Origin of the sequence: Kitasatospora sp. NPDC005856, assembly GCF_040629945.1 — a bacterium.
Taxonomy (GTDB): Bacteria; Actinomycetota; Actinomycetes; order Streptomycetales; family Streptomycetaceae; genus Kitasatospora.
The window spans coordinates 1-57671 of the sequence record NZ_JBEXWT010000010.1; the positions used below are offsets into that span (position 1 = coordinate 1).

45 protein-coding genes and 4 tRNA genes (1 of these 49 running past the window's edge) are annotated in these 57671 nt (G+C 71.3%); 8 read left to right on the forward strand and 41 right to left on the reverse strand.

The features are described from left to right. Positions 1–128: 128 nt before the first annotated feature. The 9 genes from ABZ449_RS08555 to ABZ449_RS08595 all read right to left on the reverse strand — a co-directional run bounded on the left by ABZ449_RS08555 (position 129) and on the right by ABZ449_RS08595 (position 10550). Complete coding sequence (locus ABZ449_RS08555; protein WP_360342341.1) at positions 129–578, reverse strand: GtrA family protein; 450 nt, start codon at positions 576–578, stop codon at positions 129–131. Further along, complete coding sequence (locus ABZ449_RS08560; protein WP_360342344.1) at positions 575–1537, reverse strand: glycosyltransferase family 2 protein; 963 nt, start codon at positions 1535–1537, stop codon at positions 575–577. Before ABZ449_RS08560 ends, ABZ449_RS08555 begins: the two co-directional genes overlap by 4 nt. A gap of 192 nt (positions 1538–1729) precedes the next feature. Then, positions 1730–2923, reverse strand: a complete 1194-nt coding sequence (tuf, locus tag ABZ449_RS08565; RefSeq protein WP_326846505.1) for an elongation factor Tu — start codon at positions 2921–2923, stop codon at positions 1730–1732. Positions 2924–3124: 201 nt separating this feature from the next. Then, on the reverse strand, positions 3125–5230 hold the full coding sequence (fusA, locus tag ABZ449_RS08570) for an elongation factor G (RefSeq protein ID WP_360342347.1): 2106 nt from the start codon (positions 5228–5230) through the stop codon (positions 3125–3127). Positions 5231–5269: 39 nt separating this feature from the next. After that, a complete protein-coding gene (rpsG, locus tag ABZ449_RS08575; protein ID WP_030055803.1) occupies positions 5270–5740 on the reverse strand; it encodes a 30S ribosomal protein S7 in 471 nt (156 codons plus the stop codon). Between the two features lie 2 nt (positions 5741–5742). Beyond that, a complete protein-coding gene (gene rpsL / locus ABZ449_RS08580) occupies positions 5743–6114 on the reverse strand; it encodes a 30S ribosomal protein S12 (protein ID WP_014144289.1) in 372 nt (123 codons plus the stop codon). Between the two features lie 376 nt (positions 6115–6490). Then, positions 6491–8092, reverse strand: coding sequence for a DUF2142 domain-containing protein (locus ABZ449_RS08585; RefSeq protein ID WP_360342350.1), 1602 nt, complete (start codon positions 8090–8092; stop codon positions 6491–6493). Positions 8093–8139: 47 nt separating this feature from the next. Beyond that, entirely contained in the window at positions 8140–9738 is a 1599-nt protein-coding gene (locus tag ABZ449_RS08590) for a hypothetical protein (RefSeq protein ID WP_360342353.1), read from the reverse strand. 266 nt (positions 9739–10004) lie between these two features. Next, on the reverse strand, positions 10005–10550 hold the full coding sequence (locus ABZ449_RS08595; RefSeq protein WP_360342356.1) for a DUF1707 and DUF4190 domain-containing protein: 546 nt from the start codon (positions 10548–10550) through the stop codon (positions 10005–10007). 266 nt (positions 10551–10816) lie between these two features. On the opposite strand from ABZ449_RS08595, the gene ABZ449_RS08600 reads away from it, so the two are divergent. The 4 genes from ABZ449_RS08600 to ABZ449_RS08615 all read left to right on the forward strand — a co-directional run bounded on the left by ABZ449_RS08600 (position 10817) and on the right by ABZ449_RS08615 (position 15847). Further along, on the forward strand, positions 10817–11638 hold the full coding sequence (locus ABZ449_RS08600) for an ABC transporter ATP-binding protein (RefSeq protein WP_360342359.1): 822 nt from the start codon (positions 10817–10819) through the stop codon (positions 11636–11638). After that, positions 11635–13248, forward strand: a complete 1614-nt coding sequence (locus ABZ449_RS08605) for a transporter (protein ID WP_360342362.1) — start codon at positions 11635–11637, stop codon at positions 13246–13248. Before ABZ449_RS08600 ends, ABZ449_RS08605 begins: the two co-directional genes overlap by 4 nt. Positions 13249–13392: 144 nt before the next feature. Then, positions 13393–14664: a DUF2786 domain-containing protein gene (locus ABZ449_RS08610; RefSeq protein WP_360342365.1), complete on the forward strand. Its 1272-nt coding sequence runs from the start codon at positions 13393–13395 to the stop codon at positions 14662–14664. Positions 14665–14734: 70 nt separating this feature from the next. Continuing rightward, a complete protein-coding gene (locus tag ABZ449_RS08615; RefSeq protein WP_360342368.1) occupies positions 14735–15847 on the forward strand; it encodes an ADP-ribosylglycohydrolase family protein in 1113 nt (370 codons plus the stop codon). On the opposite strand, the gene ABZ449_RS08620 is transcribed toward ABZ449_RS08615, so the two are convergent. The 17 genes from ABZ449_RS08620 to ABZ449_RS08700 form a co-directional block, all read right to left on the reverse strand. Beyond that, positions 15848–17167 carry a serpin family protein gene (locus ABZ449_RS08620; protein ID WP_360342371.1) on the reverse strand — a complete coding sequence of 440 codons (1320 nt, stop codon included), beginning with the start codon at positions 17165–17167 and terminating at the stop codon, positions 15848–15850. It abuts the gene before it with no gap. Positions 17168–17221: 54 nt separating this feature from the next. Beyond that, entirely contained in the window at positions 17222–18220 is a 999-nt protein-coding gene (locus ABZ449_RS08625; RefSeq protein WP_360342374.1) for an ADP-ribosylglycohydrolase family protein, read from the reverse strand. A 20-nt stretch (positions 18221–18240) separates the two neighbouring features. Next, positions 18241–19455 carry a cytochrome P450 gene (locus tag ABZ449_RS08630; RefSeq protein ID WP_360342377.1) on the reverse strand — a complete coding sequence of 405 codons (1215 nt, stop codon included), beginning with the start codon at positions 19453–19455 and terminating at the stop codon, positions 18241–18243. Between the two features lie 89 nt (positions 19456–19544). Continuing rightward, on the reverse strand, positions 19545–20285 hold the full coding sequence (locus ABZ449_RS08635; RefSeq protein ID WP_360342380.1) for a Sir2 family NAD-dependent protein deacetylase: 741 nt from the start codon (positions 20283–20285) through the stop codon (positions 19545–19547). A 167-nt stretch (positions 20286–20452) separates the two neighbouring features. Then, positions 20453–20526 (reverse strand) — tRNA-Met (locus ABZ449_RS08640). Between the two features lie 146 nt (positions 20527–20672). Further along, a complete protein-coding gene (locus ABZ449_RS08645; protein ID WP_360342383.1) occupies positions 20673–24566 on the reverse strand; it encodes a DNA-directed RNA polymerase subunit beta' in 3894 nt (1297 codons plus the stop codon). A gap of 98 nt (positions 24567–24664) precedes the next feature. Then, entirely contained in the window at positions 24665–28141 is a 3477-nt protein-coding gene (gene rpoB, locus ABZ449_RS08650) for a DNA-directed RNA polymerase subunit beta (RefSeq protein WP_360342386.1), read from the reverse strand. A 720-nt stretch (positions 28142–28861) separates the two neighbouring features. Then, the gene (rplL, locus tag ABZ449_RS08655; protein WP_360342389.1) at positions 28862–29245 is read right to left on the reverse strand and encodes a 50S ribosomal protein L7/L12; all 384 of its coding nucleotides are present in this window, start codon (positions 29243–29245) and stop codon (positions 28862–28864) included. Positions 29246–29332: 87 nt separating this feature from the next. After that, the gene (gene rplJ, locus ABZ449_RS08660; protein WP_207809823.1) at positions 29333–29896 is read right to left on the reverse strand and encodes a 50S ribosomal protein L10; all 564 of its coding nucleotides are present in this window, start codon (positions 29894–29896) and stop codon (positions 29333–29335) included. A 392-nt stretch (positions 29897–30288) separates the two neighbouring features. Beyond that, positions 30289–31167, reverse strand: coding sequence for a hypothetical protein (locus ABZ449_RS08665; RefSeq protein WP_360342392.1), 879 nt, complete (start codon positions 31165–31167; stop codon positions 30289–30291). Between the two features lie 184 nt (positions 31168–31351). Then, entirely contained in the window at positions 31352–32269 is a 918-nt protein-coding gene (locus ABZ449_RS08670; protein WP_360342395.1) for a hypothetical protein, read from the reverse strand. 307 nt (positions 32270–32576) lie between these two features. Continuing rightward, positions 32577–33356, reverse strand: coding sequence for a hypothetical protein (locus ABZ449_RS08675; protein ID WP_360342398.1), 780 nt, complete (start codon positions 33354–33356; stop codon positions 32577–32579). Positions 33357–33589: 233 nt separating this feature from the next. Further along, the gene (gene rplA, locus ABZ449_RS08680) at positions 33590–34312 is read right to left on the reverse strand and encodes a 50S ribosomal protein L1 (protein ID WP_360342401.1); all 723 of its coding nucleotides are present in this window, start codon (positions 34310–34312) and stop codon (positions 33590–33592) included. Between the two features lie 76 nt (positions 34313–34388). Further along, positions 34389–34823 carry a 50S ribosomal protein L11 gene (gene rplK / locus ABZ449_RS08685; protein ID WP_030290442.1) on the reverse strand — a complete coding sequence of 145 codons (435 nt, stop codon included), beginning with the start codon at positions 34821–34823 and terminating at the stop codon, positions 34389–34391. Positions 34824–34987: 164 nt separating this feature from the next. Next, on the reverse strand, positions 34988–35788 hold the full coding sequence (gene nusG / locus ABZ449_RS08690) for a transcription termination/antitermination protein NusG (protein WP_360342683.1): 801 nt from the start codon (positions 35786–35788) through the stop codon (positions 34988–34990). Between the two features lie 272 nt (positions 35789–36060). After that, positions 36061–36387: a preprotein translocase subunit SecE gene (gene secE, locus ABZ449_RS08695; protein ID WP_360342404.1), complete on the reverse strand. Its 327-nt coding sequence runs from the start codon at positions 36385–36387 to the stop codon at positions 36061–36063. A gap of 148 nt (positions 36388–36535) precedes the next feature. Further along, positions 36536–36608, reverse strand: a tRNA-Trp gene (locus ABZ449_RS08700). Positions 36609–36892: 284 nt separating this feature from the next. Here ABZ449_RS08700 and ABZ449_RS08705 point away from each other — a divergent pair. Both ABZ449_RS08705 and ABZ449_RS08710 read left to right on the forward strand, forming a co-directional pair. After that, positions 36893–38140: a pyridoxal phosphate-dependent aminotransferase gene (locus ABZ449_RS08705; protein ID WP_360342407.1), complete on the forward strand. Its 1248-nt coding sequence runs from the start codon at positions 36893–36895 to the stop codon at positions 38138–38140. 126 nt (positions 38141–38266) lie between these two features. Next, positions 38267–39331, forward strand: coding sequence for an adenosine deaminase (locus ABZ449_RS08710; RefSeq protein ID WP_360342410.1), 1065 nt, complete (start codon positions 38267–38269; stop codon positions 39329–39331). 19 nt (positions 39332–39350) lie between these two features. Here the strand turns inward: ABZ449_RS08710 and ABZ449_RS08715 are convergent, their stop codons facing one another. From ABZ449_RS08715 to ABZ449_RS08750, 8 genes are all read right to left on the reverse strand, one after another. Next, positions 39351–40433, reverse strand: a complete 1083-nt coding sequence (locus ABZ449_RS08715) for a UDP-N-acetylmuramate dehydrogenase (RefSeq protein WP_360342413.1) — start codon at positions 40431–40433, stop codon at positions 39351–39353. A 74-nt stretch (positions 40434–40507) separates the two neighbouring features. Further along, positions 40508–41959: a DHA2 family efflux MFS transporter permease subunit gene (locus tag ABZ449_RS08720; RefSeq protein WP_360342416.1), complete on the reverse strand. Its 1452-nt coding sequence runs from the start codon at positions 41957–41959 to the stop codon at positions 40508–40510. Between the two features lie 107 nt (positions 41960–42066). Then, positions 42067–42630, reverse strand: coding sequence for a TetR/AcrR family transcriptional regulator (locus ABZ449_RS08725; protein ID WP_360342419.1), 564 nt, complete (start codon positions 42628–42630; stop codon positions 42067–42069). 108 nt (positions 42631–42738) lie between these two features. Beyond that, complete coding sequence (locus tag ABZ449_RS08730; RefSeq protein WP_360342422.1) at positions 42739–43161, reverse strand: MaoC family dehydratase; 423 nt, start codon at positions 43159–43161, stop codon at positions 42739–42741. Between the two features lie 5 nt (positions 43162–43166). Then, on the reverse strand, positions 43167–43625 hold the full coding sequence (locus ABZ449_RS08735; protein WP_360342425.1) for a MaoC family dehydratase N-terminal domain-containing protein: 459 nt from the start codon (positions 43623–43625) through the stop codon (positions 43167–43169). Between the two features lie 128 nt (positions 43626–43753). Then, positions 43754–43918: a 50S ribosomal protein L33 gene (rpmG, locus tag ABZ449_RS08740; RefSeq protein WP_006604855.1), complete on the reverse strand. Its 165-nt coding sequence runs from the start codon at positions 43916–43918 to the stop codon at positions 43754–43756. Positions 43919–44001: 83 nt separating this feature from the next. After that, positions 44002–44074: transfer RNA gene (locus ABZ449_RS08745), tRNA-Met, on the reverse strand. 43 nt (positions 44075–44117) lie between these two features. Beyond that, a tRNA-Thr gene (locus ABZ449_RS08750) sits at positions 44118–44190 on the reverse strand. Between the two features lie 278 nt (positions 44191–44468). On the opposite strand from ABZ449_RS08750, the gene ABZ449_RS08755 reads away from it, so the two are divergent. After that, the gene (locus tag ABZ449_RS08755) at positions 44469–45737 is read left to right on the forward strand and encodes a hydrolase (protein WP_360342428.1); all 1269 of its coding nucleotides are present in this window, start codon (positions 44469–44471) and stop codon (positions 45735–45737) included. Between the two features lie 321 nt (positions 45738–46058). Here ABZ449_RS08755 and ABZ449_RS08760 read toward each other — a convergent pair whose 3' ends face one another. From ABZ449_RS08760 to ABZ449_RS08790, 7 genes are all read right to left on the reverse strand, one after another. Then, positions 46059–46733: a response regulator gene (locus ABZ449_RS08760; RefSeq protein ID WP_360342431.1), complete on the reverse strand. Its 675-nt coding sequence runs from the start codon at positions 46731–46733 to the stop codon at positions 46059–46061. 68 nt (positions 46734–46801) lie between these two features. After that, positions 46802–49453 carry a sensor histidine kinase KdpD gene (locus ABZ449_RS08765; protein ID WP_360342434.1) on the reverse strand — a complete coding sequence of 884 codons (2652 nt, stop codon included), beginning with the start codon at positions 49451–49453 and terminating at the stop codon, positions 46802–46804. A gap of 121 nt (positions 49454–49574) precedes the next feature. After that, positions 49575–50210: a potassium-transporting ATPase subunit KdpC gene (gene kdpC / locus ABZ449_RS08770; RefSeq protein ID WP_360342437.1), complete on the reverse strand. Its 636-nt coding sequence runs from the start codon at positions 50208–50210 to the stop codon at positions 49575–49577. Between the two features lie 22 nt (positions 50211–50232). Continuing rightward, positions 50233–52347: a potassium-transporting ATPase subunit KdpB gene (gene kdpB, locus ABZ449_RS08775; RefSeq protein ID WP_360342440.1), complete on the reverse strand. Its 2115-nt coding sequence runs from the start codon at positions 52345–52347 to the stop codon at positions 50233–50235. Next, positions 52347–54011: a potassium-transporting ATPase subunit KdpA gene (gene kdpA / locus ABZ449_RS08780; RefSeq protein WP_360342443.1), complete on the reverse strand. Its 1665-nt coding sequence runs from the start codon at positions 54009–54011 to the stop codon at positions 52347–52349. Before kdpA ends, kdpB begins: the two co-directional genes overlap by 1 nt. A 1-nt stretch (position 54012) precedes the next feature. Beyond that, on the reverse strand, positions 54013–54102 hold the full coding sequence (kdpF, locus tag ABZ449_RS08785; protein ID WP_045693083.1) for a K(+)-transporting ATPase subunit F: 90 nt from the start codon (positions 54100–54102) through the stop codon (positions 54013–54015). A gap of 561 nt (positions 54103–54663) precedes the next feature. Further along, on the reverse strand, positions 54664–56499 hold the full coding sequence (locus tag ABZ449_RS08790; RefSeq protein ID WP_360342446.1) for an APC family permease: 1836 nt from the start codon (positions 56497–56499) through the stop codon (positions 54664–54666). A gap of 1077 nt (positions 56500–57576) precedes the next feature. On the opposite strand from ABZ449_RS08790, the gene ABZ449_RS08795 reads away from it, so the two are divergent. Continuing rightward, on the forward strand, positions 57577–57671 hold the 5' portion of the coding sequence (locus tag ABZ449_RS08795) for a hypothetical protein (protein ID WP_360342449.1). It continues 70 nt past the right edge of the window; 95 of the gene's 165 nt are visible here — the first part of the coding sequence; it begins with the start codon at positions 57577–57579; its stop codon lies off the right edge, out of view.

Here is a 57671-nt window from a genome sequence, read left to right on the forward strand (position 1 = left end):
CGGCCCCCCGCACCACCCCTACCTATGCCCAAACCCCTCCCCCGCCGCCATGAATAACCCGCCGCGGCCCGGGGGGGGGGGGGGGGCCCCCCGGCCCGCCCCCCCTCCGTCGTCTCCGCCCCGCCGGCTCAGTGCGCCCGGAAGACCCACACCTTGGCCAGCACGAACCTGACCACCGTGGCCAGGCCGTTGGCCAGCACCAGCCCGGCCACCTCGACCGTCCGCGAGGCGTGCGGCACCGCCACGTCCAGCAGTGCCAGGGCGCCGCTGGACAGGCCGAGACCGATCAGGAACGCGACCGCGCCCTGGAGGTGGTGGCGCAGTGCGCCCCGGGAGCCGGTGATGCCGAAGGTGAAGCGGCGGTTGGCCGCGGTGTTGGCCACCGCGCTGGCCGCCAGGGCCACCAGGTTGGCCGCCTGCGACGAGGTGACCGGCCGCAGGAGGACGAACAGCACCAGGTAGAGCAGGGTGCTCAGCACCCCGATGACCAGGAAGGACGGCAGCTGCCGACGGACCGGCCGGGGTTCCTCGGCGGACTCGGCGGGCTCGTCCCGGTCCGTGGAGAGGCTCTCGCTCACCCGCCCGCACCGTACCTGTCCGGTTCCTCGGCCGAGTCGTAGCCGACGAAGTACGCGGGCCGCGCCTGGACCGCCGAGTAGATCCGGCCGACGTACTCGCCGAGCAGGCCGACGCAGACCAGCTGCACGGCGCCGATGAAGAGCATCCCTATGAAGAGCGAGGACCAGCCCGGCACGGTGGAGCCGACCGCGTACGCGACGGTGGTGTAGAGCGCCAGCAGGATGCACACCAGGAAGCTGAACAGCCCGAGCCAGGTGGCCAGCCGCAGCGGGGCCGCGGAGAAGTTGGTGACGCTGTCGAACGCGAGCCGGACCATCTTGGACAGCGGGTAGTGGCTGGTGCCCGCGACCCGCTCCTCGCGCACGTAGACCACCTCGCCGCTGGGGAAGCCCAGCCAGGGCACCAGCAGCCGGTAGACCGGCTGGTGCTCGGGCATCGCCTTGAGCGCGTCCACCGCCGCCCGGCTGAGCAGCCGGAAGTCGCCGGCCTGGTTGGGCATCCGCTTGCCGACCAGGCGGCGCATCAGCCGGTAGTACCCGCCGGCGGTGTGCCGCTTGAAGAAGGTGTCGGTACCGCGGTCGCCGCGCACCCCGTAGACGATGTCCAGGTTCTGCTCGCGGGCGAGCGCCAGCATCTCGGGGATCTTCTCCGGCGGGTCCTGGAGGTCGGCGTCGATGGAGACCACGTAGTCGCCGACGGCGCGGTGGAGGCCGGCGGTGAGGGCGGCCTGGTGCCCGGAGTTGCGGGCGAAGCGGACGATGCGGAACTCCGGCCAGTCCTGGCGGATCTTCTGCATCAGCACCGGGGTGACGTCGGTGCTGCCGTCGTCGACGCCGACCACCTCGTACGCCACGCCGAGCCCGTCGAGGATCGGTCGCAGCCGTTCGACGGTCAGCGGGAGCGCCTCCTGCTCGTTGTAGACAGGCATCACGACCGACAACAGCGGTGCCGTTGACATGCGTTGGTCCCACTTTCCACGACGGCCGGGGCTGGATGGTCGCCCGACCATAACAGTCTGCGATGAGCGGCCGGTGAAAGGAGGCACGCTCCGGTGAAGTGCCCATGAGACGCCGAAGGGCCCCGCGCACCGTGCGGTGCGCGAGGCCCTTCGGACTGAGCCTGTACGAGGCAGGCAGGTCAGATCATCAGATTACTTGATGATCTTGGTGACCTGGCCGGCGCCGACGGTGCGGCCACCCTCACGGATGGCGAACTTCAGGCCCTCCTCCATGGCGATCGGCTGGATCAGCGCGACCGTCATGCCGGTGTTGTCGCCCGGCATGACCATCTCGGTGCCCTCGGGGAGGGTCACGACGCCGGTCACGTCCGTGGTACGGAAGTAGAACTGCGGGCGGTAGTTGTTGAAGAACGGGGTGTGACGGCCACCCTCGTCCTTCGACAGGATGTAGGCCTGGGCCTCGAAGTCGGTGTGCGGGGTAACCGAACCCGGCTTGATGATGACCTGGCCGCGCTCGACGTCCTCGCGCTTGATGCCACGGAGCAGCAGACCGACGTTCTCACCGGCCTGGCCCTCGTCGAGCAGCTTGCGGAACATCTCGATGCCGGTGACCGTGGTGGTGGTCTTGGTCTCCTTGATGCCGATGATGTCGACAGTCTCGTTGACCTTGAGGATGCCACGCTCGATACGACCGGTGACGACGGTGCCACGACCGGTGATCGTGAAGACGTCCTCGATCGGCATCAGGAACGGCTGGTCCACGGCGCGGGCCGGGGTCGGGATGGCCTCGTCGACCGCGTGCATCAGGCCGAGGAGCTTCTCGCCCCACTCCTTGTCGCCCTCCAGCGCCTTCAGCGCGGAGACGCGGACGACCGGCAGGTCGTCGCCCGGGAACTCGTACTCGGAGAGCAGCTCGCGGACCTCGAGCTCGACGAGCTCCAGGATCTCCTCGTCGTCCACCATGTCGGCCTTGTTCAGGGCGACGACGATGTACGGAACGCCGACCTGGCGGGCCAGGAGGACGTGCTCCTTGGTCTGCGGCATCGGGCCGTCGGTGGCGGCGACCACCAGGATGGCGCCGTCCATCTGGGCGGCACCGGTGATCATGTTCTTGATGTAGTCGGCGTGACCCGGGCAGTCGACGTGGGCGTAGTGGCGCGCCTCGGTCTGGTACTCGACGTGCGCGATCGAGATGGTGATACCGCGCTGCCGCTCCTCCGGCGCCTTGTCGATCTGGTCGAACGGCGTGAAGGGGTTGATCTCCGGGTACGCGTCGTGCAGCACCTTGGTGATGGCCGCGGTCAGCGTGGTCTTGCCGTGGTCAATGTGACCGATGGTGCCGATGTTGACGTGGGGCTTCGTCCGCTCGAACTTCGCCTTCGCCACTGAGTCCTCCTGAGGACAGTTCCTGTACGCCGTGCTGACGTCAGTTGGTCTTTGATCGGTTTTGGTGCGGGTTGTCCGGAGGACATCCCGTGCCGTCCCGCTGGTGGGGGGGCCGGAGGTAACCCGGGAGGATCCGACCGGATCCTCCCGGGTTGCCTCCGAATAGCCTAAGGCTTCGCTATCGTCCCGATTATCGGGACGTCACTCGCCCTTGGCCTTGGCGATGATGTCGTCCGCCACGTTCTTCGGAACCTCGGCGTACGAGTCGAACTGCATCGAGTAGCTCGCGCGACCAGAGGTCTTGCTGCGCAGGTCACCGACGTAGCCGAACATCTCGGAGAGGGGCACCAGCGCCGTGACGACGCGGGCACCGTGACGCTCGTCCATGGACCGGATCTGGCCACGGCGAGAGTTGATGTCGCCGATCACGTCGCCCATGTAGTCCTCGGGCGTGGTGACCTCGACGGCCATCATCGGCTCGAGGAGGACCGGCTTGGCCTTCTTCGCGCCTTCCTTGAAGGCCATCGAACCGGCGATCTTGAACGCGAGCTCGGAGGAGTCGACGTCGTGCGCCTGACCGTCCAGCAGGCTCACGCGGACACCCTGCAGCGGGTAGCCGGCGAGGATGCCGAACTCCATGGCCTCCTGGCAACCGGCGTCGACCGACGGGATGTACTCCCGCGGAACGCGGCCACCGGTGACCTTGTTGACGAACTCGTAGCCCTCGGCCTGCTCGAGCGGCTCGATCGCGATCTGCACCTTGGCGAACTGACCGGAACCACCGGTCTGCTTCTTGTGGGTGTAGTCGATGCGCTCGACCGCCTGGCGGATGGTCTCGCGGTACGCGACCTGCGGCTTGCCGACGTTGGCCTCGACCTTGAACTCACGGCGCATACGGTCGACCAGCACCTCGAGGTGCAGCTCGCCCATACCCGCGATGATGGTCTGGCCGGTCTCCTCGTCCGTGTTGACCTGGAAGGACGGGTCCTCCTCGGCGAGACGCTGGATGGCGACACCCAGCTTCTCCTGGTCACCCTTGGACTTGGGCTCGATCGCGACGCGGATGACCGGGGCCGGGAAGTCCATGGACTCCAGGATGACCGGGTTCTTCTCGTCGGACAGCGTCTCACCGGTGGTGGTCTGCTTCAGGCCCATGACGGCGATGATGTCGCCGGCGCCCACCGAGTCGATCTCCTCACGCTTGTTCGCGTGCATGCGGTAGATCTTGCCGATGCGCTCCTTCTTGCCCTTGACGGCGTTCAGCACCGAGGTGCCGGACTCCAGGCGGCCCGAGTAGACCCGGACGAAGGTGAGCTTGCCGAGGTGCGGGTCCGACATGATCTTGAACGCGAGCGCGGCGAGCGGCTCGTCGTCCGAGGCCTTGCGGGAGATCTTGACGGTGTCGTCGCCCGGCTTGGTGCCCTCGATGGACTCGATGTCCAGCGGGGACGGCAGGTACTTGACGACCGCGTCGAGCAGGGGCTGAACGCCCTTGTTCTTGAAGGCGGTACCGCAGAAGATCGGGGTGAAGTCCGAGTTCAGGGTGCCCTTGCGGATCGCGGTCTGCAGCAGCTCGACCGGGATCTCCTCGCCCTCGAGGGCGAGCTCCATGATCTCGTCGCTGACGTTCGAGACAGTGTCGATGAGCGCCTCGCGGTACTCCTCGGCCTGCTCCTGCAGCTCGGCCGGGATGTCGACGATGTCGTACATCTCGCCCTTGGCGGCCTCGGCGGACCAGACCAGAGCCTTCATGCGGACCAGGTCGACAACGCCCTGGAAGTCCGACTCGGCACCGATCGGCAGCTGCATGACCAGCGGGGTGGCGCCGAGGCGGTCCACGATGGTCTGAACGCAGAAGAAGAAGTTCGCGCCCGTGCGGTCCAGCTTGTTGATGAAGCAGATGCGCGGGACGCCGTAGCGGTCAGCCTGCCGCCACACGGTCTCGGACTGGGGCTCGACACCGGCGACACCGTCGAACACCGTCACGGCACCGTCGAGCACGCGCAGCGAACGCTCCACCTCGACGGTGAAGTCGACGTGGCCCGGGGTGTCGATGATGTTGATGGTGTTGTCGACGTCGTCGACCGTCCAGTGACAGGTCGTCGCGGCCGACGTGATCGTGATGCCGCGCTCCTGCTCCTGCTCCATCCAGTCCATGGTGGCAGCGCCATCGTGGACCTCACCGATCTTGTACGAGACACCGGTGTAGAACAGGATCCGCTCGGTGGTGGTGGTCTTGCCCGCGTCGATGTGCGCCATGATCCCGATGTTGCGGACCCTGGCGAGGTCAAGGGAGGTTGCAGCCATGGTGGCTCGTTCTCTCTCTGTCTAGTGACGGGGTACGGACTACCAGCGGTAGTGCGCGAAGGCCTTGTTGGACTCGGCCATCTTGTGGGTGTCCTCGCGACGCTTCACGGAAGCGCCCAGGCCGTTGCTGGCGTCGAGGATCTCGTTCATCAGGCGCTCGGTCATGGTCTTCTCGCGACGGGCGCGGGAGTAACCGACCATCCAGCGCAGCGCCAGGGTGCTGGCGCGGCCCGGACGGACCTCGACCGGAACCTGGTAGGTCGCGCCACCGACACGGCGGGACTTGACCTCGAGGGCCGGCTTTACGTTCTCCAGCGCGCGCTTCAGCGTCACGACCGGGTCCGAGCCGGTCTTCTCACGGACGCCCTCGAGGGCGCCGTAGACGATCCGCTCGGCGGTGGAGCGCTTGCCGTGCAGCAGGATCTTGTTGACCAGCTGGGTGACGACCGGGGAGCCGTAAACCGGGTCGATGATGACCGGGCGCTTCGGGGCGGGGCCCTTACGAGGCATTCTTACTTCTCCTTCTTGGCGCCGTAGCGGCTGCGGGCCTGCTTGCGGTTCTTGACACCCTGGGTGTCGAGCGAACCGCGGATGATCTTGTAGCGGACACCAGGAAGGTCCTTCACACGACCACCGCGCACCAGCACGATGGAGTGCTCCTGCAGGTTGTGGCCCTCGCCCGGGATGTAAGCGGTGACCTCGATCCCGCTGGTGAGGCGCACACGGGCGACCTTGCGGAGAGCCGAGTTCGGCTTCTTCGGGGTGGTCGTGTACACACGCGTGCAGACCCCACGGCGCTGCGGGGAGCCCTTCAGCGCGGGAGTCTTGTTCTTCTCGACCTTGTCCTGCCGGCCCTTTCGGACCAGCTGCTGGATCGTAGGCACCGTTTCTCCGTTTTCTGTGTGCCAAGGCTTGGTGGAACTAACCTGCGGTGTCTCCCTCGCACACGGCCCCGTGGTCGACCCACGCGGTCGGGTGTGTTGGGCTTGTTACGACACGGAATCCCATGGCTGATGTACAGCGACGGCGCTCTACGCGCGGCGCGCTGGGAAGCGCTCCGGCTCGGCGCGGCGACCGGTGTGCATGCACGCACAAGGACCCGGGGACACCCCAGGCACAAGGTCAGAGCGTACCTAGCGCATGGGGCGCGGTCAAAACAAATGCAACGCCGCAGGTCGCGGGGCTTGCACCGAAAGCGGGCCGGGAACCGGGCCGGGGCGGGGCTCCTTACCACAACCGGGCAGCCCCCGCACCGCGACCCTACGCCTCCGCGTGGGCCCCGGCGAGCCGGGGCGGATCCTGCGCCGCGCCGCCGGCGGCCGCCCGGGCCGACTCCGGCAGCGGGCGGTCCCGGTTGTCCGACACCGCCGTGAGTAGTCCCAGCGCGAGCGCGGCCACCGTGTACACGGCCAGCCACAGCATCCAGGTGCCCGGCGGGGACCAGTGGGCCGGGTTGATCAGCAGCGGGCCGGTGGAGCCGACCGTGTTGCGGCGCAGCGCCCAGAGGAAGGCCGCGGCGTTGACCAGGGACAGCGAGAAGCCGGCGATCACCAGCAGCCGGCGCCAGGCGAAACCGCCCCAGGGCAGCCGCTCGTGGCAGACCGCGGCGCACAGGATCGGCAGTCCGACGGCGAACGGCAGCAGGTAGCGGCCCTGCCAGATCATGCCCAGCTGGCGCGCCTGCATGGCCTGTGCCGCTATCGGTATCACCACGATGCCGACCATCACGCCGACGACGGCCAGGACGTCCCGGACCCGGGCGTAGCAGAGCGCGAACATCGCCAGGGCGAGCGCGACGCCGCACCAGACCAGCAGTGTCGCGGCCGGCGCCTCGGCGTCCAGCCAGCCGAAGTAGCCGATCATCTGCTTCATGTACAGCAGGCCGAAGTCGAAGGTCTTCCGGGCCGCGGCCAGCGGGGTGAGGTCGCTCGGGGTGTTGATGACCGAGTTGTCCGGGTGGCTCGACGACCAGGCCAGGGCCGCGATGGCCCCCGCCGCCGCCAGGCCGCCCCAGAGCCAGGTCACCCTGCGGCGGAGCACCTCGCGCACCGCGCCCTTCTGGCTCAGCAGCAGCGCGAAGAACAGGGCCCCGGCGAACCAGATCAGGCCCAGCGGGCGGATGCTGATCAGCACCAGCGCGCCGATGCCCAGCCGGGCCAGCCGGCGGTTCAGCAGGTGCGGGTCCGGGCTCATCAGCATCGGCAGCCCGGCGCTCCAGACCAGGATGCCCGCCGCGATCTCCGGGCCGCTGGGGTTGACCATTCCGAACAGGAACAGCGCCATCGGAGTGGCCGCGGTGATCACGCCGAGCAGGGTGAAGGAGCGCCGCCGCCACTCCGCCGCCGAGACCACCGCACTCGCCACCAGGGCGGAGCAGATCAGCGCCGACATCAGGCGCATCAGGTAGAAGGCCTTCGCCCCGGGTACCAGGAGGCTGGGCCAGCCCACCGCGAAGTAGTACGCCGGGTGGTAGCGGCCGGCCGCGGTGGTCACCAGGGTCTCCCCCGGCCGGTCGATGAGCCGCGGCGCGCAGGAGGCCGGGGTCTCGGGCTTGAAGACGTAGCAGGAGTTGACGTCCTTGAGGTCCTGGTAGATCCGCGGGAGCTCGACCCCGGTCTCGGCGAACTGGCCCTCGATGCCGCCCACCAGGTGCGGGACCATGACCTCCCGGCCCTCGACCTGGCCGCGGGCGACGGCCGCCGCCCGGATCAGGTGGGCGTGCTCGTCCGGCGAGGCGCCGACTGGGGTGGCGATCGACCAGGCCCCGCTCAGGGCGAACAGGATCGCGAACGACACGATCCACAGGCGCCTCGGCGAGGAGACGAGCCGGTCGGCGAGGCTCTTGACGGCAGTGATCATCATCAGGATTGGGCCTTCGGGGTCAGTTCGGGCTCATGGGCGGGAACTGGTTACTTGATCATGCTGAGCCATGACTGGTCACCGGTCTTGGAGCACTGCCCACCCGGCGCGAACTTCGGGCAGCTGCCGTCGAGGTTCTGCATGGTGTGCGACACCCACGGCAGGATGCGGTAGGTGTTCTCCTTCGCCGGCAGGTAGCGGTCCGACATCGACGACGAGACCGTACCGAACAGGAAGAGGAGAGCGAACAGCGTACCGATCACGGCCGCCTGCGGGCCGGGCAGGGGCGTCCCGGCGAGTCCCCCGGTCCCCGCGGCCTCCGCCGCCTCCGCGATCCGACGGCGCTCGGCCAGTCGGAGCGAGAGCAGGTGGACGAGCAGGGCGCACAGCAGCAGGCCGCAGTAGAGCAGCTGGTTGTTGGTCCGGGTGTAGAGCTGGACCGTCTGCGTCTCGTACATGTGCGAGGCGATGAACATCCGCATCACCCAGGCGCTCGCGAACATGCAGCTGATGGTGACGACCACCGGCTTGCGGATGCCGAGCCAGAGGGCGGCGCCCAGTGCGACGAACATCACCACGGCGAACAGGTCCATGCCGCCGAACTCGCCGGGGATCGGCCAGTCCCCCACCTTGCCCGGCATGTCGGTGCGCCACATCAGGAAGTACGCCGGGTCGGTGAAGTTGTCGAACCGGAAGTTGGAGTCCTTGGTGTCCTGGCCCTCCGTCAGCATGGTCACCAGGTAGCTGCCGCAGACCAGCAGGAAGGCGACCACGGTGGTGGCGAGGTAGACCAGGCCCTTGCGCCGGTCGTCGTGCCAGGGGAAGTACATCAGCGCCGCGACCAGCACGCCGATGGCGCTCCACAGGAACCAGCCGGAGTAGGTGAGGAACATCAGGCCCAGCAGCGCGCCGAAGCCGGCCGCCTTCACCAGCAGCAGCCGCCAGCCGTCCGTGCCGCTCCGGCGCAGGTGCACCACCACGGCGACCAGCACGGGCACCAGGACCACCAGCACGGTCTGGCTGTACGGCTTGTAGGCGTCGATCAGCGCGAAGGCCGGCAGCACGCCGAAGGCCAGGGCCCGGACCGGGCTGAGCAGCATGCGCCACGAGAGGTAGACCAGCGGGCCGAACGCGGCGGCGCCGAGGATCTGGAGATCCTTGAAGGCGTACGCGGTGTTGCCGTCGCGGAACAGCTCCGCGTAGAAGCCCAGGGTGTAGAGCGGCGCCGGCGGATAGACCGGCGAGCCCGAGGGCTGGCCGTTCACCACGGCGTGGGCCCAGTCGACGATGCGCTGGCTGTCACCGTTCATGCCGAACATCGGCCAGGGCGTGCCGAGCAGCGCCATCACGGCGCCGGCCGCCACGAAGCCGCTGGCGAGGCCGGCGATGGCGGCCGCGGAGAACCGGGCCGCCAGGCCGAAGTGACGGCCCGAGCGGAAGCGCCACGCGAGCACGACCGCGCCGAGCAGGAGGAAGCCGATGAGCGCGAACCGCAGCTGCAGCGCGGCGAGGCCGCTCACCTGGGCGATCCGGTCCAGCGGGTCCATGTGGAACCCGCTCGCCATCACGGGGAGCACCAGGGCCGCCCCGAAGGCGATCAGGGCCTCGCCCGCGAGCAGTGCCGGGGCCGACGTCCGGAGCCGGGCCACGGAGCGGCCGGCGGATCCCCGGATCAGCGAACGCCCTCCGATCGGCGGGATCCTGGAGGCCTCTTGGGCACTGACTGTCACTGGCACGGTCCTCAGCTCGTGGTCGCTCGCTCGGCCCGCCCGGCCCGTCGGCATCGGTCGGTGACGGAGAACGTACTGCTTCCGGGTGCACGGCGGCAGCCCCGGGCATCATAGGTCCTCCACCTGTGGAAGGCCCCATCGGGAAGAAGGGCCGACCACCGTGACGTCACTCGACCGAGTGATCCTCAGGCGATGCCGATGAGGATCAGCAGCGTCCAGAACGCGCACCCCAGGTAGCCGACGACCAGGCCGAGGACGGCCGCCCAGTCGCCGTCCATGTCGCGGCGGCGGATCTCCGAGCGGGCGATGTGACCGACGACCACGGCGGGCGCGGAGAGGCCGACCAGACTGGCCACCAGGGAGACCACGGCGAGCACGTTGGTGGGGCGGGCCCGGGGCGGCGGGACGGCCATGAAGGTGGCCGGAACGGGCGTGGCGACGACGGCCGGCGGGGCCGTCATCGGCCCGGAGGGCAGGTCCGCCACCAGCGCGGCCAGCTGGCCGTAGGTCTGCGAGGCGGCCACGGCCTCGTGGCGCTGCTCGTACTCCTGGACGGAGAGCCGGCCCTCGGCGAACGCGGCCTTGAGCACGTCGAGCGTCCGGTCCCGGTCCGCGTGGCCCGCCCTCATCGCGGCCTGCGGCGAGACCGCGGGCGCCGGCTGCCAGCCTCCCGTCGGCCGCTTGCCGGGCGGGTGGCCGGAACCGGCCTCGCCCCATGGCTGTACGGACATCCGCCACCTCCCGGTAGCGCGGCACCCCCGCGCACGTCACTGCTCCCTCATAGTGCAGGACGAACGAACGGACTGAGTAGTTGCCAAATCGGACCAGTAGTCGCCGGGAAGGCGGTGCCGGTCGGCGTGCCTCACCCGTTCGGCTGATGTGCTCAGGGGATGCTCAACTCGGGCGACAGCCTGTTCGAGCAGTGACAGGCTGAGCCCCGGGGGCTTCCGCACGACGGTGTCCTCCCCCTCCACCACCACGAGCAGAGAAGGCCGCCATGCAGGCGTCAGCGCCGCCGTCCTCCGACCTCCCCGGGCCGGGAACCCCGTCCGCCGTCAGCATCCGGGGGCTCTGGAAGCACTTCGGCACCCAGGCCGCGGTGGCCGGGCTGAGCCTGGAGCTGCCGGCCGGGGCGTTCATCGGCCTGGTCGGGCCGAACGGCGCCGGCAAGACCACCACGCTGTCGATGGTCACCGGGCTGCTCCGGCCCGACCAGGGCACCGTCCTGGTGCACGGCACCGACGTGTGGGCGGACCCGGTCACGGTGAAGGCCCGGATCGGCATCCTGCCCGAGGGCCTGCGGATGTTCGAGCGGCTCAGCGGGCGCGAGCTGCTCCAGTACACCGGCCGGCTGCGCGGCCTGCCCGGGGCCGAGGTGGACCGGCGGGCCGAGGAGCTGCTGGCCGTCCTGGACCTCGGCCGGGACGCCGACAAGCTGGTCGCCGACTACTCCACCGGCATGCGCAAGAAGATAGGCCTGGCCGCGGCGCTGCTGCACAACCCGGACGTGCTGTTCCTGGACGAGCCCTTCGAGGGCGTCGACCCGGTCTCCGCCCAGACCATCCGCGGCGTGCTCAAGCGGTACGCGGCGGCCGGCTCCACGGTGGTCTTCTCCAGCCACGTGATGGAGCTGGTCGAGCAGCTCTGCGACTGGGTCGCCGTGGTCGACGCCGGCCGGGTGATCGCCCAGGGTCCGCTGGACGCCGTACGGGGCGGGCGCAGCCTGCACGAGGCCTTCCTGGAACTGATCGGCGTGCGCGAGGACGACGGGCAGGCGCTCGGCTGGCTCGGCGGCGGGCAGCCCGGGGGCGCCCGGTGAGCGGTCCCTCGGTGCCCGACGGGCGGACGGTGGTCCGCGCCCTGGTCGCGCTCAAGCTGCGGCTGCTGCGCAACGGTCTGCGGCGCAGCCCCGGCCGGACCACCGTCTACGTGATCGGCGGCGTCGTGGGCCTGGCCTTCGCGGCCGGTGTCGCCGTCGCCATGAGCGCGCTGAACGGGCGCTACGCGGGCTCCGGCGACGCCGGGGTGATGCTGCTCGGCGTGCTGACCCTGGGCTGGGCCGCGCTGCCGCTGTTCCTCTTCTCCAGCGACGAGAGCGCCGACCCGACCCGGCTGACCATGCTGCCGCTGCGGCCCGGCCCGCTGCTGCGCGGCTCGCTGCTGGCCGCGCTGATCGGGCCGGGGCCGCTGATCAGCCTGGTGCTGGCGATCGGCGCGGTGCTGGCCGGCGCGGCCGGCGGCGCCTCGGCCGCGGTCGCGGTGCTCGGTGTGCCGCTCGCGGTGCTCTGCCTGGTCACCCTCTCCCGGGCGGTCGCGGCGGGCAACGCCCGGATGCTCTCCAGCCGGCGCGGCAAGGACTTCGCGATCTTCGGCGGGCTGGCCTTCGCGCTGCTGGTGCAGGTCGCCAACGTCGGCTCGCAGAGCATCCTCGGCCGCCGGGGCGGCCCGATCGACCTCAGCCCGTTGAAGCCGATCGCCTCGGTGCTGCGCTGGATCCCGCCGATCAGCGCGGCGGACGCGCCGCGCACCGCCGCCGAGGGCCGGTACGGGCTGGCGCTGCTCCAGCTCGCCGCGGCCGCCGTGCTGCTGGCGCTGCTGCTGCGCTGGTGGCGGCGGAGCCTGCAGGAGCTGATGGTCACCGCCGACTCCTCCACCCTGGAGGTGGCCCGAGGGGTGCAGAACCCGCGCGGCTGGCGCTTCCTGCCCCGGGGCCGGACCGGCGCGGTGATGCAGCGCCACCTGCGGTACGCCTGGCGCGAGCCGCGGGCCAAGGCCGCCCTGTTCACCAGCATCGGGATGACGCTGGTGATCTGCGTGCTGTCGATGGTCCAGGGCTGGGCGAGCGTCTACCTGCTGGCGATGACCGGGGTGTTCCTCGGGCTGCAGATGCTCAACCTGTTCGGCATGGACGGCTCGGCGTTCTGGATGGTCGCCGCCACCCTGCGCACCCCGGCCGACGCCCGGTCCGAGCTGCGCGGCCGGGCGTACGCAGTGCTCTCGTACGCCGTCCCGGTGACGGTGGCGCTCGGGCTGGTGCTGGCGGCCGTCACCGGCCGGTGGGGCGAGCTGCCGTCCGCGCTCGGCCTGGCGCTGACGCTGCTCGGCTGCGGGATCGCGCTGGGTTCGATGTTCAGCGTGCTGGCGCCCTACACCATGCCCGCCGACAGCAACCCGATGCGCAACGCCGCCCCGGGGCAGGGCGGGCTGATCCTGCTCAACCAGTTCGGCTCGATGCTCGGCGTCACGGTGCTGGCGCTGCCGGTCGGCGGCTACCTCGCCTGGGCGCTGGTCTCGGACGGGCCGAGCTGGCCGGTGCTGCTGATCGGCCCGCTGTACGGCGCCCTGGTCGCCACGCTGGGCGTGCGGATGGCCGCGGGCCGGCTGCTGGAGCGCACGCCGGAGATCCTGGCCAAGGCCATCGAGCGCTGAGCGGGCCCCGAGAACGCCGAGAGCCCCGGGAACGCCGAGGGCCCCGGGAACGCCACCGTGCCGGCCCGCGCGCCGGACGGTTCCCGCCGCGGCTCCGGCATCATGGGCAGGAGGCCGGACCGTCGAGGAGAGCAGGGACACACCGTGGGCAAGCGCGCGCAGCAGGCCGGGACCGCCGGGCCGCTGCTGGAGCAGGCGGTGCGGTCGGTGCTGACGGCCCCGGAGGACGCACTGGACATCGCCCTGGACACCGGGGCCTCGCTGCTGGCCGCCTCGACCGGGCAGTGGCCCGAGGTCAGCCAGGCCGTGCTCGGCCACGCGGACACCGCCGTCGGCCGCTGCTGGTCCGCCGGCTGGCGGCCGGCCGACCTGGCCCGGGTGGTGCGGCGCGAGCTGAAGCCCGTCCACCTGGCCCTCGCGGTGGACCTGATCGCCGCCGAGGGCCGCCGCCACCCCGCGGCCGCCCTGGACCGGCGCTGGCGGGAGCAGCTGCGCGAGCTGGAGACCGAGGTCTGGTGGTCCGGCGACGAGGAGTACCTCGGCGCCTTCGCCCACCGGCACCGGCTGGACCGCTTCGCGCTCGCCACCGCCGTCCTGGAGCTGCTGCGCACCTGGGGCCGGCTGCCGCCGATCGCCCCGGTGGGGCCCGCCCCCGGGCAGGCCGTCCGGGGGCAGCGCTCGGCGCCGGTGACCGGCGAGCCGCGGATGCTGGCGCGGATCCGGGCGCTGCTGGCCAAGGCCGAGTCCACCGAGTACCCGGAGGAGGCCGAGGCGCTGACCGCCAAGGCCCAGCAGCTGATGGCCCAGCACAGCATCGACGAGGCGCTGCTGGCCGCGGCCGGCGCCGACCGCGACACCCCGGCGGCGCTGCGGATCGGGGTGGACAACCCGTACGAGGGGCCCAAGACGATGCTGCTGGACGCGGTCGCGGCGGCCAACCGGTGCCGGGTGGTGTGGGCCAAGGAGTTCGGCTTCTGCACCGTGGTCGGCTTCGACGGCGACCTGGACGGCGTCGAACTGCTCTACACCTCGCTGCTGGTGCAGGCCACCCACGCGCTCAACAAGGCGGGCTCCCGCAAGGACTCGCGCAGCAAGGCGTTCCGGCAGTCCTTCCTGGTCGCGTACGCGGCGCGGATCCGTGAGCGGCTGACCGCCGCGACCGAGCGCGCCACCAGCGCCGCCGCGGCCGGCCGACACCTGCGCGAGGACGGCACCGAGGAGCAGCTGCTGCCCGACGAGCGGCTGCTGCCCGCGCTCGCCGCCCGCTCCGAGGCGGTGGACGAGGAGATCGGCCGGCTGTTCCCGAAGCTGGTCTCGCAGCGGGTGCGGGTCAGCGACGGCGTCGGCTGGGCGGCCGGACGGGCCGCCGCCGACCGGGCCGCGCTGCACGGACGCGCCGGGGCGATCCGCCGGTAGGGCCCGTCCTGCCGGTCGGTCCCGGGGACCTGGTAGAACGTAGTCCGCCACGAACGAAGGGGGACTCGACGTGACGGAACCGGCGGCGGAGTCGGGGTACCGGGACCGGGTGCGCGGAGCGCTGCTCGGCGGAGCGATCGGTGACGCACTGGGCTGGCCGGTGGAGTTCCAGCAGCTCCACCAGATCCAGGACCGGCACGGGCCGCGGGGCGTGACCACGCTGCCGGCCGGGCCCGGGCCGGTCGAGGTCACCGACGACACCCAGATGACGCTGTTCACCGCCGAGGGCCTGATCCGCGGCTTCGTCCGCGGCTGGACGGGCGGCGGCGGCTCGGTGCCGGAGGCCGTCCACGGCGCGTACCGGCGCTGGCTGCGGACCCAGTACCAGGGCGCGCCGGACATCGAGCCGCAGCCCCGCCCGTACGACGGGTGGCTGCTGAGCCGGCCCTTCCTGTACGCGCGGCGCGCGCCGGGCAACGCCTGCCTGAGCGGGGTGTCCGAGCACCCGGTGTTCGAGGCGCCGTCCGCGGTCGGGCTGCCGGGGCCGATCAACCCGCACTCCAAGGGCTGCGGCACGGTGATGCGCTCGGCGCCGTTCGGGCTGGCCCGGCTCGGTGTCGAGCAGTCCTTCGGGCTGGCGGTGCAGTGCGCCCAGCTCACCCACGGGCACCCGACCGGCTACCTCGCGGCCGGCGCCTTCGCGGCCCTGGTCGAGCGGCTCGTGGACGGCACCGAGCCGTGGGCGGCGGTCGGCGAGACGGTGGAGCAGATCCGCGAGCTGCCGAGTTCCAAGGAGACCGTCCAGGCGCTGGCCCGGGCGGTGCGGCTCGCCCAGGAGGCGGAGCCGGGGGCGGAGACCGTGGAGCGGGTCGGGCTCGGCTGGATCGCCGAGGAGTGCCTGGCCATCGCGGTGCACTCGCTGCTGGTGGCCACCCTGGACCCCGACCCGGTGCGCACCGCGCTGCTGCTGTCGGTGAACCACTCCGGGGACAGCGACTCGACCGGCGCGGTCTGCGGCAACCTGGTCGGGGCCGCGTACGGCGCCGCGGCGCTGCCCGCCGAGTGGACCGGGGCGGTCGAGGGCCGGGCGGAGCTGCGGCAGCTCGCGGACGACCTGCTGGTGCTGTTCGGCAGCCGCGACCCGCTGCACCCGGGGCTCGGCGGGCGCTACCCGGCCTGGTGACTACCCCGCCCGTGGGTCGGTGACCTGGCCGAGGAACAGCGGCGCTCCGCCGCGGGTGTCCCGGATCAGGAACAGGAACGGCCGGTCGAGGTGCACCTGGACCGGCCGTTCGGCGTTCGGCACCGCCATCACCTCCATCCCGACACCGCTGCCGGCCGCCGCGACCGTGCCCTCCTCGCCGACCTCGATGGTGGCCTTCTGCACCACCGTGCCGACCGCCAGCGGCTCCTTGGCGATGCCGCCGAAGTCGGCCCCGTCGAAGGCCGCCCGCACGCCGAGCGAGCGCAGCGCGGGGGTCAGCTCCTTGGAGGTGCCGAAGTGGAAGCGCGGCAGCCGGAGGTCGACCGGCCGCTCGGCGAGCGCGCCGAGGATGCGGTCGAGCTGGGGCTGGTCCAGGCCCTTGGCGAAGGCGGCGAAGCCGCCCTGCGCGGGGACGATCAGGTCCATCACCAGTGGGCCGTCCGCGTAGGGCAGTTCGACGGCCTGCCAGGGCTCGCCGACGATCCCGCCGGAGCCGTCGGCGTACCTGAACTCCCCGCTCTGCGCCATCGTGGGGACGGCCGGGGCGGAGCCGTCGAGCTTGTGGAACGGGAGGTCGGCGGTGCGCGAGGGCTTGAAGGCGGACGCCCACTGGGCCTTGAGGTACAGCGCGTCGGTGAGCACCAGCCGGGTGTTCGGCGTGATCGCGCCCGCGCCGAAGAGGTCCTTGATCCGGCCGTCGGTGGCCTTCTCCACGGCCGCGTTGACGGTCTTGCGGGCCCCGTCCGGGTCCTTGGCGAAGTCGCTCTGGTGCACTCCGGCGTCGAAGGCGGCGGCGAGGGTGGCCAGGTAGTCCGGCTGGACGGCCAGGCCCTGCTGCGTCCAGACGTCGTCGCTGCGGCGCAGGACGAGCTTGTCCGTGCCCTGGAGGGGCCGGTTCAGCGCGCCGGTGGCGTACGCGTACTGCTGCGGGGCGAGCCCGGTGTGCAGGGCCTTGGCCAGCTCCTCGGCGGTGGCGCCGCGGGCGCCGGGCAGCAGCATGGCGAGCACGGTGGCCAGGCCGGACGGGGAGACCACGAGGTTGCTCCCGGCGGCGTCCGGCTCGGCGGTCAGGGCGTGCAGGAGGTCCAGGCCGAAGGCGTCGGTGGCGGCCGCGGTGGCGGCCGCCTGGGCCTGGTCCACGGCCGGCCGGCTCGCGGGCGCGGACGCCCGGAGCTCCACGGGCGCGGCGGCCCCGCCGCTGCCGCAGCCGGCGAGCAGCGGCGCGGCGAGCGCGGCCGCGAGGAGCGGCGCGGCCGGACGGCGGAGGGTGCGACGGGTTGCGGTGCGGCGGTTCGTCATGGCCCTTCGACGCACCGCCCCACCGCCCGGTTCCACCCGGCCGGCGCCCCCGGCTCAGTCCCAGAGCGCCCCGAACTCCAGCAGTTCGTCCCGGTGCTCGATCCGCTCCACCCAGTCGGCCGGCCAGGCCGCCGCACCGTGGCGGGCACCCGCGAAGGCGCCGGTCAGGCAGGCGAGGGAGTCGGAGTCGCCGCTGGAGTACGCGGCCCGCCGCACGGCCGCCACCGGGTCGTCCGGGAGCAGCAGGAAGCAGAGCAGGCCGGTGCCGAAGGCCTCCTCGGCGATCCAGCCCTCGCCGGTGGCCAGGCAGGGGTCGGCGTCGGGGTCGGGTGCGGCGAGCGCCGCGTCCAGCCGGTCGAGCACCGCGAGGCAGTCGTCCCAGCCCCGGGCCATGACGGCCTGCGGCGAGGAGCCGTACCAGCGGTCGGCGAGGTCGCCGAGCCAGAACTCGTCGTACCGCTCCCGGCTCGCCAGCGCGTACGCCCGCAGCACGGCGGGCAGGCCGGCCGGCGGTTGGCCCTCGGCGAGCTTGCGGACGGCGTACGCGGTGAGGTCACCGGCGGCGAGCGCGGTGGGGTGGCCGTGGGTGAGCGCGGACTGGAGCTGGGCCGCCCCGGAGTGCTGCCGGGCGTCCAGCTCGCGGAGCAGCCCGATCGGGGCGACCCGCATGTTGGCGCCGCAGCCCTTGGAGCCGATGTCGCTGGCCTGCTGCCAGCGGTACTCGGGGCGGTTGAGCCGCTCGCAGGCCCGCAGGCAGGTCATGCCGGGGGCGCGGTTGTTCTCCGGGGAGCGCCACCAGTCGACGAACTCCTCGCGGACCGGCCGCTCCAGCCGCAGGGGCGTCAGGGTCCCGCGCGCCAGGGCGGTGCGCAGGCCGCGGGCGAGCGCGAGGGTCATCTGGGTGTCGTCGGTGACCAGCGCCCGCTTCGGCAGCGGGAGCCGCCGCCAGTCCGGATGGTCGGCGGCGATCTCCTCGACGCTCTTGAACTCGGTCACCCGGCCGATCGCGTCACCGATCGCCAGCCCCAGCAGTGTCCCCGTCGCCTTGCCCACGGCCCTCTCCCCCTCGGTCGTCAGACTTCCACCAGCAGTTCCTTGAGTCCGCGGATCACGTAGCCCGGGTTCCACTCCGGCTCGCGGACCAGCCGCAGGCCCGGGGCCCGGCGCAGCAGGGTGCCGTAGGACTCGGTGAGCTCCAGTCTGGCGAGCGGGGCGCCGAGACAGAAGTGGATTCCGGCGCCGAAGGTGATGTGGGGGTTGTCGGTGCGGCCGAGGTCGAGGCGGTCCGGGTCGGCGAAGCGCTCGGGGTCGCGGTTGGCGGAGCCGAAGAGCAGGGCGATCTCGGCACCGCGCGGGATGGTGACGCCGCGGACCTCGATGTCCTCCAGCACCCAGCGCTCGAACATCTGCAGCGGGGTGTCCCAGCGCATCAGCTCCTCGACGGCGGTGGGCAGCAGCTCGTCCACCGAGCCGCGCAGCCGGGCGAGCTCGTCGGGGTTGCGGAACAGCGCCCACCAGCCGTTGCCGGTGGTGTTGACGGTCGCCTCGTGGCCGGCGTTGAGCAGCAGCACGCAGGTGGAGATCATCTCCTGCTCGCTGAGCGCGTCGGAGCCCTCCTGGGCCTGGATGAGCGCGCTGATCAGGTCCGTCCCCGGCTCGGCCCGGCGCTCGCGGATCAGGGTGCGCAGGTAGTCGGAGAACTCGGTGCTGGCCGTGACGGCCCGGCGGGCGACCTCCTCGCTCGGGTTGAGCTCGAACATCCCGGTGATGTCGGCGGACCAGGGCCGCAGCAGGTGCCGGTCGCCCTCCGGCACGCCGAGCATCTCGGCGATCACGGCGACGGGCAGCGGCTCGGCGACGGTGGCGATCAGGTCGCCGCCGCCGGCCGCGAGCAGCTCGTCGACCAGTTCGCCGGCCAGCCGCCGCACGGTGGGGCGCAGGCCCTCGACCATGCGCGGGGTGAAGGCCTTGGAGACCAGCCGGCGCAGCCGGGTGTGGTCCGGCCCTTCCAGGTCCAGCAGCCCGTGGTCGTTCAGGGTGTGGAAGGGCTCGTGCGCCGGGTCCGGCTCGGGGCGGCCGAACTCCGCGTGGCTGAAGCGGTGGGTGTAGGTGCGGCCGAGTCGCCGGTCGCGCAGCAGGGCGCTGACGTCCTCGTGGCGCGAGACCAGCCACTGGTCGGTCGGCTCGAAGTACGTCACCGGCGCGTGCTCGCGCAGTTCGGCGTACGCGTCGTACGGGTGGGCCACGAACGCCGCCGACCAGGGGTCGAACTTCGCCGTCGTCGTCATCGGTCGATCACTCCAGGCCAGGAGGGGGGAAGCCGGAAAGATCATCGTACGCATGCGGTGCGTCCGGGAACACGGCCTTCCGGCCCGGCTCAGGACCGTTCCAGCACCAGCCGCCGCACCAGCTTCGGCAGCGCCTGCGAGATCGGCTCCCGGATCACCTCGGCCGCGGCCTCGTCGTAGGGCGTCGGCTCGCCGTTCACGATGATCAGCTTCGCCCCGGTCCTCACCGCGTTGTACGGCAGCGCCGCCACCGGGAACACCTGGAGGCTGGTGCCGACCGCGACGAAGACGTCACAGGCCCGGGCGACCGCGTCGGCCTGCCCGAGCACCTCCGGGTCCAGGTTCTCGCCGAACATCACGATGCGCGGCTTGAGGATGCCCCCGCACTCCCGGCAGGCCGGGTCCGGCTCGCCCGCCCCGACCCGCTCCAGCGCGTCCGCCATCGAGCCGACCGCCCCGCAGTCCAGGCACTGCGTCTCCCGCAGGTTGCCGTGCAGTTCGAGCACCTTGCGGGCGCTCAGTCCGGAGCTCTGGTGCAGCCCGTCGATGTTCTGGGTGAGCACCCGCAGCGGCAGCCCGGAGCGCTCCAGGTCGACCAGCGCCCGGTGCCCGGCGTTCGGCTCGGCACCCAGCGCCTCCGTCTCCAGCCGCATCCGCCAGGCCCGCCGCCGGACCTCGGGATCGTCCAGGTACGGCCCGAGGGTGACCAACTCCTGGGCCGACGGGTCCTTCTGCCACAGCCCCTTCGGGCCGCGGTAGTCGGGGATGCCGGAGTCCGTCGAGATGCCCGCGCCGGTGAGCACGGCGATCAGGGGGCGCTTCGCGTTCATACCCCGGACCGTACGGCCCGTGCCCGCCCCGGGCCACCGAAAATCCGGGTGGCGCCGGGCCGGGGCCCGCTTCGGGCCAGGACTCGCTCTTCAGGCCAGGTCGGCGCGCCGGTCCGGGGAACGCCGAAGGGCCCGGAGGCTTGATGCCTCCGGGCCCTTCGAACGAGTAGCGGGGACAGGATTTGAACCTGCGACCTCTGGGTTATGAGCCCAGCGAGCTACCGAGCTGCTCCACCCCGCGTCGGTGAACACGACTTTACGCGACTGCGGCCGAATAACCTAATCGGATTCCCGCCGGGCGCCCCGGCGGCCACCGGAGGCTCCCCGTGAACGCCGCGGGGCGGCCACCCCTGAGGGGTGACCGCCCTGCGATCGGTACTACGCGACTCAGCCGGTGTACGGGCCGTAGTCGTAGTCGTCCAGCGGGACCGCCTGGCCGGAGCCGGCGCCGAAGGGCGACAGGTCGTAGTCGTCGTAGCCGACGGCCGAGTACATCGCGGCCTTGGCCTCCTCGGTCGGCTCGACCCGGATGTTGCGGTAACGGGGCAGACCCGTACCGGCCGGGATGAGCTTACCGAGGATGACGTTCTCCTTGAGGCCCAGCAGCGGGTCCGACTTGGCGTGGATCGCCGCGTCGGTGAGGACCCGGGTCGTCTCCTGGAAGGAGGCGGCCGACAGCCAGGACTCGGTGGCCAGCGAGGCCTTGGTGATACCCATCAGCTGCGGACGGCCGGAGGCGGGGTGACCGCCCTCGGCGACGACGCGGCGGTTCTCCTGCTCGAAGCGACCGCGCTCGACCAGCTCGCCGGGCAGCAGCTCGGCGTCGCCCGACTCGATGATCGTCACGCGGCGGAGCATCTGCCGGATGATGATCTCGATGTGCTTGTCGTGGATCGACACACCCTGCGAGTTGTAGACCTTCTGGACCTCGGCGACCAGGTGGACCTGGACGGCACGCTGGCCCATGATGCGCAGGACGTCGTGCGGGTTGGTGGCACCCATGGTCAGCTTCTGGCCGACCTCGACCGCCTCGCCCTCGCTGACCAGCAGCTTCACACGCTTCGAGACCGGGTAGGCGATCTCGTCGGTGCCGTCGTCCGGCGTGACGACCAGCTTGCGGGTCTTCTCGGTGTCCTCGATCCGGACCCGGCCGGCGGCCTCCGAGATCGGAGCCACACCCTTCGGGGTACGGGCCTCGAAGAGCTCGACGACACGCGGCAGACCCTGGGTGATGTCGTCACCGGCCACACCACCGGTGTGGAAGGTACGCATGGTCAGCTGGGTACCGGGCTCACCGATGGACTGAGCGGCGATGATGCCGACCGCCTCACCGATGTCGACCAGCTTGCCGGTGGCCAGCGAACGCCCGTAGCACATGGCGCAGGTGCCGACGGCCGACTCACAGGTCAGGATCGAGCGGGTCTTGACCTCACCGATGCCGTGGCGGATCAGCTCGTCGATCAGGACGTCGCCGAGGTCGGTGTTGGCGGTGGCGAGGAGCTTGCCGTCCACCGTGATGTCCTCGGCCAGCATGCGGGCGTAGACGCTGGTCTCGACGTCGTCGGCCTTGCGCAGCACGCCGTCCGCGCCCACGGAGCCGATCGCCAGCTTCAGGCCGCGCTCGGTGCCGCAGTCCTCCTCGCGAATGATGACGTCCTGGGAGACGTCGACCAGACGACGGGTGAGGTAACCGGAGTCGGCGGTACGGAGGGCGGTGTCGGCCAGACCCTTACGGGCACCGTGGGTGGAGATGAAGTACTCCAGCACGGTGAGACCCTCACGGAACGACGCCTTGATGGGTCGCGGGATGGTCTCGTTCTTGGCGTTCGACACCAGACCACGCATACCGGCGATCTGGCGCATCTGCATCATGTTTCCACGAGCACCCGAGTCGACCATCATGAAGATGGGGTTCGTCTTCGGGAAGTTCGCGGCCATGGCGTCCGCGACCTCGTTGGTCGCCTGGGTCCAGATGCCGACGAGCTCCTGCTTGCGCTCGTCGTTGGTGATCAGACCGCGCTCGTACTGCTTCTGGACCTTCTCCGCCTTGGCCTCGTAGCCCTCCAGGATCTGGGGCTTGCTCGGCGGGACGATGACGTCCGAGATCGAGACGGTGACACCCGAGCGGGTCGACCAGTGGAAGCCGGCCGCCTTCAGGTTGTCCAGGGTCGCCGCGACGACGACCTTGGGGTAGCGCTCCGCCAGGTCGTTGACGATCGCGGAGAGCTGCTTCTTGCCCACCTCGTAGTCGACGAACGGGTAGTCCTCGGGCAGCAGCTCGTTGAAGAGCGCACGGCCCAGGGTGGTGGTCAGGCGGAACGGCTCGCCGTCGAACCAGCTGGACTGGCCCTCCTCGTCCACCGGCGGGGTCCAGCCGCGCGGCGGGACGGTGCCGGCCGGCAGGCGCAGCTCGATCGGGGCCTGGACGTCCAGGTCGCGGGCGTCGAAGGCCATGATCGCCTCGGCGGTCGACGAGAAGGAGCGGCCGGCGCCCTTCACGTCCTCACGGTCCGAGGTGAGGAAGAACAGACCGAGCACCATGTCCTGGGTCGGCATGGTGACGGGGCGACCGTCGGCCGGCTTCAGGATGTTGTTCGAGGACAGCATCAGGATGCGGGCCTCGGCCTGCGCCTCCGCGGAGAGCGGCAGGTGGACGGCCATCTGGTCACCGTCGAAGTCCGCGTTGAACGCGGTGCAGACGAGCGGGTGGATCTGGATGGCCTTGCCCTCGACCAGCTGCGGCTCGAAGGCCTGGATGCCGAGGCGGTGCAGGGTGGGTGCACGGTTCAGCAGCACCGGGTGCTCGGCGATGACCTCTTCGAGCACGTCCCACACGACCGGACGGGCACGCTCGACCATGCGCTTGGCCGACTTGATGTTCTGCGCGTGGTTCAGGTCGACCAGGCGCTTCATCACGAACGGCTTGAAGAGCTCCAGCGCCATGGCCTTCGGCAGACCGCACTGGTGCAGCTTGAGCTGCGGGCCGACGACGATGACCGAACGGGCCGAGTAGTCGACTCGCTTGCCGAGCAGGTTCTGACGGAAACGACCCTGCTTGCCCTTCAGCATGTCGCTGAGGGACTTCAGCGGGCGGTTGCCCGGGCCGGTGACCGGACGGCCGCGACGGCCGTTGTCGAACAGGGCGTCGACGGCCTCCTGGAGCATGCGCTTCTCGTTGTTCACGATGATCTCGGGGGCACCGAGGTCGAGAAGGCGCTTCAGGCGGTTGTTGCGGTTGATCACGCGGCGGTACAGGTCGTTCAGGTCGGAGGTCGCGAAGCGGCCACCGTCCAGCTGCACCATCGGACGCAGGTCCGGCGGGATGACCGGGACGCAGTCCAGCACCATGCCGTTGGGCTTGTTGGTGGTCTGCAGGAACGCGGAGACGACCTTGAGGCGCTTGAGCGCACGGGTCTTCTTCTGGCCCTTGCCGGTGCGGATGATCTCGCGCAGGCGCTCGGACTCCTCCGCCAGGTCGAAGGTCTCGAGGCGGTCCTTGAGGGCCGCCGCGCCCATCGAGCCGGAGAAGTAGGTGCCGAAGCGGTCGCGCAGCTCGCGGTAGAGCAGCTCGTCGCCCTCGAGGTCCTGGACCTTGAGGTTCTTGAAGCGGGCCCACACCTCGTCGAGGCGGTCGAGCTCGCGCTGCGCGCGGTCGCGCAGCTGCTTCATCTCGCGCTCGGCGCCCTCGCGCACCTTGCGGCGCACGTCGGCCTTGGCGCCCTCGGCCTCCAGCTCGGCCAGGTCGGTCTCGGCCTTCTTGGCACGGGCCTCGAGGTCGGAGTCGCGGCGGTTCTCGATCTGCTGACGCTCGACCGAGACGTGCGCCTCCAGGGACGGCAGGTCGCGCTGGCGACGCTCGTCGTCCACCCAGGTGATCATGTAGGCGGCGAAGTAGATGACCTTCTCGAGGTCCTTCGGCGCCAGGTCGAGCAGGTAGCCCAGGCGGGACGGGACACCCTTGAAGTACCAGATGTGGGTGACCGGGGCGGCCAGCTCGATGTGGCCCATCCGCTCGCGGCGCACCTTGGCGCGGGTCACCTCGACGCCGCAGCGCTCGCAGATGATGCCCTTGAAGCGGACGCGCTTGTACTTACCGCAGTAGCACTCCCAGTCCCGGGTGGGGCCGAAGATCTTCTCGCAGAAGAGCCCGTCCTTTTCCGGCTTCAGGGTGCGGTAGTTGATGGTCTCCGGCTTCTTGACCTCGCCGTGCGACCACTGGCGGATGTCGTCGGCGGTGGCCAGGCCGATGCGGAGCTCGTCGAAGAAGTTGACGTCAAGCACTGGTCGTCAAGCCCTCTTTCGTAAGTCGAGAGTCGTTCATGTGGTCTGAGGGGGGCCTGGGGGCGGGCCGGCCGCTGCTGCGGCCGGCCCCACCTCCGTCAGACCTCTTCGACGCTGCTCGGCTCGCGCCGGGACAGGTCGATGCCGAGCTCCTCGGCGGCGCGGAACACGTCCTCGTCGGAGTCCCGCATCTCGATGGACTGGCCGTCCGAGGACAGCACCTCCACGTTGAGGCAGAGCGACTGCATTTCCTTGATGAGGACCTTGAAGGACTCGGGAATGCCGGGCTCGGGGATGTTCTCGCCCTTGACGATGGCCTCGTAGACCTTCACGCGGCCGAGGACGTCGTCGGACTTGATGGTGAGCAGCTCCTGCAGCGCGTAGGCCGCGCCGTACGCCTCGAGGGCCCACACCTCCATCTCACCGAAGCGCTGACCACCGAACTGCGCCTTACCACCGAGCGGCTGCTGGGTGATCATCGAGTACGGGCCGGTCGAGCGGGCGTGCAGCTTGTCGTCGACCAGGTGGTGCAGCTTGAGGATGTACATGTAGCCGACCGAGACCGGCATCGGGAACGGCTCGCCGGAGCGGCCGTCGAACAGCCGGGCCTTGCCGGTGGAGTTCACCAGGCGCTCACCGTCGCGGGTGAGGGTGGTGTTGTCCAGCAGACCGGTGATCTCGTCCTCGCGGGCGCCGTCGAAGACCGGGGTGGCGAGGTTGGTGCCGCCCTGGACGGTGTCGGCGCCGATCGCCTGCAGGCGCTGGGCCCACTCGTCGGCGAGGCCGGAGACGTCCCAGCCCTGCTGGGCGAGCCACCCGAGGTGGATCTCCAGGACCTGTCCCGGGTTCATTCGGGACGGGACACCCAGCGGGTTGAGGATGATGTCGACCGGGGTGCCGTCGGCGAGGAACGGCATGTCCTCGACCGGCAGGATCTTGGAGATGACACCCTTGTTGCCGTGACGGCCGGCGAGCTTGTCACCGTGGGTGATCTTGCGCTTCTGGGCCACGTAGACGCGGACCAGCTGGTTGACGCCCGGGGGAAGCTCGTCGCCCTCTTCGCGGTCGAAGACGCGGACGCCGATGACCTTGCCGGACTCACCGTGCGGGACCTTCAGCGAGGTGTCGCGGACCTCACGGGCCTTCTCGCCGAAGATCGCGCGGAGCAGGCGCTCCTCGGGGGTCAGCTCGGTCTCACCCTTCGGGGTGACCTTGCCGACCAGGATGTCGCCGGTGACGACGTCGGCGCCGATGCGGATGATGCCGCGCTCGTCGAGGTCGGCCAGGACCTCCTCGGAGACGTTCGGGATGTCCCGGGTGATCTCCTCGGGGCCGAGCTTGGTGTCACGGGCGTCGACCTCGTGCTCCTCGATGTGGATCGAGGAGAGGACGTCGTCCTGCACGAGGCGCTGCGACAGGATGATCGCGTCCTCGTAGTTGTGACCCTCCCACGACATGAACGCCACGAGCAGGTTCTTGCCGAGGGCCATCTCGCCCTCGTCGGTGCACGGGCCGTCGGCCAGCACCTGGCCGGACTCGACCCGGGCGCCCTCGTCCACGAGCACCTTCTGGTTGAAGGAGGTGCCCTGGTTGGAGCGGGTGAACTTGGCGGCGCGGTACGTGGTGTACGTGCCGTCGTCGTTCGCCACGGTGACGTAGTCGGCCGAGACCTCCTGGACGACACCGGCCTTCTCGGCGGTGATGACGTCCGCGGCGTCGACGGCGCAGCGGTACTCCATGCCGGTACCGACCAGCGGGGCCTCGCTCTTCAGCAGCGGCACCGCCTGGCGCATCATGTTCGAGCCCATGAGCGCGCGGTTGGCGTCGTCGTGCTCGAGGAAGGGGATCATGGCGGTCGCGACCGACACCATCTGGCGCGGCGAGACGTCCATGTAGTCGATCTCGGTGCCCGGGATGTAGTCGATCTCGCCGCCACGGCGGCGGACCAGGACACGCGGCTCGGCGAAGTGCAGGTCCGCGGTCAGCGGCGCGTTCGCCTGGGCGATGACGTAGCGGTCCTCCTCGTCGGCGGTCAGGTAGTCGACCTGCTCGGTGACCACACCGTCGACGACCTTGCGGTACGGCGTCTCGATGAAGCCGAACGCGTTGACCCGGCCGTACGAGGCCAGCGAGCCGATCAGACCGATGTTCGGGCCTTCGGGGGTCTCGATCGGACACATGCGGCCGTAGTGCGAGGGGTGCACGTCACGGACCTCGAAGCCGGCCCGCTCACGGGACAGACCACCGGGGCCCAGCGCGGACAGACGACGCTTGTGGGTCAGGCCCGACAGCGGGTTCGTCTGGTCCATGAACTGCGACAGCTGGCTGGTGCCGAAGAACTCCTTGATGGAGGCGACGACCGGCCGGATGTTGATCAGGGTCTGCGGCGTGATCGCCTCGACGTCCTGGGTGGTCATGCGCTCGCGCACGACGCGCTCCATGCGGGCGAGACCCGTACGGACCTGGTTCTGGATGAGCTCGCCGACGTTGCGCAGGCGGCGGTTGCCGAAGTGGTCGATGTCGTCGACCTCGACCACGATGTCGCGGCCCTCGTCGTCACGCCACTCGGTCTCGCCCGCGTGCAGCTTCACCAGGTACTTGATCGCACCGATGATGTCGGGCTCGGTGAGCACGCCGGAGTCCAGCGACTCGGCGTTGCCCAGCTTGCGGTTGACCTTGTAACGGCCGACCTTGGCGAGGTCGTAGCGCTTCGGGTTGAAGTAGAGGTTCTCCAGAAGCGTCTGCGCGGCCTCGCGCGTGGGCGGCTCGCCCGGGCGCAGCTTGCGGTAGATGTCCAGCAGCGCGTCGTCCTGGCCCTGGGTGTGGTCCTTCTCCAGGGTGGCGCGCATCGACTCGTACTCGCCGAACTCCTCGAGAATCATCTCGTTGGTCCAGCCGAGCGCCTTGAGCAGCACGGTGACGGACTGCTTGCGCTTGCGGTCGATGCGGACGCCGACCATGTCGCGCTTGTCGATCTCCATCTCCAGCCAGGCACCACGCGAGGGGATGACCTTGCAGGAGTAGATGTCCTTGTCGGACACCTTGTCCAGGGTGGAGTCGAAGTACACACCCGGGGAGCGGACCAGCTGCGACACGACGACACGCTCGGTGCCGTTGATCACGAACGTGCCCTTGTGGGTCATGAGCGGGAAGTCGCCCATGAAGACCGTCTGAGACTTGATCTCACCGGTCTCGTTGTTGGTGAACTCGGCCGTGACGAAGAGCGGGGCCGCGAACGTGAAGTCGCGGTCCTTGCACTCGTCAATGGAGTTCTTCGGCGGCTCGAAACGGTGGTCGCGGAAGGTCAGCGACATCGACCCGCTGAAGTCCTCGATCGGGGAGATCTCCTCGAAGATCTCCTCCAGACCGGACTTCGTGGGGACGTCCTGACCACTCTCCAGTGCCGCCTCGACCCGGGCCTTCCAGGCCGCGTTGCCGAGCAGCCAGTCAAAGCTCTCGGTCTGCAGGGCCAGGAGGTTGGGGACCTCGAGGGGCTCCTTGATCTTCGCGAACGAGACGCGGAGCGGGGCGGTGGATGCGGCGGAATTGTTCGAGGCGTTGCGCGGCGCGGCCAAGAGGGGGGTCCTTCCGAGGGCTCGGAGCTCACTACGCGCGTACCAGCCGGGCCTGCTTGGGCTTGGTGCCGCCTCCCTCGCCACTGGCCTCTGCCGGAGTCGAAACCCCAGGTCAGAGCCGCTTTGCGGAGGCGGTGCCAGACCCCTTCAGGGCAACGCAAACTCCGGGCGACGAGTCACGGAGCAGCTAACAGGCAGCGCAAAGGGACAGTGTAGCCAAAGGCGACACTGCTGTCCAGCTCTGATTCGGAGACCGAATCGGAGACTCCTCCCGGTAGCCGGCGAGCGCGGGCGCCCACCGGGTACTGCTCAACTCACGTGGAGTCATTTCCCGCCGGAGCCGCTGGTTATGCATCCACCAGCGAACCAACCGGGCGGACTCGCGCCTTGAGAATCGCGCGCCTCGCCAGGTTCGTCAAGGGCCCGCCGGCGGCGCGGGCCTCGACCGGTCTATCGGTCCGGAGCCCCCCGGCGTTACAGGAGCCGTGGTGGCGCCGCCCTCGACGACGGTGATCACCATACCCCTCGGCACCGACGGTGCCGAGTGCGCCGTCGGCCACACCGGTGGGCCGCAGCGGCCGGTCGGGGGAACGCCGGGGGGACCCGGGCCGCGGGCGTCCCGACGGGGCCCGTCCCCGGCCCGGAAACGCGAAAAAGCCGGGCCGACCACCCGCAAGGGTGATCGGCCCGGCTTCAGGCCCCCTCAGAGGGGGCGAGAAGTCACTTGACGGTGACCTTGGCGCCGGCACCCTCGAGGGCGGCCTTGGCCTTCTCGGCAACGTCCTTGGCAACCTTCTCCAGGACCTTGGCACCAGCGGTGTCAACGAGGTCCTTGGCCTCCTTCAGGCCGAGGGAGGTCAGGGTGCGCACCTCCTTGATGACCTGGATCTTCTTGTCGCCAGCGGCCTCGAGGATGACGTCGAACTCGTCCTGCTCCTCGACGGCCTCAGCGGCGGCACCGGGAACGCCGGCGGCGGCAACGGCGACCGGGGCGGCAGCGGTGACGTCGAACTTCTCCTCGAAGGCCTTCACGAAGGCAGCGAGCTCGATGAGGGTGAGCTCCTCGAACTGCGCGAGCAGCTCGTCCTGGGTCAGCTTCGCCATGATGGCGTCCTTCCACTAAATCGGCAGGTGGTGCCGTATGTACGGGTTGGGCGGGCACGGGCCCGCAGCGAGGCGTGAGCCTGCCGATTACTCGGCGGCGGCGTCCTCGGCGGCGGGAGCCGGCGTACCGGCACCGCCCTGCTCGACCTTGTCGCGCAGCGCGTCCACAGTGCGGACGAGCTTCGACGGCAGGGCCTGGAAGAGCGCGGCAGCCTGGGACTGCTTGGCCTTCAGGGCACCCGCCAGCTTGGCGAGCAGCACCTCGCGGGACTCGAGGTCCGCGAGCTTCTTGATCTCATCGGCGGACAGCGCCTTGCCGTCAAGGACACCGCCCTTGATGATGAGAGCGGGGTTCTCCTTGGCGAAGTCACGCAGAGCCTTCGCCGACTCCACCGGGTCACCGGTGACGAAGGCGACAGCCGTCGGACCAGTGAACAGGTCGTCGAGCTCCGTGATCCCGACCTCATTGGCCGCGATCTTGGTCAGCGTGTTCTTCACCACGGCGTACTCGGCGTTGTCGCCGAGCGAGCGACGCAGGGTCTTGACCTGCTTCACCGAGAGACCGCGGTACTCGGTGAGCAGCGCCGCGGAGGAGCCACGGAACTTGTCCGTGATCTCGGCGACGGCGGCAGCCTTGTCGGGCCTGGCCATAGGCTTACGCCTCCTTCCGTGATGTCGAAGTCGGGCCGACCGCGAAAGTCGACCTGGGTCGCCGTGGACCACCGAACGGAAGGAAAGCTCCTGCAGAAATGCAACGAGCCCCGGTGCGCAGGGGCACGGGGCTCGGAACGACCTCGACGGGCGGCCGCGCGAACGCGGTACCCGGAAGTCGAAGCTCCAGACACACCTGCGCGGGCTGCCTGCGACGAATCGCAGATCCTTCGGTCACCGGCTCCCTGACGGGCTCGCGGTGACAACCAGCGGTCTTTGGCTTCGGCCAGCGTAGCGGGAGTCCTCCGCAAGGTGCAAATCGCCCTCGGCCGGGGCGGCCCCGGCGGGCTCAGCGGGCTCAGCGGGCTCAGCGGGCTCAGCGGGCTAGCGGGCTAGCGGGCCAGCGGGGAGACCGTCCGGACGCCGGTGTCCACCGTGTCCGTCTCGGCCGGCGCCTGCGCCGAGAGCAGCGCCCCGGCGAGGTCGGTGTAGAGCACCGAGTCGTCCGCCCGGCCGCTGTCGCCGCTGCCGGTGCGCTGGAGCCGGACCAGCTGGTCCTTGTCGTTGAGCCAGAGGTCCAGGGTGAGCGAGGTCGAGCCGCCGGGCGCGAGCGCGGCCCGCAGCCCGTCCCGGCGGGCCTGGGTCAGCTGGGTCTGGGCGGCCGCGTACTTCTCGGCGGTGGTGGTGACCCGGTAGTGCTCGACGGTGGAGTCCTCGGACTTCTCCTCGCCGACGAAGACCGGGTCCGTCCCCTCGGCGGTGGCCGCGGTCAGCGCCTCGACCGGGTTCAGCAGGTCGATCAGCCCGGCGTACGGGATCTCCTTGTGGCCGTCCGCGTCCGGCGCGACGGTGAAGCGCTCCCAGTGCCGTCCGCCGTTCCTGGCCGCGGTGGCGGCGTCCCCGCCCTGGTAGGCGACGGTGTCCACGACGATCAGCTGCTCGGCCTCGGCCGGGGTGGAGCGCTTGATCTGGAGCGCGGTCTTGGGCTGCCAGAACAGCGGGCCGGAGCCGGCGTCCGCGCCGAGCCGGTAGCTGACCTTGGCCCGGCGGGCGGTCTGCATGGCCAGCTGTGCGGAGAGCAGCACCCCGTGCGGCGAGCGGTCGGTGGGCTTGGCCTGCGCGCTCGGGGAGGCGGTGGACGGCGAGGCGATGCTCGGACTCGGGCTGCCGGACGGCGTGGCGGGCGCGCCGCCGCCCCCGTCGCATCCGCTCAGCCCGCTCGCCAGCAGGGCGACGACGGCCACTGCCGCCAACCGCTGCCGTGCCGCCATCGCCCGTTCCCCTCTCGCCCGGCCCCGTCCGACGGCGGCCTCGTTCCGGCCACCTTGCCACCCGTCCCCGGTCCGCCCGGCGTCGGCCCCCTCGGGCGGCGGGCGGACCCACCGGGTCGGCCGAGCCGGAACACCGGCCGGGGCGGCGGGATACCGGGGGTACCCCGCCGCCCGGCTGCGCGGATCAGCTGCCGGAGGCGGCCTTCTCGAGGTCGGCGAGGTCGATGGCGTCCGCCGGGGTGGCGGCGATCACCGGGGTGCCGTAGTCCGAGTAGTCGACGGTGACGTTCAGCGCGCCGGCCTTGGTCTCGGCCTGCTCGCTCCGCTTGACCACGAGCTTGTCCGCGTCGACCCAGACGTCGATCCGGTCGCTGGTGATGCCGGCCGTCACCAGGTTCTGCTTGATCTTGTCCGCCTGCGCCTGGGTCATGCCCTGGGTGGTGGCGCTGGCCACGTCGTCGGCGCTGAGCACGCCGGTGTAGTGGGTGGTGGCCTTGCCGTTCACCGTCTCGGGGCCGACCTCGGTGACCTTGCCGCTGGCGATCAGCGTCCGGACGCCCTGCACCGGGTCCGCGCTCTGGAGCTGGTCGGCCGTACCGCCGGACGCCTTGGCCATGTCGGCCTTGCTGTAGCGGACCCATCCCGGGCCGCCCTTCTGCAGCAGCTCCCCGCCCAGGGCCATGTACATGGCCTCCTTGGTGTACAGGTAGTGCACGTTCGGACCGCCGGTGATCGGCTCCAGGACCTTGGCTATCGGGGAGCCCGACAGGTCCATCGTGAGGTCGGCTTCCAGGCCGTCGGCCCAGGACACCGCGCCCTTGCCCTTCATGGTGACCTGGCCGACCTGGATCACCTCGACGACCTTCGCCGACTTGGCCGCGCTGGTCTTCTGGGTGACCTGCTCCAGGTAGACCGCCGGGCTGACCTTCTCCGGCTTGGCGCCGGTGGTCGGGGCGGCGGCCGACGGGGTGGCCGAGGTGGCGGCGGCCGTGGTCGGCGCGGCCGGGGCGGCCTTCTTGTCGTCGTTGTTGTTGCACGCGGTCGCGGTCAGCGCCAGAGCGGCGAGGACGACGGCGACGGCGGTGTTGCGGGTTCCAGCCATGATTCCCCCCTCGAGGTCCCCGGGCGCGTGGCGCGCCCGGGGGTGGTAGCCGGTTGTTGCGGGTGGGCCCGGTGTCCGGTGCGGCCGGATCAGCCGAGCAGCTTGAGCAGGTCGGCCTCGCTGCCGAGGTCGCCGGCGGCCGGCGCCGTGATCGCGGCGGCCGAGGCGAGGCACAGAGCGCGCATGAAGGCCCCCCGTGAGTTCAAGATCCCCGTGGAAGAGCCGATCATCGGCTCTTCTCATGTTCTTTTCATGCGGACTCTAACGGATCGCCGATATTCCCACGCACCGGATATCCGCCCTCCCGTCACCCGCCCGCGGCGGGTGTCGCGTCCGTCGCCCCGGAAGCCGGGACATCGGTCGTGGTCACCGTGGTTCCCGCACTCCCCCGGACCGTCTCGCGCAGCCGCAGCAGCTGCATGCCGGGCCCGACCCAGATGTCGTAGTCGATCGCCGTCGCCCCCTGCCGCCGGTACCAGTCCAGCGTGGCGGCGCGCCGCCGCGGGCTCAACTCGCGGTCCTCGCCGAACAGTTCGGCCACCGGCGCGGAGCCCTGGTAGTGCGCCACGGTCACCCCGGCCAGTTGCTCGCCGCCGAGCGAGGTGAGCTTGACGCCCTGGGCGACCTCGTACGCCCGGCCGCCCGGGCTGCTGATCAGCGCCGTCGTCCAGCCGCCCGCGAAGCCCTCCGGGTCGGGCCCCGCCCCGGGGTCGACCGACTCGGCGGTGCTCCGCTCGGCGTGCTTGGCCGCGCCGCCCTGGTAGACGAGGTCGAGGGCGCCGTCCTTCACGGTCAGCTGTCCGCTGCCCAGCTCGTCGGTGACGGTCAGACGGGCCTCGTCCGAGGCGCCCCAGACCAGGGAGCCGCTCGCGGTGCGCCGGCCGCCCGGACCCTCCCGCACCACGTCGATCCGGGCGCTGCCGACGTCGTCCAGCTTCTGCGCGGCCGTGAGCACCACCTGCTTGGGCGGCACCGGCGCGGGGCCCCCGGGGGTGGCGGTGGTCGGAGCGGCCAGCAGGCTGCACCCGGTGGTGGCGAGCAGCAGCAGGGCCGCTGCGAGGACGGTGGGGCGAGGGGCGGGCGGCACGGCACACTCCGGCGGTCACAGGTGCTCCACGTGGTCTGACCGGCAGAGCGTACGACGGTTCGGCCCGCCGTTCCCATCCGCCCGGCGTCCCGCTCCGGCAACCGCCGGCGGCCGCCGCTCCTGGGCCCCAGCCCGGTCGCGCCCCCGGTCGCGCCCCGGGAACGACGACGGGCCCGCGCCCCCGGTGAAGGGGGTGCGGGCCCGTCGTACGGACTGCTCTAGAGCACTGGGGCTCAGACCGCGGCCGGGTCCTCCTCGACGAGGAGGTTGCGGGTGCGGTTCGGGTCCACCTGGATGCCGGGGCCCATGGTGGTCGAGAACGCGGTCTTCTTGATGTAGCGGCCCTTGGCGGCGGACGGCTTGGCGCGGAGCACCTCGTCCAGCGCGGCGGCGTAGTTCTCGACCAGCTGCTCGTCGGTGAAGGAGGCCTTACCGATGATGAAGTGCAGGTTCGAGTGCTTGTCGACGCGGAACTCGATCTTGCCGCCCTTGATCTCGTTGACGGCCTTGGCGACGTCCGGGGTCACGGTGCCGGTCTTCGGGTTCGGCATCAGACCACGGGGACCGAGCACGCGGCCCAGGCGGCCGACCTTGCCCATGAGGTCCGGGGTGGCGACGACGGCGTCGAAGTCCAGACGGCCCTTGGCGACCTCGTCGATCAGCTCGTCGGAGCCGACGATGTCGGCACCCGCAGCACGCGCGGCCTCGGCACGCTCGCCGGTCGCGAAGACCAGGACCCGAGCGGTCTTACCGGTGCCGTGCGGGAGGATCACGGTGCTGCGGACCATCTGGTCGGCCTTGCGCGGGTCGACGCCCAGACGCATGGCGACCTCGACGGTGCCGTCGAACTTGGTGGTGCTGGTGGCCTTGGCGAGGCGGACGGCCTCGAGGGGGGCGTAAAGGCGCTCGCGGTCGACCTGGGCGTCCGCGGCCTTCAGGGCCTTGCTGCGCTTCATGGCTGCTCCTGAATGGTGAATGGAGTTGTGGTGTCACGGGCCTGCGCGGGCCCTACCACAAGGACGAGAGGGTTTCTCAGCCCTCGACGGTGATGCCCATCGACCGGGCGGTGCCGGCGATGATCTTCTCCGCGGCGTCCAGGTCGTTGGCGTTCAGGTCGGGCATCTTGGTGGTGGCGATCTCGCGGACCTGGGCGCTGGTGAGCTTGGCGACCTTGGTCTTGTGCGGCTCGCTGGAGCCCTTGTCCACACCGGCGGCCTTCAGGATGAGGCGCGCGGCCGGCGGCGTCTTCGTGATGAAGGTGAAGGAACGGTCCTCGTAGACCGTGATCTCCACCGGCACGATCATGCCGCGCTGCGACTCGGTCGCAGCGTTGTAGGCCTTGCAGAACTCCATGATGTTGACGCCGTGCTGACCCAGCGCGGGGCCGACCGGCGGCGCCGGGTTGGCCGCACCGGCGTTGATCTGGAGCTTGATAAGCCCCGTGACCTTCTTCTTCTTGGGAGGCATGTCTCTCCGGGTCCTTCCGAGAGGTGATTGCTGGTGCGTGCGGAACCGGGGCGACACCCGGCCGCCAGCACACACATCGGACCAGGCTAACGCGTCCGCGCCGCTGGACCAAAACGGATTCGGGGCAGGGCCTAAGCCCCGCCCCGAATCCGAAGACCGTGGGACTAGTTCTTCTGGATCTGGTCGAAGGAGAGCTCGACCGGGGTCTCCCGGCCGAAGATCTCGACCAGGCCCTTGACCTTCTTCGAGTCGGGGTTGATCTCGTTGATGGTCGCCTGCAGGGTGGCGAACGGGCCGTCGGTGACGGTGACGGAGTCGCCGACCTCGAAGTCCAGCACCTGGATCTCGCTCGGCTTGACCGGCGACGGCTTGCCCGCCTCCTTGGCGGCCTGGCGCTCGACGTCGGGGGCGAGCATCTTGACGACCTCGTCCAGGGTCAGCGGGTACGGGTCGTAGGCGTTGCCGACGAAGCCGGTGACACCCGGGGTGTTGCGCACGACGCCCCAGGACTCGGGGGTGAGGTCCATGCGCACCAGGACGTAGCCGGGGAGCTTGTTCTGGCGGATGGTCTTGCGGTCGCCGTTCTTGATCTGGACGACCTCCTCCTGCGGCACCTCGGCCTGGAAGATGTACTCCTCGACGTTCAGCGAGACGGCGCGCTGCTCCAGGTTCTGCTTCACCCGGTTCTCGTAGCCGGCGTAGGTGTGGATCACGTACCACTCGCCCGGCATGAAGCGCAGGTCCTCGCGGAACTTGGCGACCGGGTCGACCTCGACGGCCGGCTCCTCCTCGACGGCCTCCTCGGCCTCGAGCTCGGCGTCGCCCTCCACGTGCAGCGCGGCCTCCTCGGCGGGCTCGCCGGCCTCGGCCTCGTCGTACGCCTCGACCTCGTCCTCGTCGCTGTCCGCGGCGTCCACGATCTGCTCGGCGGACTCGACGTCGTCAGCCGGCTCGGTCGCGTCCAGCTCGGCGGCGACATCCGCCTCGCGGACGGTCTCGTCGGCGTCGTACAGGGGGGACTCAGACACGGTGGCGGCTTCTTTCCTGGAGATGGTGAAGGTGGCGCGCTCCTCGACCGGCCCGACGTGCGACCGCTCGCGCGGGCGCCAGGTGAGGTCTCGGAGACTTCAACAGTACCGAGTCCACGGTAGCCGCGCGTACGTCCGGCACCGACAGCTCGACCCGGGCCGAGGATTCGGCCCGGGTCGGGAGGCTGTTCGAAAGGTGGGGCGGCCGGTCAGCCGAAGACCAAGAGGCTCAGCTTGGAGAAGCCGTAGTCCAGGCCGGCCACGAAGGCCATCACGACCACCACGAAGGTGACCACGACGGCGGTGTAGTTGGTGAGCTCGCCGCGGGTGGGCCAGACGACCTTGCGCAGCTCGGCGATGATCTGGCGGTAGAACAGACCCATCCTGGCGAACAGGCCCTTCTTGGCCCGCTTGCCGGACTTCTTCTGCTTGCCGGAGTTCTTCTCGCCCTCGGCCGACGTGTTCTCGGCAACGCCATCGGCACCCTCGGGGTTGCCGCTCTCAGGCGTTGCGGTGGAGCCCGTGGTCTCCGTCACTCGTCCTCACCTGAATCCGGGTCCTGCCGAACTTCGCCGCGCGCCCGGTGGGGCCACGACCAGTCGGCTAGCGGTGCTGATCGGCGCCATCTCCGCATCAAGCCCGCTCACTCCTGTGGAGCGAACGGGCTGAAAACGGATCTAGCAGCAGGGCAAGAGGGACTCGAACCCCCAACCGCCGGTTTTGGAGACCGGTGCTCTACCAATTGAGCTATTGCCCTACGGTGCCTCGCGGCTCCTGGTGGCGACCAACCTACCGCATCTCCCCCCGCTGTCTGCACAGGCGGTGAAAGCTCCGGTTTTCCCGGTGGGCCGTCGAGCAGCGAGTGTACGTGGTCGAGGGGTGTTTGGTCGAACCTCTTTCTCCGGACCTGCCGCTCGTCGGGCGAACGTCCGGTCCGGCGGGGCGCCCGCCGACGGATCGCCGGGGCCGCGATCCGGACGGGACCGTACGGATGCCGATACCCCGCTGCCCGGTTGGTCCGGGTTCTGCGACGATGCAGGCATGAGCGCTTCCACCCCTCAGCCCGACCAGTCCATCCGCCCCGCCGACCGCCGGGTCTCCGCCCGGATCGGTGCGATCGCCGAGTCCGCGACCCTCGCCGTGGACGCCAAGGCCAAGGCCCTCAAGGCCGCCGGCCGTCCGGTCATCGGCTTCGGTGCCGGCGAGCCCGACTTCCCGACCCCGGACTACATCGTCGAGGCGGCCGTCGAGGCCTGCCGCGACCCGAAGAACCACCGCTACACCCCGGCGGGTGGCCTGCCCGAGCTGAAGGCCGCGATCGCCGCCAAGACGCTGCGCGACTCCGGCTACGAGGTGGACGCCTCCCAGGTGCTGGTCACCAACGGCGGCAAGCAGGCGATCTACGAGGCCTTCGCGGCGATCCTGGACCCGGGCGACGAGGTCATCGTCCCGGCGCCGTACTGGACCACCTACCCGGAGTCCATCCAGCTGGCCGGCGGTGTCCCGGTGGACGTCGTGGCCGACGAGACCACCGGCTACAAGGTCTCGGTCGAGCAGCTGGAGGCCGCCCGCACCGAGAACACCAAGGTGGTGCTCTTCGTCTCGCCCTCCAACCCGACCGGCGCGGTGTACACCGAGGCCGAGGCCGAGGCGATCGGCCGCTGGGCCCTGGAGCACGGCCTGTGGGTGCTCACCGACGAGATCTACGAGCACCTGGTCTACGGCGACGCGAAGTTCACCTCGCTGCCGGCCCTGCTGCCCGAGCTGGCCGACAAGTGCATCGTGGTCAACGGTGTCGCCAAGACCTACGCGATGACCGGCTGGCGGGTGGGCTGGGTGATCGGCCCCAAGGACGTCATCAAGGCCGCGACCAACCTGCAGTCGCACGCCACCTCGAACGTCTCCAACGTCGCCCAGCGCGCCGCGATCGCCGCCGTCGCCGGCGACCTGTCCGCGGTGCACGAGATGCGCACCGCGTTCGACCGCCGCCGCCGGACCATCGTGCGGATGCTCAACGAGATCGACGGCGTGATCTGCCCCGAGCCCGAGGGCGCCTTCTACGCCTACCCGTCGGTGAAGGGCCTGCTGGGCAAGGAGATCCGCGGCAAGCGCCCGCAGACCTCCGGCGAGCTGGCGAGCCTGATCCTGGACGAGGTCGAGGTCGCCGCCGTCCCGGGCGAGGCCTTCGGCACCCCCGGCTACCTGCGGTTCTCCTACGCGCTCGGCGACGAGGACCTGGTCGAGGGCATCAGCCGGATCCAGAAGCTGCTCGGCGAGGCCCGCGACTGACGCCGTTCCGGCACTGACGTCAATCCGACATTCGGGATTCACCCGGCACGCCGCCTCCTTTCACCCCTTCGGGGGATGGAAAGGAGGCGGTTCCCGTTCGGGGGCCTCGTACGGCAGTATCGGTGAATGGAACGCCTGTTGAACCCGCGAGACGTCAGGGGCCTCCCGAAGGCCCACCTGCACCTGCACTTCACCGGCTCGATGCGGCCCGCCACCCTCCTGGAGCTGGCCGACAAGCACGGCGTCCGGCTGCCGGAGGCGCTCAGCTCCGGCGAGCCGCCCCGGCTGCGGGCCACCGACGAGCGGGGTTGGTTCCGCTTCCAGCGGCTGTACGACACCGCCCGCTCGGTGCTGCGGGACGAGGAGGACATCCGCCGGCTGGTCCTGGAGACCGCCGAGGACGAGCGGCGGGACGGCTCCCGCTGGCTGGAGATCCAGGTCGACCCGACCTCGTACGCGCCCCGGCTCGGCGGGCTGATCCCCGCGCTGGAGCTGATCCTGGACGCGGTGGAGAACGCCGCCACGGCGACCGGCGTGGGCATCCGGGTCCTGGTCGCGGCCAACCGGATGAAGTCCCCGATGGACGCCCGGACGCTGGCCCGGCTGGCCGTCCGCTACGCCGACCACGGGGTGGTCGGCTTCGGCCTCTCCAACGACGAGCGCCGCGGCCTGGCCCGGGACTTCGACCGGGCCTTCGCGATCGCCCGCAACGGCGGGCTGCTGGCGGCCCCGCACGGCGGCGAGCTGTCCGGCCCGGAGTCCGTCCGGGACTGCCTGGACGACCTGGGCGCCGTCCGGATCGGCCACGGCGTGCGGGCCGCCGAGGACCCCGGGCTGATGGAGCGACTGGCGGACCGACAGGTCACCTGCGAGGTCTGCCCGTCCTCCAACGTCTCGCTCGGCGTCTACGAGCACCCCGAGGAGGTCCCGCTGCGCCGGCTCTTCGACGCCGGGGTGCCGCTCGCGCTGGGCGCGGACGACCCGCTGCTGTTCGGCAGCCGGCTGGCCGCCCAGTACGAGCTGGTCCGGGACGTGCTGGGCTTCTCCGACACCGAACTCGCCGAGCTGGCGCGGCAGTCGGTGCGCGGCTCGGTCGCGCCGGAGGCCGTCCGCAAGCAGCTGCTGGCGGACATCGACGCCTGGCTGGTGGACGGCCACGCCCCCGCGGAGCCGGCCGCCGTACCCGCCTAGCGCACGCCCCGGGACCTGCTCAGAGCTCGACGCCCACCATCACCGGCTCGTTCACCAGCTCCACCCCGAAGGCCTCGCGGACCCCGTCCCGGATCTCCCGGGCCAGCGCCAGCAGGTCCTCGGCGGTGGCCGAGCCCCGGTTGGTGAGCGCCAGGGTGTGCTTGGTGGAGAGGGTCGCCCGGCCGCTGCCGTAGCCCTTGCCGAAGCCGGAGCGGTCGATCAGCCAGGCCGCCGAGGTCTTGGTGCGGCCCTCCGGGGCCGGGTAGGCGGGGGCGTCCTCGGCGCCGGGGCGGGTGCGGAAGGACTCGTACTGTGCGGCCGTGAGCACCGGGTTGGTGAAGAAGGAGCCGGCCGACCAGGTGTCGTGGTCCGCCGGGTCCAGCACCATGCCCTTGCCCGCGCGCAGCAGCAGCACCGCCTTCCAGGCCGTGCCGACCGCCACCCGCTCGCCCTGCTCGACGCCCAGGTGACGGGCGGTCTCGGCGTAGCGGACGGGGGTGGAGAGCCCGCCGCCGTCCTCCAGGCGCAGCCGCACCCGCAGCACCACGTAGCGCTCCGGCTCGGCCTTGAAGCGACTGTGCCGGTAGGAGAACGCGCACTCGGCGTTCGAGAGCACGACCACCTCGTCGGCGGTGCGGTCGTACGCGACCACCTCGGTGATCGACTGCGCGACCTCCTGGCCGTACGCGCCCACGTTCTGCACCGGGGTGGCACCCGCCGAGCCGGGGATGCCGGCCAGGAACTCGATTCCCGCCAGCTCGTGGTCCACGACGGTCCGGCGGACCACCTCGGACCAGGTCTCGCCGGCCGCGACCTCCAGCGCCGTGCCGTCCAGCGCGAAGCCCTCGGTGGCGATCCGCAGCACGGTGCCGGCGAAGCCGGCGTCGCCGATCACCAGGTTGGAGCCGCCGCCGATGACCAGCAGCGGCTCGCCGGCCGCGTCGGCCTCGCGGACGGCGGCGATCACCTCGTCATCGGTGTGGGCGGTCACCAGGCGGCGGGCCGGGCCACCGAGCCGGAGCGTGGTCAGCGGGGCGAGGGGGGCGTCGTTTTCTACCAGCACGCCCACCAGCGTACGGGTGGCAGGAGCGCCCTCCGGCACCCCTGCCGCCCGCCGCCCCGGGCCGGCCCCGGCGCCCTGGCCCGGCCTCAGCGCCCCGGGCCGGCCTCAGCGCCTCAGACCCGCGCGGGTGCGGCCGGCGCCCCGGCCCGTTCGTCCTGTGCCCCCGCCGTCCCCGCCGCCGAGGCTGCCGCGGCGGCCGCGCGCCGCCGGGGGACGAGCACCGCGGCGAGCGCGCCGAGCCCGACGGCGGCCCCGCCGACGTACAGCGCGGGCACCAGCCCGTCCGTGAAGGCCTGCGCCGACCCGTAGCCGCCCTGCGCCGAGAACACCGCGGCGAGCACGGCCACCCCGAGCGCCCCGCCGACCTCACGCAGCGCGTTGTTGGCGCCGGAGGCGATCCCCTGCTCCTGCGGCCGGACACTGGCCATCACCAGCTGGGCGGTCGGGGCGAAGTACAGCGACATGCCGATCCCGCAGATCACGATGGCCGGGATCTGGGCGGGGTAGTCGAGGCCGGTGCTCCCGTCCGCGACCAGGCCGAACAGCACCAGGCCGACGGCCTGCAGGGCCAGCCCGGCGACCACGATCGGGCGGCCGCCGATCCGGTCGGAGACGACGCCCGCGACCGGGGCGACCAGCAGCGGCATCGCCGTCCACGGCAGCATCCGGACGCCCGCCTCCTGCGGGCTGAAGCCGCCGACGCCCTGGAGGTACTGGCTGATCAGGAAGATCGAGCCGAACATCCCCAGGTACATCAGCAGGCTGGCCGCGTTGACGGCGGAGAAGGCCCGGCTGCGGAACAGCCGCATCGGCAGCATCGGATGGACGGCCACCCGCTGCTCGTACCAGACGAAGGCGGCCAGCAGCAGGGTGCCGACGATCAGGGCCCCGAGGACCAGCGGGCTGGTCCAGCCGTCCGGGTTGCCGCGGATCAGGCCGAGGACGACTCCGAACATCCCCAGGCTGACCAGCACGGTCCCGGGCACGTCCAGGGCCCGGCCCGCGCCGCGGCTCTCGCCGAGCCGCAGGAAGGCCGCCGGCAGCAGGACGAGGCCGACCGGGACGTTCACCCAGAAGATCCACTGCCAGGAGAAGTGCTCGGTCAGCGAGCCGCCGATCAGCGGTCCGGCGGCGACGGCGAGGCCGCCGACGCCCGACCAGACACCGAAGGCCAGCCCCCGCTTGGCCGCGGGCACGGCGGTGGTGAGCAGGGTCAGGGTGAGCGGCATCATCACCGCGGCCCCGGTGCCCTGGAGCGCCCGGGCGGCGATCAGGGCGCCGATGCCCGGGGACAGCGCGGCCGCGGCGGAGCCGGCGGTGAAGACCGCCAGGCCGACCAGGAAGATCCGGCGGCGGCCGAAGCGGTCGCCGAGGGCGGCGCCGAACATCAGCAGCACGGCGAAGCTCAGGGTGTAGGCGCTGACCGTCCATTCGAGGTCGGACAGGCCGCCGCCGAGTTCCTCGCGGATCGACGGCAATGCGGTGGTGACCACCAGGTTGTCCAGGGCGGCCATGAAACTGGCCGCACTGACGATCACCAGCGTCCAGACAGCGGTTCTGCCCATGACCGGTTTCTCCGTCATGACGTCCCCCAGTTTCCCTCTAGGTAGTAATTGCTCAATAACTTTCGTGGGCCGAAAAGAGGCCGCACGGACAGCGCCGCGCGGCCCCGCTACTCGGGCTCCTCGCACTCGTCGAAGCCGGACCACATCCGGTGCTCCGGCGGATAGCCCAGCGCCACCATGGTGTTGATCAGCATTCCGTACGCGAAGAACCGCGTGGCGTCCCTCATGTCGCCGCCGATCCGGATCCTGACCCGGTCGAACAGGCTCTCCCAGAGCCGCCGGGCGGTCTCGCCGACGTCCTCCTCGCCGGCCTCCCGGGCCGCCGAGACCGAGACGTAGAGCTGCATCTGCATCATGAGCTGGTCGCGGTCCTCCACCAGGCTCATGTAGGCGGCGGACATCGCGTCCGCGGCCTCCTCGCCGGACAGCCCGGCCGAGGCCTCGTCGAAGACCCGCCAGGTCTCCTCGACGCAGCGCTCCGCCGCCGCGGCGAAGATCGCCTGCTTGCCCGGGAACAGCCGGAACAGGTACGGCTGCGAGACGCCCACCCGGCGGGCGATCGCCTCGGTGGAGGTGCCGTGGTACCCGCCCCGGGCGAACTCGATCAGGGCGGCCCGGACGACGCTCTCGCGCCGTTCCTCCGCGCTCATCCGGATGCTCGACTTCGCCATGCCCTCAAAGTTAGTGGCCAATCACTATCAAAGCAAGACCCGCGGCCGCGGCCGGAGATCCCGTGCGGTACGGGACTCCGGCCGCGGCCGCCGTCGCGAGGAAGCGGCTCAGCCGAGCCGGACGACGGCCCGGGACATCCCGAGCACCTTCTGGCCGCCCGAGGTGGCCAGGAGGTCGACCTGCACCCGGCGGTCGTCGAGCTTCTTGGCGACCTTGGCCGAGACCTCGACCACCGCGCCGACACCGTCGTTCGGCACCGGCACCGGGCGGGTGAAGCGCACGCCGTACTCGACCACCGCGGCCGGGTCGCCGACCCAGTCGGTGACCACCCGGATCGCCTCGGCCATGGTGAACATGCCGTGCGCGATGACGTCCGGCAGGCCGACCTGCAGGGCGAACTTCTCGTTCCAGTGGATCGGGTTGAAGTCGCCCGAGGCGCCCGCGTACCGCACCAGTGTGTCGCGGGTCACCGGGAAGGACTGCGCCGGCAGCTCGGTACCGACCTCGACCTCGTCGTAGCTGATCGCCATCGTGCTCACTCCCCCGCCTCGTCGGCGGCCCGGGCCACCAGGGTCATGACCGACGTCACGACGTGCTCGCCGGTCGCGTCCGTCACCTCGCCGCGCACGGTGAGCACGTCGTTGCCCGCCAGCGACTTGATGTTGTCGATGGTCACCACGACCGACAGCCGGTCACCGGCCCGCACCGGGCGGGTGTAGGTGAACTTCTGGTCGCCGTGCACCACCCGGCTGAAGTCCAGGCCCAGCTCCGGGTCCTCGACCACCTGACCGGCCGCGCTGTAGGTGATCACGAACGGGAAGGTCGGCGGGGCGATCACGTCGGGGTGGCCCAGCGCCTTCGCCGCCTCCGCGTCGGTGTACGCCGGGTTGGCGTCGCCGACCGCGGTCGCGAACTCACGGATCTTCTCCCGGCCGACCTCGTACGGCTCGGTGGGCGGGTAACTACGCCCGATGAAGGAGGGGTCGAGCGCCATGGCAGCTCCTCGGAACGCGGGTGGAAACGCGGGTGGGTACGAAAAAACTCCGGGCCGCACCCCTCATGAGGGATGCGGCCCGGAGTAGAAGACCTGAATTCACACAGGCCCGGCGCCCTACTGGAGGGTCAGCGGGTCTCGCGGTGCGCGGTGTGCGAGTTGCAGCGGGGGCAGTGCTTCTTCATCTCAAGACGGTCCGGGTCGTTACGCCGGTTCTTCTTGGTGATGTAGTTCCGCTCCTTGCACTCCACGCAGGCCAGCGTGATCTTCGGGCGGACGTCGGTGGCAGCCACGGGAGTGCCTTCCTTGGACAACGAATAAGAACACAACAAGAGTAGCCGACCGGGAGTGCGATCTCCCGACCGACTACGCGGGGTAGCGGTGACCGGACTTGAACCGGTGACACAGCGATTATGAGCCGCTTGCTCTACCAACTGAGCTACACCGCCACAGTGATCCGCAGCACAGCCGAGGCTGACTGCTTCTCACCCGAGCCCCCATGCGGAATCGAACCGCAGACCTTCTCCTTACCATGGAGACGCTCTACCGACTGAGCTATAGGGGCGAACGAGGAAGAGATTACACGTTTCGCGGCCGGAGGTGAAATCCGTATCCCGCGGCGAAGACCGCAGGTGGGTGAGGGGTACGGGCGGGCGATCCAAGGCCCGGCGTTCGATCGGCCCACGAGCGCTGCGGCCCGACCCGATACGACTATTGCCCGCCTCCCGGCGCCCCGCCCCCCGGCCCCATAGGCTCGACGCTCATTGACCGGGAGGGCCGGCCGGCGGTACGGGCCGGCGGTACGGGGCCGACCGCACGGGCCGACGCGAGAAGGAGCCGGCGATGGACAGCGCAGCCGCCGACGGGCCGCACTCCGGGCCCGGCCCGGCGGCCAACCCGCTCGGGCACGGCCCGGTCCTGCTCCTCACCGGCGCCCGGCTGGCCGACGGGCGGGTGGTGGACGTCCGGATCAGCGGCGACCGGATCCAGGCCGTCGGCACCGTCGGCAGCCTGGGCCCGCTGCCCGCCCTGCCCGGCGCCCCCACCGTCACCACCGGCGCCCGGATCGACCTGCGCGGCTACCTGCTGCTCCCGGCCCCGGCCGAGGCGCACGCCCACTACGACGCCGCCTTCTCCGCCGCCCTGTCCACCCCGCCGCCGGACACCCCGGCCGACCTCACCCGGCGGATCACCGAGGCCGCGCTGACCTCGCTCGGCTACGGCGCCACCGCCCAGCGCACCCACGTCCGGATCGGCGACGTTCACGGGCTGCGCCGGCTGGAGGCGGTGCTCGCCGCCCGGCAGGCGCTGCGCGGACTGGCCGAGCTCCAGGCGGTGGCGATGCCCCGGCTGCTCACCGGGCGGGCCGGCGCGGACGGCCGGGCGCAGCTGCGCGAGGCGCTCAAGCTGGGCGCCACGGCGGCCGGCGGCTGCCCGGAGCTGGATCCGGACCCGGCCGGGTACGTGCAGCTGCTGCTGGAGGCCGCCCGGGAGGCGGACTGCTCGGTGGACCTGCACACCAGCGCCGCCGACACGGCCCAACTCGCCCGGATGGCAGGTGCGTTGGCTCCGCTTCGGCCGCGGGTGACGCTCGGCCCGTGCGGGGCGCTGGCCCGGGGCGCGTCGACGGTGCTGGCGACCAACGGGATCCGGGTCGTCTGCCTGCCGCAGAACGGCTGCTGCTCCGGGCTGGAGGGCCGGGCGACGGGCCTGCGACCGGGCCTGGTACGGGAGTTGGCGGCCGCCCGGGTGCCGCTGGCGGCGGGCAGCGGGGCACTGCGCGACCCGTCCAACCCGGTCGGCCGGGCGGATCCGCTGGAATCGGCCTATCTGCTTTCGGCCACTGGGGAGTTGGACCCGGCGGCGGCGTACGACACGGTGGCGAACCAGGCGCGGGCGGCGCTCGGGCTGGCGCCGGTCCGGGTGGACGCCGGATTCCCGGCGGAGCTGCTGGCGGTGCGCGGGGACAGCCTGGCCGGGGCGCTCGCGGGCGGGCACAGCCGGCTGGTGGTGCACAGCGGCCGGGTGGTCAGCCGCACCAGCGCGGTCCGGGAGTTCGCGGACACGGTGGCGCTGGCACTGCCCCGGCAGTCCGGAAGCGGGGGCGGCTGAGCCGGACGGGGGTGGGGACCGGGCCCCGGGGCGGCCGAGCCGGGGCCGGGGGCCGCACCGGGCCCGACGGAACCGGTCCGGAAGGCAGATGGGGGCGCGCGACGGATGTCGCACGCCCCTCCCCCACCTGCTGGCCGTCCTTGGACGGCGGCTGGAGCGGACCCGGGCCTCCCCCACACGGAGCCGGGCCGCTCTCTCGACACCGACACTACGCCCGCGGAACACCGCCTCCGAGCGGCCTTGACGCCCTCCTGTCGCCCGCCGGGCCGCTCTTGACGGCTCGTTGACGGGGGCGCGCGCCGGTGCTCGCGCGCCGGCCCGTCAGGGCACGTACCGGTACCCGATCCCCGGCTCGGTGATCAGGTGCCGCGGCCGGGCCGGGTCCCGCTCCAGCTTGCGGCGCAGCCCGGCGAAGTAGACCCGCAGGTAGTTGCCGCGCCCCTCCTGGGCCGGCCCCCACACCTCGCGCAGGATCTGCCGTCCGGGCACCAGCCGCCCGGGGTTGGCCAGCAGCAGGGCGAGGATGCGCCACTCGGTCGGGGTGAGCCGGACCGGGCCGTTCGGGCCGTTCACCGCGGTCGCCGCGAGGTCCACGGTGTGGTCGCCGATCACCGGCCGGCTCGTCGGCGCGCCGCCCAGCGGCCGGCGCAGCACGGCCCGCAGCCGGGCCAGCAGCTCCTCCATCAGGAACGGCTTGGTGAGGTAGTCGTCGGCGCCCGCGTCCAGGGCGCCCACCTTGTCGACGGCGTCCGTCCGGCCGGAGAGCACGATGATCGGCATCGCGCTGTGGGTGCGCAGGCCGCGCAGCACGTCCATCCCGTCGAGGTCGGGCAGGCCGAGGTCGAGCAGGACGGCGTCCGGGGCGCTGTGCGCGGCGCGGTCGAGGGCCTCGCCGCCACTGGCGGCGGTGCGGACGGCGTACTGCCGGGCGCTGAGGTTGATCCGCAGGGTGCGCAGGAGGGCCGGCTCGTCGTCGACGATCAGGATCTCACTCATGCACCCGCCTCGCTTCGCTCGCAGTCGCTTCGCGAGACACGCACCTCTCGATGATTCGTTCACTTCGTTCACTCATGCGCCCGCCTCGCTTCGCTCGCAGTCGCTTCGCGAGACACGCACCTCTCGATGATTCGTTCACTTCGTTCACTCATGTGCGGTTCCTCCCCCAGGACCACGGTCCCGGTGCCGGCGGCGGGCAGGGTGAGCAGCATGGTGGTGCCGCCGCCCGGGGTGTCCTCGACCTCCAGGCTGCCGCCCATCGCCTCGGCGAGGCCGCGGGAGAGGGCGAGGCCGAGGCCGACGCCGGTGGTGTTGTCGGTGTCGCCGAGGCGCTGGAAGGGCAGGAAGACCCGGTCGCGGTCCTCGGGGGCGATGCCGGGGCCGCGGTCGATCACCCGGATCTCGACCTGGTCGGCGTGGTGGCTGGCGGTGACCAGGACGGGCGCGCCGGGGGCGTTGTACCGCAGCGCGTTGGTGATCACGTTGGCGAGCACCCGCTCCAGCAGCGGCGGGTCGGCGAGCACCGGCGGGGTGCCCTCGGGGATGTCAGGAGTCAGGTCGAGCGGCTGGATCGGTGCGTACGGGCCGGGGAGGCTGTCGAGCGCCCGGGGCAGGATCTCGTCCAGGTGGGTCTCGGTGAGGTGCAGGGTGAGCGCGCCGGCCTGGAGGCGGCTCATGTCGAGCAGGTTGTCGACCAGTCGGGTGAGCTTGACCAGCGACTCGTCGGCGGTGGCGAGGAGTTCGGCCTGGTCCTCGTGGGAGAACTCGACGTCGGGGCTGCGCAGCGAGCCGACCGAGGCCCGGGCGGCGGCCAGCGGGGTGCGCAGGTCGTGGCTGACGGCGGCGAGCAGGGCCGTGCGCATCCGGTCGGCGGCCTTGATCGGCTCGACCTCGGCGGCGACCACGGCCAGCCGGTCGCGCTCCAGCGCGGCGGCGACGTGGGCGGCGAAGGCGGTCAGCACCCGCTGGTCGGCGGCGGGCAGCCGGCGGCCGGTGAGCAGCAGGACGGCGTCGCGGCCGACCGGGACCTCGGTGGTCTCGTGCGGCCCGTCGCCGTCGCCCTGGTGCTCCCCCGCGCAGTGCGCGAGCACCTCGCCGTCGCCCCGGGAGAGCAGGGCGACGGCCCGCATGCCGAAGGCCGTCCGGGACTTCTCCAGCAGGGCGGGCAGCGCGTCGGCGCCGCGCAGCACGCTGCCCGCCAGGGTGGAGAGGGTCTCGGCCTCGGCGGTGGCGCGGGCGGCCCGGCTGGTGAGCCGGCCGGCGTGGTCGACCACGGTGGAGACGCTGAGCGCGATGGCGGCGAAGACCACCAGGGCGACGATGTTGTTGGTCTCGCCGATGGTCAGGCTGTGGATCGGCGGGATGAAGTAGTAGTTGAGCAGCACCGAGGCGACGACCGAGGCCAGCAGGGCCGACACGGCCCCGCCGAGCAGGGCGACGATGACCACGCCGAGCTGGAAGATCAGCGCCTCGGTGGTCAGGTTGATGCTGTGGTGCGCCTGCGAGAGCAGGGCGGTGAGCAGCCAGGGCACCGCCAGGCCGGCCAGGTAGCCGGCGATGGTGCGCCGCCGGGAGTGGCGGCGGCCGAGCGAGGGCAGCCGGCCGCGGCCGGTGAACTCGTGGGTGACCATGTGGACGTCGATGTCCTCGGAGGCGTCCACGGTGGTCTGCCCGGTGCCGGGGCCGGTGAGGAAGCGGTTGACCCGGCCGCGGCGGCTGGTGCCGAGCACCAGCTGGGTGGCGTCGTGGGCCCGGGCGAAGGTGAGCAGCGCGGTGGGGACGTCGTCGCCGACGACCACGTGGTAGCTGCCGCCGAGGGTCTCCACCAGCTGCCGCTGCTGGGCGAGCGCGCCGGAGGAGGCGCCGGCCAGGCCGTCGCTGCGGGAGACGTGGACGGCCAGCAGTTCGCCCCCGGCCGTGCGGTCGGCGATCCGGGCGGCGCGGCGGATCAGGGTCTCGCCCTCGGGGCCGCCGGTGAGGGCGACCACGACCCGCTCGCGGGTCTCCCAGACCCGGTCGATGTTGTGGCTGGCCCGGTAGTCGCGCAGGCCCTCGTCCACCCGCCCGGCCACCCAGAGCAGGGCGAGTTCGCGCAGGGCGGTGAGGTTGCCGACCCTGAAGTAGTTCGAGAGCGCGGCGTCCACCTTCTCCGCCCTGTAGACGTTGCCGTGGGCCATCCGGCGGCGCAGCGCCTGGGGGGCCATGTCGACGAGTTCGATCTGGTCGGCCCGGCGGACCACCTCGTCCGGGACGGTCTCGCGCTGCGGGATGCCGGTGATCTTCCGGACGACGTCGTTCAGCGATTCCAGGTGCTGGATGTTGACGGTGGTGATGACGTCGATCCCGGCGGCGAGCAGCTCCTCGACGTCCTGCCAGCGCTTGGCGTGCCGGCCGCCGGGGATGTTGGTGTGCGCCAGCTCGTCCACCAGCACGACGGACGGGCGGCGGGCGAGCACGCCGTCGAGGTCCATCTCGTCGAACTCGGCGTCCCGGTAGGCGCGCCGGACCCGTGGCAGGACCTCCAGGCCGGCCAGCATGGACTCGGTGTGGCGTCTGCCGTGGCACTCGATGTACCCGACCACGACGTCGGCCCCGCGCTGCTGTCTGCGCCGGGCCTCGTCCAACATCCGATAGGTCTTGCCGACCCCCGGCGCTGAGCCGAGGTACACCCTCAGGCGGCCGCCGCGGATGCCGGTGCCGGGGGTGAGGTCGCGGGCCATGGGCACTGCTCTTTCCATCGGGAGGTGGTGCACGTCTGCGGACGCGGGTCGGCCGGCCCGGGCGCGGGAGGAGTCCTCCCGCGCCCGGGCCGGCCCGGTCACCCGTTGGTGTGTGGTGATGTCACTTCTGCTCGCTGAGCGCCTTGTTGAGCAGTACGACGTTGACGCCCTCGTTGCCGAGGAAGCCGAGCGAGCGGCTCTCGGTGTGCTCGTCGACCAGCTTGGTCACCGCCTCCACCGGCAGGCCGCGGTTCCTGGCCACCCGGTCGACCTGCTCCTTGGCGTACGCGACGGAGATGTGCGGGTCGAGGCCGGAGCCGGAGGCGGTCAGCGCGTCGGCCGGGACGCTCGCCGGGTCGACGCCGTCGAAGGCCGCGACGGCGGCGCGGCGGTCTTCGACGGCCTTCAGCAGGTCCTCGCTGTTGGGGCCCTGGTTGGAGGCGCTCGACGAGGAGGCGTCGTAGCCGGTCCCGGCCGCGGAGGGGCGGGGCTGGAACCACTTCGGGTCCGGCCGGGCCTCCTCGTCCGGGTCCTCGGGGTTCTTCTTCGGGAGGTCGAAGCTCTGGCCGATCAGGCTGGAGCCGACCTCCTTGCCGTCGGTCTTCACGGGCGAGCCGTTCGCCTTGTCGCCGAAGGCGACCTGGGAGATGCCGGTGATCAGCAGCGGGTACGCGACCCCGAGGATCACGGTGAGCACCAGCAGCGCGCGCAGCGCGGTGACGTGGGTGCGCAGGGTCGTCGGCAGGGGCTTGGACATGGTGTTTCTCTCCTTCCCTGCGTCAGTTGAGGCCGGGGATGAACTGGACGATCAGGTCGATCAGCTTGATGCCGACGAACGGCACCACCAGGCCGCCGAAGCCGTAGACCCCGATGTTGCGGCGCAGCAGCGAGCTGGCGTCGGACGGGCGGTAGCGCACGCCGCGCAGGGCGAGCGGGATCAGGCCGATGATGACCAGGGCGTTGAAGACGATCGCCGAGGTGATCGCGGACTGCGGGCTGTGCAGGCCCATGATGTTGAGGTGGTTCAGGCCCGGGTAGACCCCGGCGAACATCGCGGGGATGATCGCGAAGTACTTGGCCACGTCGTTGGCGATCGAGAAGGTGGTCAGCGCGCCGCGGGTGATCAGCAGCTGCTTGCCGATCTCCACGATCTCGATCAGCTTGGTCGGGTTGGAGTCGAGGTCGACCATGTTGCCGGCCTCCTTGGCCGCCATGGTCCCGGTGTTCATCGCGACGCCGACGTCGGCCTGGGCGAGCGCGGGGGCGTCGTTGGTGCCGTCGCCGGTCATCGCGACCAGCTTGCCGCCCTCCTGCTCCTTCTTGATCAGGGCCATCTTGTCCTCGGGGGTGGCCTCGGCGAGGAAGTCGTCCACGCCCGCCTCGTCCGCGATCGCCTTGGCGGTCAGCGGGTTGTCGCCCGTGATCATGATGGTCTTGATGCCCATCCGGCGGAGCTCGTCGAAGCGCTCCCGCATGCCCTCCTTGACGACGTCCTTGAGGTGGATGACCCCCAGGACGCGGGCGGGCTCGTCGCCGATCCTGGTCGCGACGACCAGCGGGGTGCCGCCGGCCGCGGAGATGCCGTCGACCAGCGCGGACACCTCGTCGGTGACCCGGCCGCCGTTCTCGGTGACCCAGTTGGACACGGCGGCGGCCGCGCCCTTGCGGACCTGGTGGACGCCGTCGGCCTCGTCCAGGTCGACGCCCGACATCCGGGTCTGGGCGGTGAACGGGACCCAGGTGGCATGGGTCAACTCACCCTGGGCGCGGGCCCGCAGACCGTACTCGGTCTTGGCGAGGACCACGATCGAGCGGCCCTCGGGGGTCTCGTCCGCCAGCGAGGACAGCTGGGCGGCGCCGGCGAGCTCGTCGCCGGAGACACCGTTCACCGAGAGGAACTCGGCGGCCTGGCGGTTGCCCAGGGTGATGGTGCCGGTCTTGTCGAGCAACAGGGTGTTGACGTCGCCGGCGGCCTCGACGGCGCGGCCGGACATCGCCAGCACGTTGCGCTGCACCAGCCGGTCCATGCCGGCGATGCCGATCGCGGAGAGCAGCGCGCCGATGGTGGTCGGGATGAGCGCCACGATCAGGGCGACCAGGACGATCATCGACTGCGGGGCGCCCGCGTAGGTGGCCATCGGCTGGAGGGTCACGACCGCGACCAGGAAGACGATGGTCAGCGAGGCCAGCAGGATGTTGAGCGCGATCTCGTTCGGCGTCTTCTGCCGGGCGGCGCCCTCGACCAGGGCGATCATCCGGTCGATGAACGACTTGCCGGGCTCCGAGGCGATCTTCACCACGATCCGGTCGGAGAGGACCTTGGTGCCGCCGGTGACGGCGCTGCGGTCACCGCCGGACTCGCGGATGACGGGCGCGGACTCACCGGTGATCGCCGACTCGTCGACGCTCGCGACACCCTCGACCACGTCGCCGTCGCCGGGGATGATCTGGCCGGCCTCGACCACCACGTGGTCGCCGAGCCGCAGGGCGGTGCCGGGCACCTCCTCCTCGGCGTTCGTGGCCGGCCAGTTCGTGAGCCGGCGGGCGACGCTCTCGGTCTTGGTCTTGCGCAGGGTGTCGGCCTGGGCCTTGCCGCGGCCCTCGGCCACGGCCTCGGCCAGGTTGGCGAAGACCGTGGTGAGCCAGAGCCACACGGTGATGGCCCAGGCGAAGACGGACGGGTCGGCGATCGCGGAGATCGTGGTGACCACCGAGCCGACCTCGACCACGAACATGACCGGGTTCTTGACCATCACCCGGGGGTCGAGCTTCCTCACCGCGTCCGGCAGGGACGCGACGATCAGCTTCGGGTCGAGCAGGCCGCTCGCCACTCTGTGCGGCGCGGCGGGCTCCGCCGTGTCGGCCGGTGCGGGGTTGAGCGTAGGGGTGGACATCAGGAGGACAGACCTTCCGCGATCGGCCCGAGAGCCAGGGCCGGGAAGTAGGTGAGGCCGACGACGATCAGGATCACGCCCGACAGCAGGCCCACGAACAGCGGCTTGTGGGTGGGCAGGGTGCCCGGGGTGGCCGGGACCGGCTGCTGCTGGGCGAGCGAGCCGGCCAGCGCCAGGACGAAGACGATCGGCAGCAGTCGGCCGAAGATCATCGCCAGGCCGAGGGCGGTGTCGTACCAGTCGGTGTTGACGGTGATGCCGCCGAAGGCCGAACCGTTGTTGTTGGCGGCCGAGGTGAAGGCGTACAGCACCTCGGAGAAGCCGTGGGCACCCGAGTTGAGCATCCCGGCGCGCTCACCCGGCAGGGCCATCGCCACACCCGTGCCGACCAGCACGATCGTCGGCGTGGTGAGGATGTACAGCGAGGCGAACTTCATCTCCCGGCCGCCGAGCTTCTTGCCCAGGTACTCGGGGGTGCGGCCGACCATCAGACCGGCGACGAACACCGCGACGACCGCGAGCACCAGCATGCCGTACAGGCCGGAGCCCACACCGCCGGGCGCGATCTCGCCCAGCATCATGTTGAAGACCGTCAACCCGCCGCCGAACGGCGTGTACGAGTCGTGGAAGGAGTTCACCGCGCCGGTCGAGGTCAGCGTCGTCGAGGCGGCGAACAGCGAGCTGGCGGCGATACCGAACCGCTGCTCCTTGCCCTCCATCGCGGCGCCCGCGGCCTGCAGGGCGCTGCCCTGGTGCTGCGACTCGGCGAAGGTCAGCAGGGCCACCGAGGCGACCCAGAACAGGCCCATCACCGCGACGATCGCGTAGCCCTGGCGGTTGTCCCCCACCATCCGGCCGAAGGTCCGCGGCAGCGCGAACGGGATCAGCAGGATCAGGAAGATCTCGACCAGGTTGGTGAAGCCGGTCGGGTTCTCGAACGGGTGCGCCGAGTTGGCGTTGAAGAAACCGCCGCCGTTGGTGCCCAGCAGCTTGATGACCTCCTGGGAGGCCACCGGGCCGCCCGGGATCTTCTGGACGTCACCCGCGAGGGTGGTGACCTCGTGGAAGCCGTGGAAGTTCTGGATCACGCCGTTGGCGACCAGCACCAGGGCGAAGACGATCGAGATCGGCAGCAGCAGGCGCAGGTTGATCCGGGTGAGGTCCACCCAGAAGTTGCCGACCCGGTCCGTCCGGTTGCGGGTGAAACCCCGGACCAGCGCGGCGACCACGGATATCCCGACGGCCGCGGAGACGAAGTTCTGCACCGCCAGGCCCGCCATCTGCGCCAGGTGGCCCATCGCGGACTCGCCGCCGTAGGACTGCCAGTTGGTGTTGGCGACGAACGAGATGGCGGTGTTCCAGGCCTGGTGGCCCTCCATCTGCGGAACGCCCAGGTTCAGCAGCAGGTGACCCTGGAGGCGGATCAGGCCGTAGAGGAAGAGGACGGAGACGGCGGAGAAGGCCAGCACCGAGCGGAGGTACGCCGGCCAGCGCTGATCGGCGTCGCCGTCGACGCCGATCACCTTGTAGATGCCGCGCTCGACTCTGAGGTGCTTGGCGGAGGTGAGGAGGTCGGCGATGTAGTCGCCGAGGGGGCGGTAGCACAGGGCCAGCGCGCCGACGAGGGCGATGACCTGGAGCCAGCCCGCGAGAGTGGATCCCATGTCAGAACTTCTCCGGGAAGATCAGCGCCACGACGAGATAGCCGACGAGCGCGACGGCCACGACCAAGCCAGCGATGTTCTCCGCGCTCATGCGGCCACCTCGCTGCGCTCGCCGGGCGCCTGGCGCAACACGCGCCCTTCGATGGTTCGTTCGCTGCGCTCACTCACAGCTTCTCCACCCCCCGCGCGATCAGGGCGATGACGGCGAACACGGCGACCGTGACACCGACGTAGATGAGATCGGACATGGGCTCCACCAGAGTGGTTCGGGAGATGCCGCGACCGGGGCCGGAGGGGCTCGCGCGGCGCCGGCGGACGACCGGCAGATGCAGCAAAGCAGCCGTCAGGGGCGCGTTATGGGGCCCTGACGCCCTCCATACGGGCGATAGCGCGACGTTGACGCGGCCTTGACGGGCGCTTCACCGGACCGAGACCGTCGTGATCCGGCCGAGACCCGGCGGGTGGCCGGGCCGCGGGCCTGGCGGCGTGCCCGGCGGGACCTCCGGGAGGCCCGGCGACCCCTCCCGACCGCGTGCCCGGGAACGGAAGGGCCCCGGACGGCAGGCTGCCGTCCGGGGCCGTCCTTCCCCGTTCCCGTTCCCGGTTCCGTCCCCGGTTCCGTTCCTCGTCCCGTCCCCGGTCCCGTTCCTGGTCACATCCGCATGCGCAGTCGGCAGACCACCGCGTCGGTGTGCCGCCGCAGGGCGCGGTCGATCACGGCGCCGCGCCGGTTCTGGAGCGCCCGCTGCCACCAGCGGGCCGGCTCCACCTCGGGGATCAGCACGGTCAGCCGGTCGTAGGCGTGCTCCGCCCCCAGCTCGTTGACGAAGTCCGCGATCGGCCGGCCCAGTCGGCGGTGGACGTCCGGGATCTCCACCAGCGGCACGCCCGGACGCCACAGCTCCCAGTCCCGGCGCAGCGCCTCCGCGGCGGCCGGCTCGTGCACCACCGTCACCGCCATGACCTCGTCGCCGAGCGAGAGCGCCGCCGACAGGCCGTCCCGGGTCAGCCGGGTGATCGCGGTCACCGGGACGACGACCAGGCTGCGCTGCCTGGTCACCGGACCGGGCACCCGGCCCAGCTCCAGCCGCTCGCCGATCCGCTCGTAGCTGCGGTGGACCGCCTCGAACAGCACCACCAGCAGCGGCAGTGCCACCACGATGCCCCAGGCGCCCTCGGTGAACTTGGTGCCGGTGACGACCAGCGCCGCGACGCCGGTGAGCAGCGCGCCGAACCCGTTCAGCGCGGCCTTCCACCGCCAGCCGGACGGCCGGTGCAGCAGCCAGTGCCGGACCATGCCGACCTGACAGATGGTGAAGCCGACGAACACGCCGATGGAGAACAGCGGCACCAGGCTGTTGACGTCCCCGCCGGAGCCGACCAGCAGCGCCGCCGACACCACGGCCAGGAACAGCACGCCGTACCGGTAGACCTGGCGGTCGGCGCGCAGCGCGAACAGGTGCGGGAGGTGGTTGTCCCGGGCGAGCAGGTCGAGCAGCACCGGCAGCCCACCGAAGGAGGTGTTGGCGGCGAGCCCCAGCAGCACCACGGTGGCGAACTGGACGACGTAGAAGCCGAAGCCGTGGCCGAGCGAGGCGTCGGCGAGCTGGGCGAGCACGGTGACGCCCTCGACCGGCTGGAGGTGGAAGCGGCCGATCAGCACGGCCAGTCCGATCAGCATCACGCCGAGCAGCGCGCCGAGCGCGACCTCGGTGTGCTGGGCGCGCTTGACCCGCGGGGTGCGGAAGGAGGGGACGGCGTTGGCCACCGCCTCGACGCCGGTCAGCGCGGAGCAGCCGGCCGCGAAGGCCTTGAGCAGCAGCAGCGCGCCGACGGTGGTCGCGTTCTCGGCGAGCGCCGAGGCGTGGCCGGCCGCGGCCGCGGTGCTGGCCGGGCCGTCCCGGAACAGCCCGACCACGATGATCGCCAGGACGGAGAGCACGAAGACGGCGGTCGGCGCCATGAACCAGCGCGCCGACTCGGCGATCCCCCGGAGGTTCACCGCGGTGACCAGCGCGAGCACGCCCAGGCAGAGCCAGACCCGCTGGTCGTACAGGCCCGGGACGGCCGAGGTGAGCGCGGCGACGCCCGCCGTGACCGAGACCGCGACGTTCAGGACGTAGTCGATGACCAGCGAGGCGGCCGCGGTCAGCGCGGTCCGGCGGCCCAGGTGCGCCTTGGCCACCGCGTAGGAGCCGCCGCCGTCCGGGAACGCCGCGATCACCTGCCGGTAAGAGGCGACCAGCACCGCCAGCAGCAGGGCGATCGCCGCGGTGACCGGCAGCGTGAAACCCAGCCCGTACGCCCCGGCGGCGGCGAGCACCAGCACGATCGACTCCGGCCCGTACGCGACCGAGGCCATGGCGTCCAGCGAGAGCGCGGCCAAGCCTCCGAGCGCGCTGAGCCGGTGCCGCTCGTCGCCCGCGCCGGTATCCGGCGGCTCGGGTTCGGCCGTGACGGCCGGGGTGGTGGTGGCGGCGCTGGACATCGGACGGGACCTCCGCAGTCGGTAGTTGGTCCGATCCTGCGGTCCGCACGCCCGCCGCCCGGCGGGCCCCTACGCGTTCCTGACGCCGTCGCGAGCGGCCTTGACGTGCCCTTGACGCGGCGGCCGGGCCTCGCCGGCTCCGTCCGGTGGCTGTTGGCGGGGGTGGGGCGAGCCGTTGTCCCGGCGGTCGCCGGCTGGGAAGACGATCAGCTCTGTCGAAGGACTCCCACCCCCGGCCCCCACTCTGCTGCCTGTCTCCGGTTATTGCAAGCAATGTGCAATAAGTCGCCCCGGTCCACGCCTCCCCACCGGACCGCCGGGAACAAACGAAACAGCCCCCGATCCGCGTTTCCGCAGATCGGGGGCTGTTTCTCTATCCTGTGGCTGGTGCAGGGTTCGAACCTGCGTAGCTTGCGCGACAGATTTACAGGCCGCTGGCCAGGGCTGCTCTGACCAGGCAACTCTTGATCACGGGCCGGATCCGGTCCGAGCCTGGTCCGGATCTTGGCCCGAGCGAGCCCCGATCGGACCATCTTGGGAGCAGGCCGAGGCGGGGGCGGACAGCGAGGTCGCTGCCCGCCCCCGCCTTTCGTGTTTCACGTCACATCTCGGCGCGCCACCCCGTCGAGCGCCGCCGGCGCTCATGCCCCGCGCCCTCAATGACGACCATGAGGGCGGACCGCGCCCCCTCGCGTACATGCGGCTCACAGACGTGTTTCCCCCGGCAACTTGCGGCACGGAAGACCGATGCCCTCGAAGCCGGATGCGCGGGTGACCGATGCCCTCGAAGCCGGATGCGCGGGTGAGGGAACATCGACCCCACCCCAACAGGTCGTGGCGCGCCCGGCGGGCAGGACTGACGGCACGACGGACGGGCAGGTGGGCCCCGAACGGATTCGTCCGGGGCCCTCTCCAGCATCTACCCTGAACGAAGTGCGAAACCCCTTCACTGACGGGCGCGTGAGCGTGTGTCAGCGATCCCGGCCGCAAGGTGCGGGCGGATTCACGGCGCCCGCACGGGCGGACGTCGCGATCCCGACCGCAAGGCGCGGCCGGGATAGTGCGAAGGGGTGGAGCATGACCGCGTCCAATCAGCAGCAGCCGGCCGACGAGGATCCGGCTGCAGAGCCGAAGAACGCGGGGAGGCTCCACAGGGATGGGGTGCGCCGACT

Excerpts from the sequence above, each read along its gene's own strand:
- ABZ449_RS08595 (WP_360342356.1), bottom strand. The coding sequence starts at position 10,550 with ATGTCCGTACAGCCATGGGGCGAGGCCGGTTCCGGCCACCCGCCCGGC.
- ABZ449_RS08720 (WP_360342416.1), bottom strand. The coding sequence starts at position 41,959 with ATGGGCAGAACCGCTGTCTGGACGCTGGTGATCGTCAGTGCGGCCAGT.
- ABZ449_RS08585 (WP_360342350.1), bottom strand. The coding sequence starts at position 8,092 with ATGATGATCACTGCCGTCAAGAGCCTCGCCGACCGGCTCGTCTCCTCG.
- rplL (WP_360342389.1), bottom strand. The coding sequence starts at position 29,245 with ATGGCGAAGCTGACCCAGGACGAGCTGCTCGCGCAGTTCGAGGAGCTC.
- kdpF (WP_045693083.1), bottom strand. The coding sequence starts at position 54,102 with ATGAGCGCGGAGAACATCGCTGGCTTGGTCGTGGCCGTCGCGCTCGTC.
- ABZ449_RS08600 (WP_360342359.1), top strand. The coding sequence starts at position 10,817 with ATGCAGGCGTCAGCGCCGCCGTCCTCCGACCTCCCCGGGCCGGGAACC.
- ABZ449_RS08665 (WP_360342392.1), bottom strand. The coding sequence starts at position 31,167 with ATGGCGGCACGGCAGCGGTTGGCGGCAGTGGCCGTCGTCGCCCTGCTG.
- rplA (WP_360342401.1), bottom strand. The coding sequence starts at position 34,312 with ATGAAGCGCAGCAAGGCCCTGAAGGCCGCGGACGCCCAGGTCGACCGC.
- ABZ449_RS08730 (WP_360342422.1), bottom strand. The coding sequence starts at position 43,161 with ATGGCGATCAGCTACGACGAGGTCGAGGTCGGTACCGAGCTGCCGGCG.
- rplK (WP_030290442.1), bottom strand. The coding sequence starts at position 34,823 with ATGCCTCCCAAGAAGAAGAAGGTCACGGGGCTTATCAAGCTCCAGATC.
- ABZ449_RS08620 (WP_360342371.1), bottom strand. The coding sequence starts at position 17,167 with ATGACGAACCGCCGCACCGCAACCCGTCGCACCCTCCGCCGTCCGGCC.
- ABZ449_RS08635 (WP_360342380.1), bottom strand. The coding sequence starts at position 20,285 with ATGAACGCGAAGCGCCCCCTGATCGCCGTGCTCACCGGCGCGGGCATC.
- rplJ (WP_207809823.1), bottom strand. The coding sequence starts at position 29,896 with ATGGCCAGGCCCGACAAGGCTGCCGCCGTCGCCGAGATCACGGACAAG.
- ABZ449_RS08765 (WP_360342434.1), bottom strand. The coding sequence starts at position 49,453 with ATGGCCCGCGACCTCACCCCCGGCACCGGCATCCGCGGCGGCCGCCTG.
- ABZ449_RS08735 (WP_360342425.1), bottom strand. The coding sequence starts at position 43,625 with ATGGCGCTCGACCCCTCCTTCATCGGGCGTAGTTACCCGCCCACCGAG.
- ABZ449_RS08630 (WP_360342377.1), bottom strand. The coding sequence starts at position 19,455 with ATGACGACGACGGCGAAGTTCGACCCCTGGTCGGCGGCGTTCGTGGCC.
- ABZ449_RS08705 (WP_360342407.1), top strand. The coding sequence starts at position 36,893 with ATGAGCGCTTCCACCCCTCAGCCCGACCAGTCCATCCGCCCCGCCGAC.
- kdpC (WP_360342437.1), bottom strand. The coding sequence starts at position 50,210 with ATGTCCAAGCCCCTGCCGACGACCCTGCGCACCCACGTCACCGCGCTG.
- ABZ449_RS08560 (WP_360342344.1), bottom strand. The coding sequence starts at position 1,537 with ATGTCAACGGCACCGCTGTTGTCGGTCGTGATGCCTGTCTACAACGAG.
- ABZ449_RS08670 (WP_360342395.1), bottom strand. The coding sequence starts at position 32,269 with ATGGCTGGAACCCGCAACACCGCCGTCGCCGTCGTCCTCGCCGCTCTG.
- fusA (WP_360342347.1), bottom strand. The coding sequence starts at position 5,230 with ATGGCTGCAACCTCCCTTGACCTCGCCAGGGTCCGCAACATCGGGATC.
- ABZ449_RS08710 (WP_360342410.1), top strand. The coding sequence starts at position 38,267 with ATGGAACGCCTGTTGAACCCGCGAGACGTCAGGGGCCTCCCGAAGGCC.
- ABZ449_RS08725 (WP_360342419.1), bottom strand. The coding sequence starts at position 42,630 with ATGGCGAAGTCGAGCATCCGGATGAGCGCGGAGGAACGGCGCGAGAGC.
- ABZ449_RS08790 (WP_360342446.1), bottom strand. The coding sequence starts at position 56,499 with ATGTCCAGCGCCGCCACCACCACCCCGGCCGTCACGGCCGAACCCGAG.
- kdpB (WP_360342440.1), bottom strand. The coding sequence starts at position 52,347 with ATGTCCACCCCTACGCTCAACCCCGCACCGGCCGACACGGCGGAGCCC.
- rpsG (WP_030055803.1), bottom strand. The coding sequence starts at position 5,740 with ATGCCTCGTAAGGGCCCCGCCCCGAAGCGCCCGGTCATCATCGACCCG.
- kdpA (WP_360342443.1), bottom strand. The coding sequence starts at position 54,011 with ATGGGATCCACTCTCGCGGGCTGGCTCCAGGTCATCGCCCTCGTCGGC.
- ABZ449_RS08755 (WP_360342428.1), top strand. The coding sequence starts at position 44,469 with ATGGACAGCGCAGCCGCCGACGGGCCGCACTCCGGGCCCGGCCCGGCG.
- ABZ449_RS08760 (WP_360342431.1), bottom strand. The coding sequence starts at position 46,733 with ATGAGTGAGATCCTGATCGTCGACGACGAGCCGGCCCTCCTGCGCACC.